The sequence below is a fragment of the Sorangiineae bacterium MSr11954 genome (assembly GCA_037157815.1).
Lineage (GTDB): Bacteria > Myxococcota_A > Polyangia > Polyangiales > Polyangiaceae > Pendulispora > Pendulispora albinea.
Map to the genome: position 1 here is coordinate 6,876,412 of CP089984.1, position 57,671 is coordinate 6,934,082.

Sequence of the window (57,671 nt, forward strand, 5' to 3'; positions counted from 1 at the left end):
CGTGTTGCCCCAGACGACGCCGGCCTTGAGGCGCTGCGCCATCCAGAAGATCTTGGCGCCCTTGTCCGTCCAGATGCCGGCCGAGAGGCCGTACATGGTGTTGTTCGCCTTCTCCAGGGCCTCCTCCGGCGTGCGGAAGGTGAGCACGGTGAGCACCGGGCCGAAGATTTCTTCGCGCGCGATGCGGCTGGATTGGCTCGCGCCGGTGAAGAAGGTGGGCGGGAACCAATAGCCGCGCGACGGCAAGGCGCACGAGGAGGAATAACGCTCTGCGCCTTCCTCGCTCCCCGCCTCGACCAGCGCCTGAATGCGATCGAGCTGCGCCTTCGAGTTGATGGCGCCCACATCGGTGTTCTTGTCGAGCGGATCCCCGAGTCGCAATGTGGCGATTCGGTCACGCAACTTTTTCACCACCCAATCGTGGACGCTCTCCTCCACCAGCAGACGCGAGCCGGCGCAGCAGACGTGCCCTTGATTGAAATAGATGCCATTCACGATGCCCTCGATGGCCTGATCGATGGGTGCATCTGCAAATACGATGTTGGCCGCCTTGCCCCCGAGCTCCAACGTGAGCCGCTTCGAGGTCCCCGCGAGCGAGCGCTGAATCCTGCGCCCCACGTCGGTGCTTCCGGTGAACGCAATCTTGTTCACGTCCGCGTGCGCAGCGAGTGCGGCGCCCGTTTCACCTGCCCCCGTTACGACATTGACGACGCCGGGCGGCAGCTCCGCCTCCTCGATGATCTTCGCCAGCATCAATGCGGTGAGCGGCGTGGTCTCCGCGGGCTTGAGCACCACGGTGTTTCCACACGCGAGCGCGGGCGCGATCTTCCAGGCGGCCATGAGAAGCGGAAAATTCCAAGGAATGATCTGCCCCGCCACGCCGAGAGGGCGCGCGCGCCGGCCATGGAAGGCATAGCCGAGCTTATCGGCCCATCCCGCATGATAAAAGAAGTGGGCTGCCGCCAACGGGATGTCGACATCACGCGACTCCTTGATCGGCTTTCCGCCGTCCATGGATTCGACGATGGCAAGCTCGCGCGCCTTTTCCTGAATGGCACGCGCGATGCGAAACACGTATTTCGCCCGCTCCGACCCGGGCATCTTCGACCAGTATTTGTCGTATGCCACGCGCGCCGCCCGCACTGCGTCATCGACATCGCGCGCGCCGGCATCCGCCACCTCCGAGAGCTTCTCCTCGGTGCTGGGGCTGATGGTCGCAAAGTACTTCCCACTGAGTGGGGCCTTCCATTTCCCACCGATGAAAAGACCGTATCGTGACGCAATCTTCACATGATCGGCGGATTCCGGCGCCGGCGCATAATCCCATGCTCGCCCAAAGGCCAACGCGTGCGTGGCGACAGAGGCCGGCGCGATCGTCGTTGCGGCGTCGAGCGCCTGCTCGCCTGCATCCGGCGCCACGGGCATCTCGTTCGCGTCGTGCGCGACCTTCACGTCGTTCGCGCGCTTTGCGTCTTTCTCGTCTTTCTCGTTTTTAAGGTCGACCGCGCGGACCTGGCGTTGCGCGGACGCGCCATTTTCTTTGGCCGCGGAGCGTGCGGCGCGCGCGGTCCGTTTCGTCAGCTCGGATTTCATGTGTCCTCAATCCTTCGAGAAGTCTTCGGACGCTTGGTAGTTGCCAGTGCGCTCTTTCTCGAGCTGCATCAGGACATCGTTGAGGAGCGCGCTGGCGCCGAAGCGAAAGAGATCCGGCGTAAGCCAGTCGTCTCCCAGCGTTTCCTTCACCAGTACCAAGTAGTGAAGCGCCTGCTTGGCGGTACGCACGCCGCCGGCGGGCTTCATGCCAACGCGATGCCCCGTTGCGTAATAGTGATCGCGAATGGTCTCCAGCATGACCAGGGTGACAGCTGGAGTTGCCGCGGGTTGAACTTTACCCGTCGATGTCTTGATGAAGTCACCGCCGGCGGCAATGCCAATCTCACTGGCCTTTCGCACCACGTCGTAGGATCCGAGCTCGCCCGTCTCCAGAATGACCTTCAGATGCGCCGTGCCACACGCCTCTTTGGTGGCCGCAATCTCGTCGAAAACTTTGGCGTATTGGCCGGAGAGCATGGCCCCGCGGTCGATCACCATATCGATTTCGTCTGCTCCGAAATCGACGGCGCGGCGCACGTCCTCGAGCTTGATCGCGAGAGGCGACTGCCCGCTAGGGAACGCCGTGGCCACGCTGGCGACCTTCACGGGCGAGCCCTCGAGTGCCTGCTTCGCCGTGGCGACCCAATTCGGATAGACACAAATGGCTGCGCAGGTGCCGACGCTCGGATCGCTCTCCAGCGGACGAAGCGCCTTGTTGCACAGAGCACGAACTTTGCCCGCGCTGTCCTTCCCCTCCAGGGTCGTCAGGTCCATCATGGCGACGGCGAGCTTGAGCCCAGCGACTTTCGCCCCTTTTTTGATGGATCTGCGCGCCAGCGATAGGGCCCGCTCCTCTACGGCCACTTGATCGACCGAGGGCGACCCCAACGCAAAACGTGTGAACTGCGGCACAAACCCGTCCGACGACGGGCGCGTCAACGACGCACCCTTCGTAGCGAGCGACGACGAAAGACGGCCCATCCCACAAACTCCGACTTCCCGTCGCACGGGAAGCTCAAGAAGCTCAAAATGAACAAGAACCGCGAGATCTACTTCGGCGGCGCTGCGTCCATCTTGGCGCGCTTGCGACGGCGGCGAGCAGCTTCCGCTTGCTTCTTGCGGCGCTTGACGCTGGGTTTCATGTAGTGGCGGCGCATCTTGAGCTCGCGCAGCACGCCCTCGGAAGCGAGCTTTCGCTTGAGCATCTTGATGGCGCGCTCGATTCCGCGGTCACTTACGACCACTTCCAGCGGCTTGCACTGAATCGCATCACTCGGCATGAGAAATTCTTTCTCCAGATGTCAAAAAAGGAAACGGGGCGGGGCTTTACCACGCCGCCCCTCCTCCGCCAAGGGTTGCTGTGAAGCAACCCGTACTTGGCAAGCTGGCAAACCTAATTTTTCGACGGAGCACGAGTCGGCTCAAGCGGCCGCGTTCGCTCCATTGGCCGGCGCTGCCGCTGCCTTGGCCGCCCGACCCCGCTTTCCACCGCGGCCACCCTTCTTGGTGCGACCCGCGCCCGGGGCGCCGGCTGCTTTGGCTGCGCGACGACCGCTGGCCGCCGCACCCCGTGCGAAGTAGGTGGTGGCGCGCTTCTGGCCCTTCTTGGCGATACGGCGGGCGGAGAGCGCGTCGTTCAAAGGACGCGGCAGCTCCTTGGCCTGAACATTGAGCGACTCCCGAATCTGCTCTGCGCGCAACCCTTCGGGGTGCTGCTCGAGCAGCTCGACAATGCGATCGGAAAGCTCTGCCAAATCGTCCACCGAACGACGGCGCAGCCGGCCACCGCGACCGCGCCCCACAGGACGGCCCGGTCCGCGGCGCACGCCACGGCCCTCGTCGCCCGCTTCGGCTTCGGTGTCACCACCGAGATCGGGAAGCCGGCCGCGGCGCCCGCGTCCGGATTCATCGAGGATCTCTTCGAGCGAAGCTCGGCGGATGGCCCCGAGAACCCCCTGCGCAAAATCATTAGCGAGGCTTGAAATCGTGTTTCGTAGATTGCTCATGCGGCTCCCCTTCGAGCGTGTTGGCGCGTGATTGGAAATTTTGGACCCGGCGATCCCGTGCTGACGTCGATAGACCCCAATGGCCAAGAACAACAACAAGGAGAAGACGAGAGCGCTGGGCTAGTACGTTTCGACCGAGGTAGTCTCGCCCGAGATGACCATAAAGGTCGATCCGCACCAGGTTAGCTCCTTGGATTACCAATTGTCATTAGCTAATTTTCAATGACGGACGGGAATCGACTGGGCCACATAGCCCTCTTCTCCCCTCCTCGTTAGCTCCCTCGGGCCCCAAGACCCCATGATCCACCTCACGGGACGGGAGCGGGAGCGGCATAAATGAGCTGCATTGCGACTAGTACGGTGGACCTGAAGTTCGCGCAGGGATCAAACGTGTCTGCGCCGTACTAGGCCATTCGTGGAAGCGAATGGCGGCGGCGACATGCGAAGCGAGGAGTGCGGCCGGGGGGTCCCGAAGACGACTAGGACCGGCGCGTGATGCGAAGCACCACCACTTCGTACGGAACCTGCACGAATTCAGGGTACCCGGTGCGAGCGCCCGCCTAGCGGGAATTGCGGGCAATTACGCTCATTTCGGGATGGTTGCCTTTCGAATTTTCGAAGCACCGCTTTCGAATTCGTTCGCGCTATCGCGGACTTGGTCCGTTTTGCGCATCACATCATTCGAAGTCGTCAGACAATTGACGGTCCCGGTTGGATAGCGGCCTACGCCACCACCCATCGCTCACCCGTCGCTCGCCCCATGGCCCTGGGTGACACCCATCACCTGGGGATCACCTGACCAGCCTGACGAACCAGACGAATGTGACAAACCCGTCGAAGCGGACAACCTGCCCAACCCGACAACCCCGTCGAAGCGGGCGAGCGGACGAGCGGACGAACCTGAAAGGAAAAAATCGGACGACCGGCCCCCCGACAAGCCTGGCAAACCTGGCAAAACCTGGGCGGTGCCGTGACGCTCGCGACGTGCTCTCCGGTCTTCGGAGTCCGTGGGCCCTAGGCTCTCTCGGTCTCCGAGGACCTGGGCTCGCGCCATTTGGGCCCCAGGGGCGCCGCCGCCTTCGAGCCCTCTCGGGGCCGGGCGGCCGCGCGCATCGGGAGCCTGCTACCGGGTGCCCAGGTGAGAGGGCGAGAAGCGCGGGCTTCAAACTACTTTCTGTACCGAAGGAGGGACTCGAACCCTCACGTCCTTGCGAACGGCGGATTTTGAATCCGCTGCGTCTACCAATTCCGCCACTTCGGCTCGAAACAGCAACTCCGCTGAAACACGAACACTTGGGTTGCTGAGCAATGACCAGCCTCAGCCAAATTCCACCCTGCACCCTAACAACGAACGCGACACCCGAACACGAGAACTACCAGATCTGCCTCGATGAACGCCAGCGCCGTCATCTGCACGTCGTCGGCGAAGCATCTGTTAGCACGGCTGGTGCGCCAATCGGAAGTTGCCTTGTAAAAATACGTACATGACCCGGGTCATCTCCGGGATTTTTCGGTCTCCGAAGAGGCCCCCTCCCCATCCCCAGGCCGCCGGGACCCGTGCGCGGGGTGCGATACCCCGCGCGACGCCATCCCCTGGCGCGCTCTCGTCGCGCCGCGCGCCCCAGGTATGTATGGATGGATGACGAGATGACGGGTTGGCAGGCCGGTATGGCGGGTTAGGGATCCCAGAGGATCGCCGCGGCTGTTGCGATAGCGACAGCAACCGCGCCCAGCCCCACCAGCACCGCAGCCAGCTCGTCGAGATCGAAATACGACAGCTTCAACGAAAACGTTGCGCACGATGCGTCGCCCCCCATTGCGCGCTGCACGGTGGATGCACCGACTTGGGAGCTCATGGAGGACTCTTCCGTGTTGTGCGCGTCATGCACGGAATCCGGAGTAGAGGTCATGGCTTTGCGCATGGCGGGCGGAGCAAACGCACCCGGAGGTGGCACCGACCTCGTCACGCGACGCGGCGCAATCGTGCGCGGAAGCGACTTGTCGTCTTTCAATCTTGAACGCGTTGAACGGGATGATCCTTTCAAATTTGAAGCGCTCATCGTCCCCCCGCGATTCGGGTGTGTCGGGTTGGAACCCGCTCCGGGCATTTTGGACGACGATGCCGTGGTGGTCCTCTGGACGTCCGCGGCGGGCTGCGGCCGATTGGCAACTCCGTGGACCGAGCTTGGCACCTTAGGCCCGTCATGGCCTGGGGCGCCATTTGCGGATCGCGTGGGCTCGGCCCGCCGCGACAAGCGCGCCTTATCGAACTGGGACCCACCCTCGTTCGGAACGCTGGCCGCGACCCACGCCGCCATACGACGCCGCTCGTTCTCGAACAGCGCCTCCATCACCTCGGCGATCGTTTCGGGGGTTACGCGCCGCCCCTCGAGGTGCGAGCATTCGTCGAGCGCCTTACCCATTTCCACTGCAGTAGGAAAACGCTTCTCCTTGTCCCTTTCGAGGGCCTGGCGGAGGACTTTCCAGAGTTCAGGAGGGTATTCGGCAACCAGCTTGGTCGGGTCGGGGACCTTGGCCTGATTGACGGCCGTCAGGGTGGAAACGTCGTCTTTTCCTTTGAAGAGCCGGCGATCGACGGTCAGCTCCCAGAGGGTGGCCCCGAGCGCGAAGACGTCGGTGCGCCGATCCAGGGGACGGCCGACTGTCTGCTCGGGAGACATGTATGCCAGTTTGCCTTTCACGATTCCGGCCGCGGTGCGCGAAATCCGGCCGGCGGCTTTGGCAAGACCGAAATCGACCACTTTCACTTGGCCGTCGTACGTTATGAAGATGTTGCTCGCATTGACGTCACGGTGGACGAGGTTGACGAATTCACCTTTTGCGTCACGAAGCTCGTGCGCATGGTGCAATCCTTCGGCCACTCGGGCGCCAATCCAGGATACGACGTCGTAGCGCAACCGAATATTCCGCTCGCGGCAGGCATCCCATACGCTCCAAAGGGATTGGCCCATCAAGAGCTCCATGGCGATGAAGAGCCGGTGGCCCTCTTTGCCGAGCTCAATGAGCTGAACGACATTCGGATGGGCGAGGCGCGAAACGATCTTCGCCTCATCGAGAAACATGTTCACGAACTCGCGATTGACGCAAAATTCGTCCTTGATGACCTTCAGCGCGACCGGCATCTCCCGGCGAAGCGCACCTCCGGATGGAGAATCGGCCCCTGCGAGCGGCGAACCTCCGGCCTCCTCATCACCCACGAGCTTTCCGAGGTAGATGGTGGCCATTCCCCCCTCGGCGATCTTGGCGATCACCTCATATCGTCCGAGACGCACCGACATGAACCTCTCCCTTGGAATCGGATGGCAGGGGGGGGTCGGACGTTGTCATCCGAGTAGCAGAAGTGCGAATCTTGTTAGCCTGAGCACCATGCAAATGCCCCGTTCCCTGCTCCGGCTCGCCATCGTTTCCTCGCTCATGCTGCCCATCGGATGCAGGGACCAAGGCAAGTTCAGCGCACAAAGGGCCGCGGAAGACGTGGCTTCGTTGGTGGAGCTCACGAACAAAGACCTCGGCGAGGTCGAGCGGGGAATGCCCGAAGGGGCCAAGCGACTGGCCCCGCTATGGGCACAGGGGAAAAATCCACACGACGACCTCGGCGCCGTCCGTGCTGCGCTGACCAAGGTGCGCCGCGAGGTGCCCGATTTGAATGTGGCCAAGTCCACCTTCTTCGCCGTCACCGACGAGCGCGGAATCGCCATTCGAAACAACCTCGAGCAGGATGCGATGGCCGAAAAGAACCTCTTTGCCATCTTTCCCGATCTGGCAAAGGCCAAAGAGGCGACCACCTCCACCACCGGCGCATTTCCGGAGACGGCCGCGCAAAATCCGCCTGATCGCGATTGGCTCTTTGCCGCCCCCATTCGAGCGGACGATCGAAAGCTGCTCGGTGTCTATCTCACCGGCTGGACGTATCGGCGATTCGCCTATCACCTCCAAGAGACACTCCGGCATGATCTGGGGGAGCGATTGCGAAAGGACAACGAGGCGGGCAAATTGCCGATCTTCTACGTAGCCATGTTTGATCGTACAGGTGTCTACGGAGCGCCAAAGACCCCGACGGTGAACGAAAAAGCGCTACACGATGCCGATCTCGTTGGCAAAACCGCGAGCGGCGCCCATACAGGGGTACTCACCATCACCGAGCGCGACTTTGGATATGCTGCGGCGCGGACTCCGAAGCTCGGGGCCGATATCGGAGTGGTGGTGCTTCGGAGTGAGCTTTAGGATTTCCCCCCCAAGCGACCAAGGCGGTGAACGGCATACGCGGCGGCGCCCCATCCGAACACCAAAAGCGCGCCACCCAATGTCCGATCGAGGGTCGCTGCGATGGCGAGCCCTAGAAAGGACGCGGCGATCCCCGCCGTCAAGGTGGTGCGCGCGCGCCGTTCCGCGGGTTCGAGGCTCCGTTCCACGGGGAGAGCATCGCAAATCGATGTGCATTAAGGCTAGGCTCAACGTGCAATGCCCTCCTTTGCCGCCATCGACGTAGGTTCCAACGCGCTCCGCCTTCGCATCGTGGAGGCGGATGGGCCATCGCCGGCGTCGGGGGAGAGGCTGCAGCTGCCGCTTCTACCGGCGGCGGCCACCGCGGAGGGCGTTTGGCGCGAGGTCGCCAGCGTTCGCGCGCCGGTCCGCCTGGGCGCGGAGGTGTTCGTCTCCGGGAAGCTTGCTCCCACATCGATCGGGCGGGCGTGCGCCGCATTAAAGGACTTCCGGCGCGAGATGGACGAGGCCAAAGTGGTCTCATACCGGGCCACCGCCACCAGCGCCGTGCGCGAAGCCGCCAATGGGGCCACGTTGGTCGAACGGGCGCGGCGCGAGGCGGGCATCGATCTCGAGGTCATTTACGGCATCGAGGAGGCGCGGCTCATTCAGCTCGCCGTGTCGCGAAGGCTCTTGCTCGAGGACCGGCGCGTGCTCCTCATCGACGTGGGCGGGGGGTCGACCGAGTTAACCGTGCTCGATCGCGGGCAGTCCAGTTTCTCGATTTCGCTGCCGCTGGGGAGCGTGCGGCTGCTCGAGACCTTCTTGAAGGACGCCACCACGATGAGCGGCGAGTTGACCCGCATCGTGGACGAGGCGGTCGAGCGCGCGCTGGGCGAGGCCAGACCGCAGTTGTCGCGGCTCGCGGGCGGTACGAGCGGCCTTACCTTGGTGGGCACGGGCGGCAACATCGAGACCCTCGCCGATCTGTGCCGGGCCAAGGTGCCGGAGCTCGCCGGTCATGCGGCGGCGGACGTGGCCGCGGTGCGTGAGCTCTTTCCCAAGCTGTGCGCCATGTCGCCTGCAGAGCGGGCGCGTGCGCACGGGCTGCGGCCCGATCGTGCGGACACCATCGTACCGGCGGCGGCCATCTTTCTGCACATCGCCGAGTCGCTCAAGGCGAGCCAGATCGTGGCGCCCAGCGTGGGACTCAAGGACGGGATCCTGGAGGAGCTGGTCGACAAGCACTTTCAGGTCTGGGACGTGCTGCGCGAAGCCGAAAATGTGCTCGGCGCGTGTACGCGGCTGGGCCAGCGCTACCAATTCGACGAGGCGCACGGCAAGCTCGTGGCCCGGCTGGCGGCGCAGCTCTTCGACGATCTGCGCGACGAGCACCGGCTGGGCGATCGCGATCGGCTGCTCCTGCGCGCCTCGGCCCTGCTGCACGACATCGGCGATTTCGTGCGCTACGACGGGCACCACAAGCACAGTTTCTACCTCATCCAGCACTCCGACATCATGGGCGTCACCCCCGACGAGCGGGCGCTCATCGCCAATGTGGCCCGCTACCACCGAAAGAGCGGCCCCGATCCGTCGCACCCCAACTTCCGCGAGCTCGACAAAGAGGCGCGCGGCAAGGTGCGGGCGCTCGCCGCCATGCTGCGCATCGCCGACGCGCTCGATCGCGAGCACCTGGGCAAGGTGCGCAACGTGCGGGCGGCCATCGATAAGACGCGGGGGCGGGTGCAGCTCACCATCGACGGCGATCACGAGCGGGAGCTCGAAGAGTGGACGGTGCGGGCCAAGGCGGGGCTCTTTCGCGACGTCTTCGGGCTCGAAATCGCGATCGGATGACGATCGAGCTCCTGCTAGTCTGCTCGGCGGATGCCTCGATTGCCCCGCGATGCGATTTTCGGTCCCCGTGCTCTGGGGGCGGCGCTCTTCATGGCCAGCTTGGTCACCTCGGTCACCTCGGTCACCTTGACCGGGTGCCTGGGCCGCAGCGTTCCGGATCCGAAAGACGCGGCCAAGGCCTATGCCGAGGCGGCGGCGCGCGGCAACGGCGACGCCATTTACGAGATGATGACCGAGGCGGCGCAAAAAACGCGCTCGCGTGATGAGGTGCGGCGCCTGGTGGCCAGCGAGCGGGCCGAGTTGACCGAGCAAGGCCGCGCGCTCTCGGCCAAAGACGCGCGCGCGGAGGCCACGGCGCGGCTGCGTTTTCGCGATGGGGAGGAGACGGCGCTGGAGCTGAAGGACGGCAAGTTCTGGATCACCAGCGCGGGCGCCATGCCGGGCGGGGCGCGCACCCCGGAGGAGGCGCTCGATCAGCTGCGGCGCGTGGTGGCGCGAAGGAGCTACGCGGGGTTGATGCGCGTGCTCACGCCGGCGACGCGGGCGGCCATCGAGCAAGATTTGCGTTCGCTCGTCGGCGGGCTCGAGCATCCGGAGACGCTCCCCGTGCAAGTCTCGGGGGATTCGGCCAACGTCAATGTGGTGGGGGGCCATCACGTGCGACTCAAACGCGAGGGCGGCGTGTGGCGCGTGGACGACTTCGATTGATTCGTGCCACAAAGGAACCGTGACTTTTTTGCGTCTGCATCGTTGGTTTCGTCTGCACGGTCGGCTCGACCTGCGCCGGTTGCACGGTCGGCTCGACCTGCGCCGGTTGCGCGGCCGGGTCGACTTGCGCCGGTTGCGCGGTCTGCCGCGCCTGCCGCCTCGGCACCTGGTGGCCGGTGCGTTTGCGCTCACCTTGGGGGTGCTGGTGCTGCTGGTGCCGCAGCCGGCGCGCGCGTTCGGCGATGCGGGTGGGTTCGATCCGCGCATTTTGCTCACGGGAACGCAGACGGGCGCGGCGAGGCCGAGCGCGCCGGGGCGATGGTCGTGGGAGCTCGTGCAGCGCACCTCGGCGCCGGCGCGCTTGCGGCCCAGCGTGGTGCACGCGGCCGATGCGACCATCACGGACGGCCCGTTCCTCTATTGGAGCGGCGATGCGGCGGTGGCGGCGCTCACGTCGGCGGAGATCGCGGGGCTGCGCCGCTTCTTTGCGCTGGGCGGCGTGATGCTGGTCGACGACGCCGGCGTGTCGAACGAGGGCGCGCCAGGAGCGTTCGGCAACTCGGCCCGCCGCGAAATTGCGCGGGTGCTGCCGGATTCGGCGCCGATCACCATCGGGGCGGACCATGTGATCTTCCGCACCTTCTATTTGCTGCGACGCGCCGAGGGCCGCATCGCGGGGGCGAAGACCTTGGAGGCCATCGTGCGCGGCGGCTCGGCGCAGGTGATCTTCTCGTCGCACGATCTCGGCGGCGCGCTGGCGCGCGGCCCCACGGGCATGTGGGAGCAGCCGGTGGTGCCGGGCGGCGACCTGCAGCGTGAGCGGGCGATCCGCTTGGCGGTCAATGTGGCCATGTACGTGCTCTGCTCGAACTACAAGGACGACCAGGTGCACGCGCCGTTCTTGATGCGACGACGTGCGTTCTCTCCACACAGCGGCGAGCAACCCTGATCGATGCCTACGACGCGCCTGGCAACGAGCAACGACTTGCCCGCCTGGGCCATCGTCGCGGCGTGCATCCTCGCCGTGGCGAGCCTGGTGCTGCTCATCGTCGAGATGCGGCGCCGCGAGCGAGGCGGCATGGGCATCCTGGTGACGGGGGTGCTCGCGCTCTTGGCGCTCGCCCTGGCGGTGCTGCGCCCGGTGCGCATCGCCGCCCGTGAGAGCGTGATCGGCGCGCGCGTGGTGGTGCTCGGCGATACGTCGCGCTCCATGGCGCTCCCTTCGGACGGCGGCGGCACGCGGCAGAAGACGCGCGACGACGTGATCGCGCAGCTGACCAAGGCGGCGCCCGACGCGCGCGTGATGCAGCTCGGCTTCTCGGACGGCGCCCCCAAGCCGTTCTCCGTGGGCGACGGCACCTCCGCGCGCGGCCAGAGGAGCGATCTCGGCTCGGCCATCCGCGCGCTCGGCACCATGCCCGACGAGCGCCCCGCCGCCGTCGTCGTGGTCTCCGACGGGCGGCTGGACGATCCGCAAGAGGACGCGCCGCGCGCGCTGCTCAAGGAGCTCGGCAACGCCATCCACGCACCCATCCATACGATCGCCACCACGAAAGAGGGGCCCGCCGACGCCAGCATCCGGCGCGTGGCCAACGCCGGCGCGGCGGTCGCGCACGTTCCTTTGCCGCTCAAGGTCGACATCGGGTGCAGCGGCGGTCTGTCGTGCGACAAATTGACGGTGACCGCGCGCGAGCTCCGCGAGGATGGCCCGCCTGCCCTTTTGGCCACCGGGCTCGCCGACGTCAAAGACGGCAAGGCCAGCGTCGATCTCACGGTGACCCTCGACCGCGCCGGGGTGCGCATCTTGGAGGTGGGCATCGAATCGCCCACCGGCGACACCATCCCCGAGAACAACCGCCGGCTCCTGACCCTCAACGTGGCCCGCGAGCGGGTGCGCGTGCTGCACGTGGCGGGGCAGCCCACCAACGACGTGCGCGCCCTTCGCCAGTGGCTGAAGAGCGACGCGTCGGTCGATGTGGTGGCGTTCTTCATCTTGCGCACGCCGGCCGACGATCCGCGGGCCGCGCAGGAGGATCTGGCGCTCATCCCCTTCCCCGTGGACGAGCTGTTCAGCGTGCACCTGCCCTCGTTCGACGCCGTGGTGCTGCAGGACTTCGACGCGCAACCCTACGGGCTCGAGCGGCACCTCCCGGCGCTGGCGCGCTACGTTCGCGCGGGCGGTGGGCTCATCATGGTGGGCGGGCCCAACTCGTTCGTCGCAGGCGGATACGCCGGCACGCCGCTGGGCGGCGTGCTCCCGGTTTCCCTCGACGGCACGTCGGGGGCGACCGCGGCGGACACCGCGCCGTTCGTGCCCGCGTGGACGGAGCCCGGTCGATCGGCCCCCGTCCTCGCCCCGCTGCGCGCGGTGGTGGGCGATGAGCTGCCGAGCATGCCGGGCGCCAATGTGCTCGGCGACGTGCGCACCGGAGGGGTCGTGCTGTGGACGCACCCGACGCGCACGACCAAGACGGGCGCGCCCATGCCGGTTCTGGCGATTGGCGATCAAGGCGATGGACGATCCATCGCGCTCGGGATCGATGGCGGATGGTTGTTCGAGTTCTCCGAGCTCGGGGCGCGAACCGCGGGGCGCGGTCACGGTGCGCTGTGGGATGGGCTCCTCGGCTGGCTCATGCGCGATCCGCGATTCGAGCCGGCGCAGGTCGATCTGCGCGAGGGGTGCATCGCCGACGTTCCGCCGATCCTTCGCATCCGCACCGCGGGGCACGCGACCAAGGGTGAGACGGTGGTGCTGGACGTGACCCGGCTCGACAAGTCGGGGGTCGCGCCCATTCACGTCGAGAAGGTGCGCGAGGGCGACGATGCGCCCATCGAGATGGCGCTCCCGCCGCTGCCCACGGGCGGCTACTCCGCGCGGTTGCGCATCGGCACCGGCCCCACCACCCGGCGCGACTTCGCGTGCGAAGCGGGAGGCGACGAGTGGGCCGACACGCGACCCGATCCGGAGAGGCTGCGCGCGCTGGCGGAAGCGACGGGCGGCAGCTTTGCGTTCGCCAGCGACGTTCGCGACATCCGTCTGCCCAAGCCGACCGTGGTGAGCGCCGAGCGGCACGTGGTTCCGGTGGCGCCGCCGTGGACGTGGACCCTGCTTGCCGCCACACTTCTCGGAGCCCATTGGTTCATGCGCCGCCGTGGAGGGCTCTCGTGAGATCGCCGCTCGTCCTTGCCGCCATCGTCGCCACCGTCACCGCCGCCGCGACGGTGGGTCACGCGCCGCCCGCCTTCGCCGTGGTCTGGCCCGACGTACCCGAGCGGGTCGCGCGGGCGCTCACGGCGCAAGATCCGGTGACGCGCCGGATGGCCGCGCAGGAGCTCTCGACCTTGGGGCGCGCGCGCGGCACACCGCTGGTGCTCGCGGCCCTGGGCGATCCCGACGTGGAGGTGAAGCTCGCCGCCGCGCAGTCGGCCATCCGCCTGCGCGCCACGGGCGCGACCTCGGCGGTGCTGCCATGGCTGGGCGATCGCGAGGCGCGCCTGCGCATCGCCGCGTGCGAGGTCGCGCGGGCGCTTCCCGACGCGCGCGCGATCCAACAATTGGCGCGCGGCCTGGGCGACGCCGACGCCGCCGTGCGCGCGGCCGCCGCCGATGCGCTGGGGACGCAGGCGTCGGCCGACGCGGTGGCGCCGCTGCTCGGAAGGCTCGATGACGCGAGCCCGCAGGTGCGCATTCAAATCGCGCGCGCGCTGGCGAGGCTCGGCGACAAGCGCGCGGTGGTGCCGCTGGTGGGAAAGGTGCAAGACTCCGTGGTCGACGTGCGCCAGGCGGTGGTGCGCGCGCTCGGGGAGCTCGGCGACGCGCGCGCGTCGCAGGCGCTCATCCTCACCTTGCGCGACAACGCCAACGAGGTGCGCGTGGAGTCGCTGCACGCGCTCGGCCGGCTGCGGACGCCGGAGGCGGTGGAGACCATTTCGCCCTTCGCCACCGATCGCAACCCGGCGCTCCGCCAGGCCGCGCTGGCCGCGCTCGGCCGCATCGGGACGCGCGAGTCGATGCGCGCGCTCATCGGTGCGCTGGGCGTGGCCGACGACGCGGGCGGAGGGCTCGAGCGCACGCCGGCGCGCCAGGCGCTGGTGGCCGTGGGGAGCGCGGCGACCGCCCCCATTTCGGAGCTCTCCGCCGTGCTCAAAGGGAGCCCCAACCCGCAAGTCGCCACCAGCGTGGCGTGGGTGCTGGGCGAGCTGCGCGCGCAGAGCGAGGCGCCCACGATCATCTCCGCCATGCGCCGCGGCGTGCTGCCCAGCGCCGCCGCGCTCCACGCGCTGGCCGGCGCCGGGACGCGCGACTCCATCCCCGTAGTGCTCGAGTACGTGGGCGACAAGAACCCCGTCGTTCGAAGTGAGGCCGCGCGCGCCGCCAAGGCGCTGCTCGATCCCACGCGCCCCGATGGACGCGCCGTCGAGCCCCTGGCCGCGGCCCTTCGCAACACCAACCTGTCGCAGGACGAGAGCGCCGCCCTCGCGATCCTCCTCGGCCGCACCGGCGCGCCGCGCGCGGCCCCCATTTTGGTGAGCTTGAGCAACACCAAAAAATTTCCGGTGCTTCGCCTGGCCGCCATCGACGCGCTCGGGACGCTCGGCCCGGCCGACGCCGACGACGCGCTCTTGGAGAAGCTCGACGACTCCGATGCGACCGTGCGCCTGCACGCGGCCATCGCGCTCGGCGACGCCGGGAAGGACCGCGCCCGCGAGGCGCTCCTCGGCAAGTTGGATGGGGGCGAAGAGCTGGATCGCGCCGCCGTGCTCACGGCGCTCGGCGGGGTGCTCGCCCGCGTCCCCTCCGAGGGCGCCATCATCCGCCTCGCGCGCGCGCTGGAGCTCGGCGCCGGGCCCGAGCGGGACGCGCTGCTCCTGGCCATCGGCCGCTCGAACCTCCCCTCGGCGGTGCGCGCCCTCGGCACCTTGCTGCGCTCCAACGATCCCGACGACCGACGCACCATCGCCACCGTGCTCTCGGCGCAACCGAGCGGCGGCCCCGCCGAAGCGCTCGCGCGCGGCTTGTTGCGCGATCCGGATCCCACCGTGCGCGCACAAGCCGCGTGGTCCATGGGCGCGCTCGGCGATGCCGCGGACCGCGGCGGCGGCAGCGGCGGCATCGACGCCCTCACGGCGGTGATTCCATCGCCCGATCTCGACACCGCCATCAACGCCACCGCGGCCGTGGGCCGCCTCGCGGCGCGCGCGCGCTCGGCGCCGCTGGCGGTGCGCGTCCTCTGCCCGCTGCTGCGCGATGCGCGAACCTATGTCCGGGTCAACGCCCTCGCCGGTCTCGCCGCGACGGGCGCACGGTGCGGTGACGGTTCGTCCGAACGCGCCGCGCTCGCCGACGATGGCAACGATCTGGTGCGCAGCGCGGCCGCCGCCGTCCTTCAGCGGCCTTCGCCCGCATCCATGCGGACCGCCGACACGGCCGCGCTGGAGCGCTGCGCGCAATCGGATCGATCCGGCGCCGTGGCCCAACGCTGCCGCGGGGGCATCCCGGCGCGCGCCGACACAGCGCCCGGAGCGACCCACGCCGTCGACGTCTACGTGGTGCCCGACACGAGCACGACGCCGCGCGCCAGGGTCGCCTATGCGCTTCACATCGAGGGCGGCTACCTGCGGGCGGGCATCGCCGATCGACGCGGAGCTTGCTTCGAGCCGGTCGCGCCCGATGGCGAGCTCTCGCTCGAGCGGCCCAGCGCACAGGCGAGGTAGGCCCCGGGGCCCGGTCGAGGTAAGGTGAAACCATGAACCGCCGCCGGAAGCGACCGATCCTGCGCGTGCCCGAGGGGATCGACACGGTGCTGGAGCGCGCGGGCGACAGCCGCTTCGCGCGGAACCCCGTGCCCATCCCGATTCAGACGTGGAAGCGCGCCGTCGGCTACCGCATCGCCGATCGCGCCAAGCCGGTGTCGCTGGAGCGCGGGGTGCTCACGGTGCGGGTCTCCACCAGCGTATGGGCCAGCGAGCTCTCGATGCTGACGGCGTCGGTCATCTCGCGCCTTCGCGACGCGGGGGTGGAGGTCTCCGAGCTTCGCTTCCGCGTGGCCCCCATCGATCCGCCGCAGCGCCCCCCCGAGCGGCGCACCTCGCGCGCCGTCCCGGCCCCGCTCCCCCTCCCCTTCGAGCTCGAGCTGCAGCTCGCCCGCGTCGAAGATCGCGAGCTCCGCGAGACGCTCCGCAACTCGGCGAGCCATAGCCTCGCCTGGCAAGCCCACACCCGGGGCGGTCGCGAGCGCGGTTAGTCGCCCCTTCGCCGGACGACTAACGCAGCGCGGCCAGCCGCTCCAGGCCCTCGAGGCGCTGAAAGAGAAAGCGCTCCGCCGGACCAAACGTCGAGAGGCGCGAGCGCAGATCCTCGATGTACTCGCGCAGGCGCTGCAGATCGATCGCCGTCACGCGACGGAGCGCGTTGTAAAGCTCATCGATCACCGGCGCAGGGCACGGGCGCTTCTGCGCCGAGTACAGCTCGATCACGTAGTCGGCCCACGCCCCCTTGCCGGTGGCGGTGGCCAGCTTCGCGGAGAACCGCGCCGCCTGGTCGACCAACGACGGAATGATCCGCTTGCCCGCGCGACTCGCTTCGATCACATCGCCCAACGGCGACGCCAAGATGCGCTCCGCTTCCACGGCGCGCCCCATGGCCAGCGCCTTCTCCGCCACCCCGGCGAGGAGCGTAAAGGCATCGGCGCGGCGCACCATCGTGGGCTCGTACTCGGTCTCGGGCGACGAACCGCCCCCCACGGGCAGCGGCGGCGGCGGCCGGTACGATGCAGGACCCGACGGCGACGGCCCCGCTCCGGATCCCGACGACGGCGGCCGCGCAGGCACCGGCGACAGATCCGCGCGCGACTCCTGGCGCGGTGAAACGGGCTGCCCGGTCGTGGCCACCGCGCGCAGCGGTGTGCCCGGGGTCGAGCCCACGCGCCCCGCCACCGGCGCCGCGCCCGGCGACGAGGGGCGGTCGACCACCGGGCTTCGGGTCCCGGGCTCGGTCGTCGACGAATGAATCTTGGCGAACAGCTGCGCGGTCGACGGCGTTGGACGGTGCGCCCCGCTCGGCTCCTCGGCCGCCGCGTCCTCACGAACGGAGGCCTGCGACGCCTGCGAAACGTGCGACGGAACGTAGAGCGCCCCTTGCGCCGGCACCTGGGACGTCGCTTGGGGCGAGGCCGGCGGCGTCGGGGGCAGCGAGACCGGTGGCGACGCGGGCGGCGAAACCGGCGGTGACGCGGGCGGCGAGACCAGCGGCGTGGCCGGCGTGATCTTGGGGAGGGTCAAGTTGAGACGCGAGCGCGCGGGGTGCTCCTCCACCGCGAGCAAGGTCATCTCCTGCGAGCCGATGAGGATGCGATCGCCGGGCGCCACGGTGACGATTCCCTCGATGCGCTGGCCATTGAGGAGGACACCGTTTCGACTTTGAAGGTCCTCGATGGACACGGCATGGGGCGAGATGCGCAGCAACGCATGGCGGCGTGACACCAGCGGATCATCGAGCGAAAGCTGGCAGCTCGCGTTGCGTCCGACGGCGAACTCTCCCTCCATGAGCTCGAGGTCGTGCTGCAAATAGCGCAAACGAAACCGCATAGCGCTTAGGCCTCACCGCCCATCACGCCCACTCTTACCCTCCACCGCGAGCGAACGCCAATGGATGTCCTCAGGATAGATTCGGATTGACAGGTTCTTGGCCATCACCATCGGACGCCGCCTGATCCTGCCCCCCCTCGGCGAGGGAGGCGAGCAACACGACCAGCTGCTCCAATTCCACCAGAGGCCAGTGTGCGGACTCCGCCCCTTCTCGCCCACGCAGTTCCGCCAAGAGCTCCTCTGTGGGTTTTGCGAGATCGGCAGGATACTTCTTCCCCACCTCCCGAAGCGCCTCGACCACCGTCCTGGATGGGTAAAAGCGCAGCTCGTCGTACAAGTGAAGCGCCCAGCAAGCCCAGGCCGGATCGGACGCTGCGAGCGCTACGCGTAAGGCCGATCGCGCCAGCCCTTCGACCTGATCGCCCTCCACATTGCCGCCGGTCGAGAGCCGCTCCTCGAGCTGCACCTTGGCGCGCTGGAGCATCCGCACCGCGTCGGAGGTACGGCCAAGCGCGAGCGCCTTCTCGGTGACTTCGACGAGCAGCTGCACGCTCCACGCGGCCTGCTTCGAGGACGCGCCGAACTGCCCGCTCAAGGTATCTTCGTCGGTCTGCTCGGTGGCGCCGCAGGCGGGGCAAGCGGCTAGCTCTTGAGGGTACGGCAAGCGGCACGCGGCGCAGTAGCGAAGGAAACCGGTGGTCTTGGCCGGCGGCGCGATCCCCGCGCCCACCTCGCAGAACACCAACTCTTGCGTCCCGATGCGCAAGCGGTCGCCGTCCTTCAGACGAACGGAGCCCTTGATCGGGGAGCCATTGACCTTCACCCCGTTGCGGCTCCCGAGATCCTCGAAGATGGCCACGTCGCCCGAGATGACGATCTTCGCGTGCTGACGGGAGACCAGCGGGTCCTCGATCGTGACATGGCACTCGGCGCTGCGACCAATGAGGGTCGCGCCCCTGGCCAGGTCGAACTCCTGAAGAAGAAATCGCAGCCGATACCGGGTCGCCACGCCTACCTCGCACACGCCGTCGAAACGGGCGGTGCCGCGGAAAGATAACGCGTCCCGCTCACCAATTGCGAGCGGGTTCGTCCAATAGCGCGATCGAGCTTCGAATGCCTCACGATCCTCTCCCGCATCCTGCCAAACGGACGAGACCGTCCCGCACTAGCCGACGTCGATCTTCTCCGCCCCCTCGGGCACGCGAAAACCGGTGGTCACATGGAGCCGCGCCTTCGGGAGCACCGTTTTCAGCGCCGGCTCCAGCATGCGCTCGCGGGTCACCGCCGCACCGGGGCAACCCGCGCACGCGCCGCCCAGGTGGATGTGCACATCTTCCGCGGTCACGTTGACGAGGAACAAGATTCCCCCGTCGGCATGAACCAGTGGCGCCAACACATCGCGGCACAACTTGGCGACCGGCTCGCGAAGAGCGGACTTGTTCGGCGCCGAGCCGGCTGAGGAGACCGACGGGGCCGAGGAGGCCGGGGCTGGGGGAGTTTTGGTGTTCACCGATACGCGCACGCTGTTGGCGAGCGAGCATACCATGTCGCCTACCGAAAAGATGCCGGCACTTCGAGTCCTTCGCGAGCCTGGCCCTTTTTCCGGATTTTTCCTGGTTTCGACCTTCGAAAGACGCCCTTTACTTCTTCTTTGGCGCGGCCTTGCCCGCCCCCTTGTTGCCCTTCGTCTCCGCGGCGGCGGCGTTCGGCGCGGGCTTGGCGTTCGGATCGCTGATTTCGCCCTTGGTCACCAAGGCGATGCTCGGGTCGAGCGCCAGCGGATCATCGAGCTTGTTCGGCCGGAGCTGAGCGATGTTCCGGTAGGTGTTCCGCTCCTCCAGCGCCACGCCCACCATGCGCTCGCCGGAGCGATCGACGATGCGAAGGTGGGTGGAGCCATCTTGCCACTCGGTGTACGGCAGGTTCAGCCAGCGCGCCGGATCCGCGTTGCGTGCGCGGCCTTGGACGGAGACTTGGCTGCTCATTCGAGATACCGCCTCCTGGTACGACTTACCAAGGGTGCCGCCGTCCACCAGCTTCACCTCGTCGTAGATCTTCCAGAGGCGCTCGCCCGGCGAGGTGCCGACGAAGAAGAAGAACCTGCGCTTCTGCGAGCCCTCGAGCACGAGCGCCGATTCGTTGTTCTTGTAGCTGTATTCGCCCTTCAAGCCCGTAGCGTCGAAGCCGCTGGGGACCTCTTTGAACTCGTGCAGGCTCCGTGCAAACTGCAGCTTTCGCGTCTCGCGCTCCGACTCGAGCGCCTGCATGCGAATGCCCGGCTGCATCTTCATGAGCAGCGGGTTGTACTCACGGTCGAAGACGCCGTTGAGTTGATTGTGAAGCTTGATGACCTCTGCGCGGGTCATGCCCCACTTGAAGCCCTCTTGCTGGGGTGCCAAGGTTGCAACCGTCGGCGCTTCGATGGCGGCATTCGCGCCTGCACCCGCGCCACCTGCTTTGGTATCGGCGGCAAAACCGCTCACGGAAAGAGCCACGCCTCCGAGAATGACCGAGGCGAACAGGATGCAATGCTTCATGGGACTCTTCTTCCTCCGCTAACGTTTGCGCTTGGCCCAGCGAGGACCCGCGCGTGCTCGGGGTCCGATCTGCGACCGGCGCCTTGAAGCGTAGCATCGGTGCATGATTGGGACCAAACATGCTGCACCTCACGTGGGATATGTGGTGAGGAGCGATTTTTTCGTATCGAGCTCTCGACGCCGTCTTGGTTTTGGATGGCCGGGGTACCAAGACTTCGACGGCCGAAGGCGAAAAATGATGTAAAAGCCCTTCTATGCGCTTCTCGCACACCGTCATCGCTTTGGGCATCGCTTCGGCCTTCGCTCTCGGTTGTGGCGGTGCGTCGGCCGGAGGAAAAAGCGCCTCGCGCCCGCTCCCGGCGTATGCGGGAAGGGCCACGCAGTTGTTCGATGACGACATCGAACCACGCGCCGTCGGGCTCGACCTCAGCCTAAGCCAGCAGCCCGCAAACCCGCGCTCCGATCCCACACTGCGAGAACGTACGCAAGTGGGGGATGCTGTCCTACGTGCGCGGGTCGACACCGTCACGGCCAAGAACGACGGTGTGGACTCCCGCTACGATCTCGGGCTTCGTACCCTGGAGCGTTTGGCGGGCGAGCACCCGCCATCGGTCGAGAACTTCACGGTTCGCATCGATCGATCCAGCCCCGCATCCAACATCCTGAAGAACTTCCAAAATCGGTTGGGCGGACGAATCTTCATCGTGTTCGTGCGCGAGTTCGTTCGCCCCGACGGGGATACCGAGCTGCACTTTCATGCTTCGCCCGACAGCAAAGACGTAGCGAGCGCGGTCCGCGAAGCGGCTGCGTTCGGTGAAACCACCGTGCGTTGAACGTCGATGGTTTGAAATCCCGGGTGGCGGCTTGACCTGGGGGCGCGGGCGATCCTTAAGGAAAAGACTGGAGTATGCCGTGGGCGTAGAAATCAAGAGCATCAAAGAGATCGAAGGCGTTCGCGTTGCCGCCCAAATGGCGGCGGAGACGCTGGTTCTCGTGGGCGAAAAGCTCCGGGCGGGGATGACGACGGAGGAGATCAACACCATCGTCCACCAGGACACCCTGCGCCGCGGCGCCATCCCGGCACCGCTCAACTACAAAGGCTTTCCGAAGAGCGTCTGCACCTCGATCAACGATGTCGTCTGCCATGGGATCCCGGGCGACGAGGTGCTCAAAAACGGCGACATCATCAATGTCGACGTGACCACGCTCTACAACGGGTTCCACGGCGACACGTCGGCCACCTTCTACATCGGCACCCCGAGCCCCGAGGCCCGCCTGGTGGTCGAAACCGCCCGCCGCGGCCTCGAGCTGGGCATCGCCGAGGTCAAAGAAGGCGCGCGCCTCGGCGACATCGGCTACGCGATCCAAAGCTTCGTGGAGGCCCAAGGCTGCAGCGTGGTGCGCGACTTCGTGGGCCACGGCATCGGCCGCCGCTTCCACGAGCCCCCCCAGGTGAAACACTTCGGCAAGCGCGGCGACGGCCAGCGCCTCAAGGCCGGCATGATCTTCACGGTGGAGCCCATGGTGAACCTCGGCCGCTTCGAAGTCGACATCGACGCCGATGACAAATGGACAGTCCGCACCGTCGACGGCAGCCTCTCCGCTCAATTCGAGCACACCATCCTCGTTACCCGCGACGGCTGCGAAGTGCTCACCCGCCGCCAAAAACCTTTGCGCTTCTCCGAAAACCTGGCCGCCGTCTTCGCGATGTAGATCTCACCGGTTCACCGGCGGGCACGATGTCGACACCACCACCGCAACGCGGTGTCGATTTCACCGCTGGGGCGCGGTGTTGATTTCACCGCTGGGGCGCGGTGTTGATTTCACCGCCGGGGCGCGCTGTCGATTTTCACCGCCAGGGCGCCAGGATCGCCAAAGAGGTCAAGCAGAGGAAGAGAAAACCCAAGCAGAGGAAGAGAAAACCCAAACAGAGGAAGAGACCCCCCAAATCCCTTTCTTTCCCTGCTAGCGCCCCTAGCGCCCTGGCGGTTTCCTCTTCTTCTCCGCCTACTACTTCCGCCCCGCAAGCATCTCTTCGGCCGCCCTCCGCGCCGCATCGCCGACCTTCACGCCGCCGATCATGCGCGCCACCTCTTCGATCCGCTCCTTCTCGCTGAGCGGGCGCACGGTGGTGAGCGTTCGCCCCCGCACCTCGCTCTTGCCGACGACATGGTGCCCGTCGGCCAGCGCCGCGATCTGCGGGAGGTGCGTGATGCACAGGACCTGGCGGTGCCGCGCCACGTCGGCGATCGAACGGCCGATGACCTCGGCGATGGCGCCGCCCACCCCCGCGTCGACCTCGTCGAAGACGTAGAGGCCCGCGGGCCCTTTTTCGGCGAGCACGCGCTTCAAGGCGAGCAGCGCGCGCGAGAGCTCGCCGCCGCTGGCGATGCGCCGCATCGGGCGGGGCTCTTCGCCTTTGTTGGGCGCGATGAGAAACTCCACGCGATCGATGCCGGTGCGCGTTAGGCGGGCGCCATCGATCTGCAAGCTGGTGTCGACGACCCCGTTGGGGGCGGTGGGCGCGACCTCGACGACCACGCGCGCGCGCCCCATGCCCAGCTGCGCGAGCTCCCGGCCCACGGCGTCGGCCAGCTTTTCAGCGGCTTGACGGCGCCTTTGCGAGAGCGTCCGCGCGCGGGCGCCCACCTTGCCGAGGCGCTGATCGCGGTCTCGCTCGAGCTCCGCCGCGCGAACGGTCGAGCCCTCGAGGCTCTCGAGCTCGTGGCGAAGGGAGTCGCGGTGCACCAAGAGCTCGGAGGTGGTGGGGCCGTACTTCCTCAAGAGCTTCTGTAAGCGAAAGAGGCGGTCCTCGATCTCGCTCAGCCGCTGCGGGTTGAGATCGACGCCCTCGGCATAGCGGGCGAGCGCGCGCGCCGCGTCGGAGAGCTCCGAGCGGGCCGATTCGATTTGACGCGCGAGCGGCGCCAAGGAGCCATCGAGGGACGCCGCGCTATCGACGTCGGCGGCGAGGCGACCCAGCTCGTCGCAGATGGCCCCCTCCCCTTCGTAGAGACGTTCGGCGGCGGCGCTCGTGGCCTGCGTCAGGCGCTCCGCGTGGCGCAGCCGAGCGCGCTCTTGCTCGAGCAACGTTTCTTCGCCCGGCTCCGGGCCCAGCTCGTCGAGCTCGCGCAGCTGAAAGGCGACGAAGTCCTCCCGCTCGGCGCGTCCGCGCTCCGACTCGCGCACCGCCTCCAGCGACTTGACCACCGACGCCAGCGCGTCGACCTCTTCGGCCAAGGTGTCGCGCAGCGCATCCAACTTGCCGAAGGCATCGAGGTACTCGACGTGGGTGGTCGGATCGGTCAGGCTCACGCTCTCGTGCTGCGACGCAATGTCGCAAAGGTCGGGCGCGAGCTCCGCCAGCTGCGCCGCCGTTCCGAGTCGACCGTTGAGGTAGGCGCGCGTCCGCAAGCTCCCACCACCCGCCGCCTTGGAGGACGCTTCGCCCCCGTCCGCCTGCAAAACGCGGCGGATCACCAAAGCGACACCGCTTCCACCCGTCGCATCGAAGGGGATCCCCGCAGCCTCCAGCTTCGCCAGCACCCGCGACCCCGCCGGGATCTCGAAGAGCGCCTCCACCTCCGCCTCCCGCGCACCGGCACGGACGAGGTCGGCGCGGGCTCGGCCCCCCAATACCAAGGACAGGGCGTCGATGATCATCGACTTCCCGGCCCCCGTCTCACCGGTCAAAACGTTGAAGCCCCCACGAAGCTCTAGCACTAGATTTTCGATAAGAACGAGGTTTCGAATCTGGAGTTGAACCAACATTGGGGCAATCCTTGACCTCTCTTGTACCGTCCGACTAGCCTGTAATGGCTTTCAAACCCGCCTCAGCCGCTGGCGCCGGCCGGCCATGCCCACGAAAAATACAGCCAAGAAAAAACTGCTCGCGCCCCCTCCCGAACCCCCCAAGGTGGTCTCGGTGGAAGAACGCACGCATCTGCTAGAGGGGCGCCTCCAGAAGGCGGACGCGGACTTCCAGCTGGCCTACCGGGAAAATCTCGACATGTCGTGGATCTATCACGACAGCGCGATCGAAGGGGTGGTCTACACCTTTCAAGAGCTGAAGACGGCCATCGACCCGAACGCGTCGGTCACGGCCGACTCGGGCATGCAGCCGGTCTGTGAAGAGATCCGGCGGCACCGCGAGGCGCTCCATTTCATCCGCGACTATGCCGTGCGGCGCAGGCTGCCCATCACGGTCGACGTCGTGAAGAAAATCTATGTCACCCTTCACCCCGAGGAAGGGGACGTGAAGACGGTGCGTTATCGGAAGGATATTCCGCAGCACCGGCTCTACTTCCACGAGTACGCGCCGCCCGACAAGATCACCTACAAAGTTCGACAGATCATCGACTGGGTGAACGATCCGGAGACGCGCCGCACCCGCACGGGTGTGCGCGTGGCGGCGCGCGCCCACTACGATCTTTTGCGCGTCTTTCCCTTTCCGATGGACAGCGGAAAAGTCGCGCGACTGTTCATGAACTTGCTCCTGCTGAGGAGCGGCTATCCCCCTTCGATCGTTCACTCGACCGAGCGCCAGCGTTATTACGAAGCGCTCAAAGGGTCGAGCACGACGATGACGGCCATCGTTCAAGAAGCCATCGAAAACAACCTTGCTTCGGTGGAAAAACTGCTCGATGGCTACGAGAGTCGAAACGTTCGTCCGACGGGTTGATCGGGCTCGCTTCGTCCCGTTATAGTGTCGAGCTTTGTACGTTCGCTCTCGTTCGTGTTGGTTCGTTTGTCCTAGGTTTTAGGTCGCTGTAAGGATGTGCACATGAGCGGTCCGCTCGAATCCTCGATCACCCTAGAGGAGGTGTTCGCGGTCGTGAGCGCGAAGCGTGTACCGCTCGCTCCCGAGCTGGCGGGTTATCTCGTGCTCGAGATTGCCGAGGGCGCTGGCCTGGTCGCGGGGGAAGTCGATCCGCGGCAGGTCTACATCGGCGACGAAGGAACCGTGGCCATCGTTCGTCAAAAGCGGGCCGAGGCCAACGGGGACACCGAGGAGTCGATTCGCCTTTTGCTGCAGCGTTTGCTCGAGGCGAGCGGCTCGCTCACCCCTGCCCTCGACACAGCCGCCAAGCGCGCACCGGGCAGCGGGGTGGCCTCACTCGCCCAGGAGCTGGAGCTGGCGCTCATCCCCGTAAACCGTGCCGCCGGACGGCGCGCGCTCGCACGCCTTGCGCGTGAGGTGAAGCGGGTGACCTTGGGCGTGGGCCGCAATGCGTCCGTTTCGCCGGAGTCGCGCGGCCTGCGCGGCTCGAATCCCTCGCACCCTTCGCTCGGTCGAGCATCGGACGCCGATCGCCCCAGCGCCCCCAGCGTGCGAGGCCGGCGCCGGGCGCGCTCGCGCGACGAGGTCGATAGCCTTCTCTCCGCCTTCGAGGTGGAGGCCCCCGCGCCGCGCTCCGATTCGATCGTGGCGCTCGATCTCAAAGAAATTGCAGGCATTGTCGGGCTGACCCCTACCCCGCCGCCCGCGCCGGGATACCGCGAGGGCGTCGCGCCCTCCACGCGCACCCCAGCGCATGCGTTCCCGTCCAGCTCCCGCGAGGCCGCGAGCAGCGGGCCTTTGAGCTACCGCGACGCCGCCTCCGAGCGCGGATCCGTGCCGCTGGCAGCGCCCAGCTCGCCCCATTCGCTCGGAGCTCCGTCTAGCTCGGTCAGCTTGGGCAATTTGGGCAGCTCGGGCAACTCAGGCAACTCCATATTGGCCAGCGCGCCCATGTCGGCCAGCGCGCCCATGTCGGCGAGCGGACCGATGTCGGCGATGTCGCCCGCGTCCACCGGATCGCCCCTGTCGCGGCCCGTTTCGAGCGGATCGTCGATTCTGCGGCGCCCTGGCTTGGAAGCCCCTGGGCTGCGCGATCCGGGCGCGGGCGGCGGCACATCGAAGCTGGGGCGCGGCAGCAACGTGTGGCTGGTGATCGGGCTACTGGTCGTTCTGATCGCGGGCGCGGCGATCCTCACGTGGATTTTGCGTCCGGGCTCGTCGCGGTCCCCGAGCTTGGTGCCGGCGGAGCGGGCTTCGGCGGCGCCGGCGCCCAGCGCTTCCGCGCCGCGCAAGACGTGCAAGGCGACCTTGGTCATCACCGACGCACCGCCCAACGCGGAAATGTTGGTGCGCGCCGGGCCGGCGCCGCTCGACGTGGGGCGCATGCCGGTGGGCGCGCGCCTGGAGTTCGTGGCCACGGCCGAAGGCTATGCGCCCAAGCGTGCGGTCGTGCCCGCGCGCGCCACATGGGACACGAGCTCCGGGAAACCGCGTTATGAATTGAGCGTCGACCTCGAACGATCGCGCGTCAAGCCGGGCGCGGTCGATCCGTGGCCGCCGGGCGAGCCGGGGAGCGAAGTCGGCGGTCACGGCGCACCCGGCACCGTGCACGTGACCGCGAACCCGCGCGGCGCGGAAATTTGGCTGCTCACGGGGCTCGGGCCGGAGGCTTCGATCGATCAGCTCGCGTGCGATACCGACGTGGATATTCTCGTTGCGGGGCCTTCGACGTTTCGAAAGCGTTTGCACATCGGCCAAGGTGAGTTCACCGAGGTGGCCGCGCCGGCCGGCGAGCTTGCACGAAAGGCGCGCATCCGTGCGAAGTAAAGGGTGCTATAGGCAGATGACGAGGGTGTAGCTCCCGGGAGGGTACGTGGCCGCCTTCAACCGAGGCTGGCGCTCGCGCGACGCAACCGTGAGCATCGAAGGAGTAAGGGGATGCACGAGGAAGATCTGGCCATCATCAAAGCATTGGTTCCCGTGGCGTGGGCCGACGATGTCTTCGCCGAGAAGGAAGAGGCCACGCTCGAAGCGCTGCTCGTCGCCTTCAATGCGACCGACGAGGAACGAAAGCTGATTCGCGAGTACGCGAAGGAAAAGAAGACGCTCGACGACATCGAGCTCCAAGATCTCTCCGCCGACGACCGCCGAATCCTCCTCCAGCACGCCGTGCTCCTCTCCTTCGTCGACGGCGAACAAGGCGAGGAAGAGCGCCAGTTCCTGGACGCGCTGGTGGTGAAGCTGAAGCTCCCACCGGAGGAGGCCAACGAGCTCATGGCCTTCGCCGCCGAACGCGCGAAGAAACAACTTGAGCAACTGTAGTAGCTGAGCCGAACGAGGCTCGCACCTCATCTCACCCTGCCTGGTTGACCTGGTTGACCTGGTTACCTGGCGAGGCGGCGCCGCGCGGCATTCAGGCGCTGCGCGTCTGGAAGCTCTCGATCTCCTTGAGCAAGGCCATCGGGCTAAACGGCTTCGTGTAATACGCGCTGGCGCCGGTTTCGAGGGCGCGTTGTTTCGATTCGCTATCGTCGAGCGCGCTAATGACGACCACGGGCACCGCGGTGGTTCGCGGATCGGCGCGGAGTCTTCGGCAGACTTCGAAGCCGTCGTAGGAGCCCGATAGGTGCAGGTCGAGCAAAATGAGCTCGGGCTCCGTCGTAAAGGCCAGCTCGAGCGCGCGAGGCCCCGATGCGGCGGTTTCCACGTGGTGACCGCGCCCTTTGACGAGCGCTTCGATCATTTTGCTGACCGAGTCCGAGTCTTCGACGATGAGGATGCGCATCGAATTTTTGGCGATTATCGCCCGAGTTGCGCGTCGCGCGCTAGCGGGTGCGTGCAAAAGTGACGACAACGCGCAGCCCGCCGGCTTCCGCGTCCGCCAACTCCATCGACAGCCCCAGCCAGTTTGCGACCTCGTTGGCCACGTAAAGCGGCACGCTCGTCCCCCGGCCATGAGTCCCCGGCTCGATGTCGAGCCCCACCAAGGCGCGCCGGGCGGAAGCGGGCAGCGGTGTTCCGGCGTCGTCCACAGTGAGCCGCGCCGCCCCCGGCTCATCGCCGTCCCCTCGCATCGAAATGGAGACGGTGGCCCCGCGCGGCGATGAAGCGATCGCCTGCCCCACGAGCTCCCGCACCAGCACCGCGAGGGCCCGCGGCGCCGTGCGCACGGGGATCTCCTCGCCGCGACCGCGCTCGGAGAGGGGCGCGCGATCGCTGTCGTCGCGTCCTCGCTCGCGCGATGCCGGGGGCAAGACCCCCTCGACGCGCGCGTTCACCTGCAGCACCACACCGTACCGATCCGCGCGCCCTGCGAGCCCTGCCACCACCGTGCGGACGGTCTCCACCAAGTCGACGTCGACCTGCGGCTCCTCCGGATCGAGCTCGCCCAAATGGGCCAGCGCGCCCACGAAATCCTGCGCGCGGGCCAGGGCGCGGCGCACCATTTCCCAGCGCTCCTCGGGGCTCTCGCCCAAGGACAGCGGCGGCGGGCTCGACTGCCCCACCGATGGCGACGATGGACGCGGCTGGCGAACGGGCAGCTGCCGCGCCGCCGGCGAAAGGATCGAGCGCAGCTCCGCCGCGACCCCGGCGGAGAACTTGCTCAACGCGGCCAGACGCTCCGCGGCCGGGTGCGACGCGTGCGGCGGAGGCACCGTGGAAGGTGCGGTCACGACCGCCTCGTGCGTGTACACCTGCGCCAGCTCGCGCGCGTACGCTTCGCCTTGTTTGCGCGCCTCGTCGAGCTCTTTTCGCAGGGCCTCGCGCTCGTTGCGCTCCGACACTCCATCGGCGGGGAGGCTCAGCACCTCGGCCCCACCCTCGAGCTCGTACCGGCCGCCGTAGCGGATGGCCATGCGGCTCATCCATGCGCGCTCGGTATCGGCGGTGACCGAGCTATCGGGTCCCAGGACCACGGCCACGCGCACGTCGTCCTCTTCGCGCCGGATGGTGATGGCCGAGCCGGCACCCGTCCCCTGCCCCACCAACACATGGAGCATGCGGCGGATTTCGCCCTCGTCGGCGAACACCTCGGTGCCGCTCCCGGGCTCGATCGAGACGCGCGCGTCGGGCGCGACCTCCCAGATGAGCGCGGCCAAATCGATGCGCCCGCGGCGCCCGCGCACCCCCATGGGCCGCGCGTGCAGCGATGAAAGCATCTTCATCGCGTCGTCGAGCGCGTTGAGGGTCGCGTCCAACGTAGCGGGTTCATGGCTGCTGCTGGATCCGGGCGCGCCCGGATCAGCCATCGGGGGTGGGACGTTGGTTTTGAGCACCTGCACGCCGACGCGCAGCCGCTCGGCCGCGCCTACGGCTTCTTGGGTGAGCAGCCAGCCGAGCTCCTGACGCGTAAGCCGTGCTTTCGACATTTCCAGCCCTCATCGTAGCATTGGCACATGGTTCGTGAAGAGCGCGCAGTTGCTACATCCTACGATGGCGGCTCGGATACGTTTCGTTTGGTGTGCGAAACGGGTGAGATCAGCCAACGCTTCCAGGCCAACGTCGATTTGCTGCTCGACGCGAGCGGCTTTCTGGTCGGCATCGATCTCGGAGGCGAAGGGTTCGAACGGCTGGTGGTGATGCTCGGCCCCCACGAAAAAGTTGCGACCCAACGGCCTTCTCCGGCCGAGATCGTGCGGGGCCAACGAGGGGAGCTCCTCTACGTGGCGTTCGCGAACGCACGGTCGGCAGCGCGCGGCCACGAGAAAAGTCCGTACGCGTAACGTTCGTGCGGCGAGCGTTCACCGAATCGTCACCGATGCGCGCCGCCGGCTCGACGTGGCCGGCATCCATCCGCAGGCACGCCTCACCGATGCACGAACACGTCATCGGTGGGCAGCGCGCGCGGCACGGTGACGCGGACCGGGCGCTTGAAGGCGCGCGGATCGCCTATTTTCCCCGTCGCGACGGCATAGGCGAGCGTCTCCGCCGACACGACCACACCGCCGCGCGGAAGGTCGCCCGTCGATAGGCTCAGGCCCGCTCCCGCCGGAGGAGGATAAAGTGCGCCGCTGGCGACACGCGGATCGGGCTCCACCAGGCGTGCGCCGGTCGCGATCAGATCGGCCAGGGCCCCGGCCTCCGCGAGCACCTCGAGCATCTGCCGCGATGGAACGGCGAGCAGAAAATCGAAGCCCTTCGGCACCCGCTTCGATTTGAGCAATGTGGCGACCACGAAGAGCTCGCGCAGGGTCACCCCGCTGCCGCCGCCCAGCAAGACCTGCGACACCGGCTTGCCCGCCAGATCGCGCACCGGGTGAATGGAGGAGACGAGGTCCGTCTCGTCCGACTCCGCGGTCATGACCAGCGGGTCGACGCCGCCCAAATCGAGCGACACCACCTCCTCGAACGGCGCGCCCCCGTCGGGGACCAAGCTGCGGTGCGCCTTCGAGCGCCGCTCGTCGCGCAAAAAGACCTCCGTGCGCTCGTCGCTGGGAAAAAGCGCGGCCCACGCGCCAACGCGCGGCGCCATGGCGCAGAGGATCGCGCGCTCGGACACCGAGAGGAACCGCGCGCCCGGCCCGCCGAATTCGAGGACGACGGGCGCATGGCACGCGGCACAGACCCGCTTCACCACGGCGGCGAGATCGCGGCGGATCCACTCGAAGGCCACATCGCGCACCCCGACGAACGGCCGAAGGCGCCCCGTCAGCTGCACGTGGATGCTGCGCGGCGACGGCATCTTGACGCGCCCTTTTGCGAGCGCCTGCCCCAGCATCGCCGTGGGCACCACCACGGTGAGCATCCCGATGCCCCCCAGGGCCGCGAGCCGCGGCTCGTCGGTCACGGCCAAGCGCGCGGGCGATGCAAATCGCTCCAGGTGCACGGGCGCGGCAAACCCGGCGCCCGGCCGCACCAAGGTGATACCGTGCGAGAGGCAATCGGCGCCAAGGGAGGGCGGCGACTGGGGATCGCGCACACAAATGGTGTCGTAGGCGACGGCAAGCTCCGGGGTCGCCTTTTTCAGCCCCGCGGCGAGGCCCTCGGCCAGGGCCGCGCGCGGATCGCGGGCCAGCACGACTTGGTCGGCTTTTACCTCGATGGACGTCACCGCCGACCTGGACCGGCTGGGGCCAGATCGAGAGGCGGACGGATCCGCGGAGCGTCCGGCCAGAATTTTCTCGGCCATGGTGCGGGGGGGATCCCCTGCTTTCGAACGCATGAGAATGTGAGCTCGGCCGAAAAGGTGGCCCGCGAAGAGCCAACGTTAGTCCGGCCGTCTTTCAATGGTCAAGGTTACGCAATTGACCGGCATGCGCCGTCCCTTTTACCTTGGGCGCATGTTCAAAGAAGCGCTGCGTGACATCGTGGAGCAGACGGACGGGGGCATCGCGGGCATCCTGATGGACTCGAGCGGCATCGCGGTCGAGAGCTACACCAAGGATGGTTCCCCGCTCGACATCAACACCGTCGGCATCGAGTTCGGCGTGGTCCTCGGGCAGATCAAGCGCGCGGCCGAGATGGTCGAGGCAGGTTCGACCCACGAGGTCTCCGTGGGGACGGACAAAATGATCACCGTCATCCGCTTGCTCGGTGACACGTACTTCCTGGCCCTGGCCATCGCCCCCAACGGCAACTTCGGCAAGGGGCGCTATTTGATGCGCGCCGCGGCCCCCAAGCTCCTGGCGGAGCTCTGAGCGCGAGCCCCCGCGTGAGCCGCGTCCCCGCCGCCCGTACCCGTCCCCTTCGCATCCTGTCGATCTCGGGCCCGAACCTCCAGCTCCTGGGCACGCGCGAACCCGAAATTTACGGGACGGAGACCCTCGCCGACATCCACGATCGCCTCGCGGTGCGCGCGCGCGAGCTCGGTTGCGAGTTCAGCGGCCGCCAGACGAACCACGAAGGCGAAATCGTCACGTGGATCGGTGAATCGCGCGGTCACATCGACGGACTTCTGCTGAACCCCGGAGCTTACACGCACACGTCCATCGCCATCTACGACGCGCTGCGCGCCACCGGGATCCCGTGCGTGGAGGTTCACTTGTCGAACCCCGACGCACGCGAAGCCTTCCGCCGGCGCTCCCGGGTTGCCCCGGCTTGCCTCGGTCGAGTCGCGGGTTTTGGTGGAGAAAGCTACCTCCTAGCGCTCGCAGGCCTGGTCACGTCGCTGAAAATATGGTCCAACGACGGCGGGAGGTCGAAGTGACTGTGGACATCGATAAACTCCGTGAGCTGCTCGACGTACTAAAAGAAAAAGACATCGCGGAGTTCGAGCACGAAGACGAAAAGGTCCGTCTACGCATCGTGCGCGGCACCGTCGTATCACCCTCGGCGTACGTGCCGGCCTTAGCCCATGCCGCCCCGCCGCCCATCGCCACGGCAGCTGCAGCATCTGGCGCGGTTTCAGCGCGCGCGGAGGCCGCGAGCGGCGAGCCACCGAGCGACACGGTGGACATCACGAGCCCCTTCGTGGGCACCTTCTACCGCTCCCCGAGCCCGGAGGCCCCTGCCTTCGTGGAGAAGGGCTCCGTCGTTCGCCCCGGGCAGACCCTCTGCATCGTGGAGGCCATGAAGCTCATGAACGAGATCGAGGCCGACTGCTCGGGCACGGTGGTCGAAATCTTCGTGCAGAGCGGTAAAGCCGTCGAGTTCGGACAAAAGCTTTTCCGCATCCAGAAGGCCTGAGCACCCCGATGTTCAAGCGCATTCTCATCGCCAACCGCGGCGAAATCGCCATTCGCGTCATGCGTGCGTGCCGCGAGCTCGGCATCGAGACGGTGGCCGTCTACTCCGAGGCCGACGCCCGCGCGCTCCACGTCCGCTTCGCCGACCGCGCGGTGTGCATCGGCCCCGCGCCGGCGACCAAGAGCTATTTGCATATCCCGGCCATCATCAGCGCGGCCGAGATCACGGCGGCCGAGGCCATCCACCCCGGCTACGGCTTCCTCTCGGAGAACGCGGAGTTCGCGCGCCTTTGCAAAAAGTGCGGCGTGACCTTCATCGGCCCCTCCCCCGAGGCCATGCGGGCCTGGGGCGACAAAGTCACCGCGCGCTCCAACGCGCTGCGCTTCGGTCTCCCGCTGCTCCAAGGCAGCGAAGTCCTGCGCGACGCCAAGCACGCCATCAGCGAAGCCCACCGCATCGGCTTCCCCGTGATCATCAAGGCCTCGGGCGGCGGCGGCGGTCGCGGCATGCGCATCGTCCGCAGCGAGTCGGAGGTCGAGAGCGCCTTCGCCAGCGCCCGCCACGAAGCCGAAACCGGCTTCAAGAACCCCGACGTCTACCTCGAAAAATTCGTCGAGCGCCCGCGCCACATCGAGTTCCAAGTCCTCGCCGACCAACACGGCGGCGTCTGGACCCTCGGCGAACGCGAGTGCTCGATGCAACGCCGCCACCAGAAGGTCATCGAAGAGGCCCCGAGCCCCGCCATGACCCCCGAAAAGCGCCACGCCGTGGGCGAGGTCATCCGCCGCGCCATCCTGGAAACCGGCTACCGCTCCCTCGGCACCCTCGAGTTCATCATGGACGAAACGGGCGAGCTCTCGTTCCTCGAGATGAACACCCGGGTCCAAGTCGAGCACCCGGTGACCGAAGCCGTCACGGGCCTCGATCTCGTGCAGCTCCAGATCCGCGCGGCTGCGGGTGAGAAGCTGGACCTGCCGGACACGCGGCCGTGGAACATGCGCGGTCACTCCATCGAGTGCCGCATCAACGCGGAAGATCCGCGCACCTTCGCGCCGTGGCCGGGCTTGATCACGGAGTACTACTCGCCGGGCGGCCATGGGGTGCGCGTGGACTCGGGCGTGTACGGCGGCTGGCGGGTGCCGGCTCATTACGACTCGCTCCTGGCGAAGCTGATCGTGCACGCGCCGACCCGCGCGGAGGCGATTGCGCGCATGCGGCGGGCGTTGGACGAGTTCATCGTCGGTGGCATCCGGACGAACATCGAGCTGCACAAGAGGCTGCTCGAGGATCGGGAGATGCTCGAAGGGACGATGACGACCCGGACGATTGAGCGATTGTTGTCCGAGGGGTGAAGCGAATCCCGGGGGGCGGCTCCGCGCAACTTCGTCGCGCGCGGGGCCGAATTGAAGTGCATGAGATACATTCACGGAAGTGGCGCTCGTGCGCTCGCCGGGCTGGCCGCACTTGCAGCATTGGGTCTTGGGGTGGCTTGTTCGTCGGGCTCGGAAGCTCCGTCGGAGCTCGATGACCATGCCGGGGAGCGCGGCTCCGTCTCGAGCGCGCTCGTCACGGGCAGTGCCCTCGATGGCGGCGATCCTGAAGGAGGACTTCCCCCACCGAAAACGTCGCGGTTCGATGTGACCCCCGCGGAGCGCGACGCAACGGGCTGGGGTTTTGCCGACGTGACCACCGTTTCGTGGGCGCGTGCCAGCCGCATGGCCCATAACTACTGCGCGAGCCACGGGTTTGCGAGCGGTCATCCGACGGGTTTCCAAGCGCCCAACGGTGCCGTGGGTGTCACCTGCTTTCCCAACGACGCGCCCGTTCTCGTCGTGAACCAGCAGGACCTTCGGAACACGAACTGCCCGATCGACCCGAGCGCCCCCACGGACATCAACGTCATCGGGTGGACCCAGGGAGGATGCTTGGCGCATCGTCTTTGCATCGCGCGAAACTACGAGACGGGGCTCTTCACCGGGCACCAAACCGCGCCAGGCGCCTCGTACTCCGTCGTTTGCTTGAAAGACGAGTACGCCCTGCAAGGCGACACGCCCGTCTCCTGGGCTTCTGGAGGCCCAGACGGCTTCCGCAACATCGATACCGTACCGTGGCACCAAGCCACGAGACAGGCCGCCTGGGTTTGCGGAACTTCCAGATATGGTGGCTTTTACAACGGCGAGCACAACGACCAATATCTTGGCCTGATCTGCTACCGCTAAGCCCTCACCCAGCACGACCACCGGCCCGTGACGGCGCCCGCGCAATCCCGCAAGTCTCCGCGCCCCCTCCCCTCCCTGCACAACCGGCTACGCACCCGCGCCGCCTCGTACTATGGTGGGCGACGTCCATGGGTCGTTTCCGCACACGCTTCCTCGCAGCTTTCTTGGGCCTCTCGGCGCTCGCCCCGCTGGCGAACGCCGGGCCTTCGGATGCCGCGAACGAAAGCGTGGTCAAGGTCGCAGCGCCCAGCCAAGCGGCCAAACAGCGCACGTACACGCTGGCCGAGTGCTTGGCGCTGGCCGACCGGAATCATCCGAATCTTTGGGCAGCGCGCGCAAAGGTCGCGGGTTACCACGCGCTGCTCGACGAGGCTCGGTGGACACCGTTCTCGCAGTGGAGCATCGACGCTTCTCTCAGCTCCATCGCAGACCTGCGGGGCGCAGCGCCGTACTCGGATGCGACCGCGGACGACGTGAATACGACCTTCAAGGACGGCTTCAACCCATGGTTTCGCATGGGTCTCCGCGGCGCCATTCCCCTCTATACGTTCGGCAAGATCGAGTCGATCGCCCGCGCCGCGCGGGGACAAATCCGTTACGGCGAGTGGGACAGCGAGAAGGCCCGCCAAGAGACGCGGATGGCGGTACGAAAAGCGTTCTACAGCGTCATGGCCGCGCGCGATACGCGGGAACATCTCATCGACGTCCTCGGCAAGGTCGACAAGTCGCTCGACAGCATCAACGCCAAGCGCGCCAAGGGTGATCCGAGCGTCGAGCCCGAGGATGGCCTGCGCATCGAGTTCTACCGCGATCAGCTGCGGCTGCGCGCAAGCGAACCGGATGTGCCCGAGGCCTCCAACATGGCCGCGCTGCGGTTCATGACGGGGGTCGCGACCAACTTCGATATTCCAAACGAGCACCTGGCCCGCCCCGACACCACCTTGGGCCCCATCGTCAGCTACCTCTCGGCCGCGCGCCTCTTTCGTCCGGAGATCAACCAAGCGAGGGCCGGCATCGTGGGGCGCGTGGGTCAGCTCGACTTCGCGCGCGCCAAGCTTTTCCCCGACGTCGGGATCGGGGTCGGCACGGGGTTCACCGTCGCCCCGAGCGCGATCACGCAAAACGGGTGGGCACCGAACCCCTACAACAGCAACGGCATCGGGCCCGGGTTCGCCATGGCCGCGCGCTGGAGCATGGATTTCCTGCCTGCGCAGGCCCGAATCGAAGCGGCCGAATCGGCGCTCGAGGAGGTTCGGTCGCTCTTGCGTTTTGCCCTCGGCGGCGTGGCCGTCGAGGTCGAGCAAACCTACGCCGCCGCCGCAGAAGCGCAGCAACGCGAGGCAAGGTGGCAGCACGCCGAAGAGGTCACCCGAAAGTGGCTGACGAAGGTGCAAGACGGGGTCGATCTCGGCGCCACGGATCGCCGTTTCATCATGGATCCCCTGAGGATGTACTTGGACGCGCGCCTCAGTCACATCATCGCGTTGAAGGAGTACAACATCGCGCTCGCGGATCTGGCGCGGGCCAGTGGGTGGGATCGCACCGCTCCGAGCAAGTGAGCCTTGCGTCATGAATCGCGCACCGGAGCGGCATGGCCGTTGCGGTTCGCCGCGCCGACGTGCCTCCGCGACCTCGTCGCACCCTGGTGCTTTTCGGTTTTTTCGCCGGAGTCGTCTACCTCGGATGGCTCTGCGAACCAAGGACCGTCGGCGACGGTAGAGAGTACTCCGCACAACTTCAAGCGCTCTACGACCACGGTGCGCCCGATATGAGGGATACCGCTCGGGCAAGTTGGATAGGCGCGGATCATGAGATACGCATCGTTCGAGATCGCAGCGCAAAAGACGACTGAAGCAGAGACAAACCATTAATTTCACGCGACTACACCCCTCGATTGGCCGATCTGGATCCCATGAAGAACCTCCGTCTTTGCCACGCGCTCGTCGCGCCGATGGGTACCGTCTTCATCGCGCTCGTCCTCTACTCGGGCTGCTCCAGCTCGGACAGCATGCCGGGGCCGCGCACCAACGATGCGGGGGATGATCCCATTCTGATTCCGCCTCCCGGCGGAAGGGACCTCGACGCTAGTATGGATGCGGATTCAGGTCCGGACACGACGAAGATGACCTCGTTCATCACGACCACCCTGGAGCGCGATGCAACCGGCCACGGATTTAGCGATGTGCGCACGGTTTCGTGGGCGCATGCCAGCCGGATGGCTCACACCTTTTGCACATCGCGCGGCTTTGCCAGCGGTCACCCGACCGGCTTCGAGGACCTCGACCGTGCGCTCGTCCCCGTCGTTTGTTTTCCGAATGACTCGTACGTGTTTGACGCGAATCAGCAGCAGCTGAAAGACACACAATGTCCCATCGATCCCAATGCCCCCACCGACATCAACACGATCCGGTGGGCCCTCGGAGGGTGCCTCGCCTTTCGGCTTTGCATCGATCGAGGTTACGTTTCCGGCGCTTTCACGGGACATCCGTCGTCGTCGAGCGGCTCCTACCAAGTCGTGTGTCTGAAGGAGACCGCCGCGAAAAGCTATCAAGCGGCTGCTAGCGAGGTCTCCCAGGATCCCGACGGCTTCACCAACGCGGACACCGTCGAATGGTGGCTAGCCACGAAGAAAGCCGCCGCGCTCTGCAAAGCTCGAGGGCATTCCCTCCAGAGCGGCTATTTCAATGGTGAGCACAACGCCACCAGCCTAAGTTTAGCCTGCTACCTCTAGATCGAGTCTCGGCCGAGACTGGCGATATCCCGCGAGAACACCATACATTTCAGTTTCTCGACATCGCGAATTTCGAGCGGGTCGGCTGCGCCAATCGGCGCAAAGTTCGACCGACAGAGTGTGGACCTCCTCCCAGGCTACATGCGTATGGGGCCACAAGGTAACCACACTTCAACTCCGTCCCTTTCGGGCTTCCAGTCCTTTACGGGAGCGGAGTGCTCCGCAATGCGAAGCGCGCGCGCCAACGGCTTACGGATCGACTCTGGGGCCATGATGCCCGGTGCGCACCGGCCCACTCCCTGAAGCCGAGAACCTCCCTCCGGCAATTGCTGCGCGGCGGACGCGTGTTCTAGGATTCCTGCGCATGGATCTCTCGATCATCGTGCCGTGCTTCGATGAACAGGAGAACATCGGCGCGCTGGCGGAGCGGGTCGGCGCCGTGCTGCGCGATCTACCGCTCGCCCGGGTCGAGCTCGTGCTCGTCGACGACGGCTCGCGCGATGGCACATGGTCCGAGATCGAGCGCGTGCGCGGCGCTCACCCCTTCGTCACCGCGGCTCGCCACGACGGCAATCGCGGACTGGCCGCCGCATGGCGCACCGGCCTGGACCGAGCGCGCGGCCGCCTCGTATGCATCCTCGATGCGGACCTCCAATATCGCCCCGAGGACCTACCGCGCCTCTACGAAGCGCTCGGCGCGAGCGGCTGCGACATCGTTCAGGGCTGGCGTTCGCGTGCCGCGCGGAAGATCGATAGCCGATTCGTGATCTCCCGCGGCTTGAATACGCTGCTGAATACGCTGTTCGGGATGCACCTCGAGGACAACAAGTCGGGGTTCATCCTGTGCCGGCGCGAGGTGCTGGAAGACCTGCTCGCGTACCGCGGCCACTACCGATACTGGCAGATTTTCCTCCTGGTGGCGGCGCACGCCAAGGGCTATCGCGTCCACGAAGTGGAGACCCGGTTCGAGGAGCGGCGCGCGGGCCGATCGTTCCTCTCGGCGTTTCCCGTCAAGGTGATCCTGCATGCGCTGGTCGATATCGGCCGGGCAATCATCGAATACCGGCCGCGCGGGTCCGCATGAGCGCCCCCTGGAAGCGAAACCGCGGCGAACGCCTGCTCTACGACGCCACCGACGAGCACGTGGCGCTGGTATGCCGCACCCTCGGGATCGCTCCCCCGCTCTGGCGGGACGTCCTCGACGCATACTGCGCGAAATGGCGCCCCGAGCGCGACCAGACCGAATCCAGATTGGCAATCTTGGCCGAGGCATTTGCAGAACGTTCGCCGCCATCGACGTCGCCGGCCGATGAATTGCGCTCAGCTGGTCCGATTTGTCCGATTTGCCACCATACGCCTTTGCGTGATTGCGTGACGCGCAGCTCGGGGACGCAGCGATCGATTTTTGGGCGCTGCGACGACTGCGGCCACCTTGCGCTCGTCGAGGGCGCGGCCTCCGGCGAGGTGTATTCACGGGCTGGTTACTATTCGCGCCGCGATGGCGGAGGCGCCGGTTACGCGTCTTACTTGGCCGAGCGCGAATACCGCGAGCACAAGGGCGGACGCCTGCTCGATCGGATCATTGCGGCCACCGGGCGAACGCCGGCCTCGCTGCTCGAAGTGGGGAGCGGGTTCGGCTTTACGCGCCAGGCTGCCGCGGACCGCAGGATCCCCAGCGTGGGTGTGGACGTGAACCCGTATGCCGCGCAGAGCGCCTTGGACCTCTATGGTTTCCGAACGTTCACCGGCACGCTCGCCCAAGCGCTGGACGAAGAAGCGATTCGACCCGGCGCCTTCGATCTCGTCCTCCACCAGTTCGTGCTGGAGCACATCCCCGACCCCATCGCGGAGCTCTCCGCGGTCGCGCGCGCCCTCGCGCCGGGAGGGTTCGCGGCCGCGTGGATCCCGAGCGCCGAAGCCGTCGAGCTCGAGGTGTTCGGCGCCGCCTATCGCTCGCTGCGCCACGATCACCTCCACCTCTTCTCGCGCCGCTCGATCGCGCGCGCGTTCCGCGCCGCGGGGCTCACCCTCACGATCTCCGAAACGGACTGCAGTCTCCACCTCCTCCGCGGCTTCCTCGACGACGCGGAGCTCCGCGCCCTTTACGCATCCGGACGTGGACCGGACCTCCTCGCGCTCGCCCACAAGGAACCCTCATGAAATTTCCGTTCACCGTCGTCCCCGACCTGACCGATGCGGAGCTCGACCGCTACCATCGACACATCGATTCGGACGCGAGCGGCTGGCACCGGCGATGGACCGAGTCGATCTGGCGCCGCCACCAGCACCCATCGAACGCCGAGAAATCGGGCTGGAAATCGGAGCGGGATCAGAAACGCCGCATCATCCACTTCTACGACGAGTACGGTTTGGAGGGACGAAGCTTCGTCCTGCGCCGCGCCTGGCTGTCGCTCCAGCTCTCGCTGCCCGAAGAGCATATCCAGGAGTACCGCGTGGCCGTGCGCGAGCGCCTCGAGCAGGGCGATTGGCGGGCGGAAGGCACGGAGACATTCGATGGTTTGCGCCACGCGATCTGGCGACGCGGCGACCTGATCGCGCGGATCGCCGAGTGCAAGGTGCACCCGGAACAGGCAAAACGCGGGCACATGCCGCCCCCCGGATATGCCCACTACGGACTCACGTTGATCACCGACGGCTATCGTCTGCCCGACGGGTGGCTCGAGCGGCCGTGGCGCGTCTTCTTCGACGTGGGCTTGCGCAAGACGCTGCCGCGGCAGGCGCCGACCCTCGTGGAGCCCGAGGCCCTCGCCGACTACCTGCCCGCGCAGCTGGAGCTCGGCTGCGGCCCGTCGATCGAAGCCGGCATTCCGCACCTCTCGACCCTGCACCGGATCTATGGAGTTTCGCACGGGGACTACGGGTTCGTGTTCCGCGCCGCCGAGGACGGAGCGCTGGACGTCCTCTCGGCACCGGAGCGGAAGTACGCCGAGATGACCGCCATTTACGGCGCGTGCATGCGGGCGGGCAGCACGGATTTTTATCGCGCGATGCGCGACTTGCACCGGAGCGGCCACCTCGTGGGACCGGTCATCACGAACAACTTCGATTGCCAGTGCGCCGACCTCGGGCTCCCCGAGATCTCGCTGCGCCGGTATGACTGGGGCCCCTATTACCCCGTGATCGAGCACGATCCGCGCGCGCGCTCGCTGCTGGTCGTGGGCGTGCACGCGGACCGACGACTGGTGCAGATGAGGGCGCGTGAACGGGGTTTGAAAATCCTGTTCATCGATCCCGAGGAGTATATCGCGCCAGACGGGCGCCGCATTTCGTATCCGGTGGAGGCGCCGCAGGAACGCGATCGGTTCGTGCGCGCAACGGCGCAGGATGCCATGACGCGCTTGCATCGGGCCGTACGGCGTGGAGCGAACGATTAGGGTTTTCCGTCGACCGGAATCAGAGAAGGTTGCGTGGCTTCGAAGAAGAAAGAAATTTTTGAGCCTGACCGCCGCGTGAGACAGCTACCCCGAGCGGTATTTGCAACCGTTCGGTCTCGCTACATGGCGCCTCGGCGGGTTCGTCGGGGCTCACGTGCATACCGTGTCATAGTCTCTCGTCCCTTAAGATGGATAAATAGCGGCGTACCTTTCGCGGCATATTTCATGCTATCGGGCTATGCAACTTAACTCCTTGGAGCATCGACCCAACGAGGTCGGTGATAGCGCACATGCTCAATCCTTTGTCTTACGCCGCCATTCGGCGGCACGCCCGTTCCTGCGTCATGGTTGCCCTTGCAGCTTCTTTCGGAATTGGTGTTGTCACCGCGTGCGGTCGCGACGCGGATCCCGCCACCGATGGGACCCGCGATGCCTCTGCCGATGTTCACCAAGGACCGCCTGCACGAGCCTTGGCCATGGCGGCCGGTTCACATGTCTGCGCCATCCTCGACGATGACACCGTTCGTTGTTGGGGCGGAAATCAGCGGGGGCAGCTCGGTAACCCCCAAGTCACGAACTTGCCCGATGGTGGCTACGCCTTCGACGACCGCACCGTTACGCGCCCCCAAATCGCCTCGGTCGGAAAGGTTACCCAAATTTCGACGGGTGGAATGTCGACCTGCGCGCTCTTGCCCGATGCGCAGGTTCACTGCTGGGGCGACGACCTCGGCGGCGAGCTCGGTCGCGGGGACGCGGGTGCGCAGGATCGTCAGCGACCGCACCCGGAGCATGGCCCCGTCACGGCGCTGGGCGCGGCCGAACAGGTCGCGCTCAAAGGAGGTTTGGTGGCCGCCATCCGCGGCGGGCACCTCTACGCTTGGGGCCCCAACGAGTACTATTACGACTTTCGGGGGACGAACCCCAATCCATGGCTTCGTTCACCCGTCGAGATCCCAATCCCCACGGGGAGGAGCGCGAAGCAGCTGGCACTTGGGAGCGATCACGGGTGCGTGGTGCTCGACGATGCCACGCTCGCATGTTGGGGAACCAACTCGGAAGGTCAGTTGGGCACGCCGCTCGTGCCCGTCCCCGAACGCAAATGGTGGAAGAGCTCCAAAGCCACGACCGTACCCTCGTTGAGCGGCGTTGCCGAGGTCGCGGCGGGGGACGGTACGACGTGCGTGCGCATGGTCTCCGGCCAAGTCCAATGCTTTGGGGGCAATCGGTACGGCTTGCGCGGGCGCGGCATGGCGCCCGATGCCTCGGCGCCCGATCCCGAGACCGATCGGATCCCTGCGCCCATCGTCGGTCTTCCCATTGGAGTCGAGGTCGCGCAGGTGGCCATGGGTTGGCAGCACGCGTGCGTCTTGCTCGCCGATGGAACCGTGTGGTGCTGGGGAAACAGCTCGTACGGAGAGCTGGGTAAACCCGGCACCAGGGGATCGGACAAGCCCGTGAAGGTCGAAGGGTTGCCCAAACCCGCCACCTACGTGATCACCGGCGATAGGGTGACATGCGCGCTCCTCTCGGATCGAAGTGTCATGTGCTGGGGCGACAATCGCTCCGGCGCGCTCGGACAAGGCACCACGGACGAGGAACGGCACGACCAGCCCGTGCAAGTCCATTTTCCTTGATGCGTCGTTCCCGTTGGGAGTAGCTCGCTCGCATGGCGTCCGACGGCGGACGCCATCAGCGCCGGCTCCTCGAAACCGGGGCCATTTCTTCCGCCGGGCGGCGTGCTTCGTCACATCCGTTTGAAACGGCCTCGACCGTCGCACCGCCCCGGCCTCATCACGGTTCTTGGCTAGTTTTGCCGTCAGAATGCTGTAGATAAGGGGACAAAATGGTCGATTCCCTCCCCCTCGACGCGCGCGATCGGCGCGGATCCCCGGACCGCTTCGGATACGAATGGGCCACCTATTCGACGATTCTCCCCGAATCGAAGCACCAACTGGAACGGTGGCTGGGCTCCACCGGGCTCGCGAGCTTCCGCGGCAAGCGCGTCATGGACGTTGGCTGCGGAATGGGCCGCAACCCCTATTGGTACCTGGACGCGGGAGCGACGAGCGTGACCGCGGTCGATGTCGACGATCAGAGCCTCGAGGCTGCCCGTAAGAACCTCGCGTCCTTCGCCCACGCGCGGGTGGAAAAATGTTCGGCTTACGATCTCGAACCGAGCCGGTTCGGGCGGTTCGAGCGGGTCACGTGCATCGGCGTCCTCCATCACCTCGACGATCCCGAGACGGCGCTTCAACGCATGTGGTCGTGCGTCGAACCGGGCGGCGATCTCGTCCTCTGGTGCTACGCCAAAGAAGGCAATCGGCTCTTTTTACCCGTCATTCAGGCCGTTCGCGCCCTCGCGTCACGCACCCCGATCCGGGTAAACCACCTTTTGGCAAAGGGGATCGCCGCCGCGGCTTGGCCCGCGCTCCGCCTCGCACCGTGGCGGACCGATTACTACCGAAAGCTTCGGACTTTGTCGTTCGGTAACGTGGAGTCGATCATCTTCGATCAGATGCTCCCCCACATTGCCCACTACTGGACCCGCGCCGACATGCAGCGCCTCGCGGCGGGCATCCCCGACGGCAGCGCCACCATCGAATTCGTCCAAGGAAACAGCTGGCACGTCCGGATCACGCGCAGCAAAGCATCGGAAGGGGCGGCGCGATGACCGAGTCGGCCACCAGCTTCAATCGAGCGCTCTACGACGATTTCTGGCGTTCCTGCCCGGATTTCAGCCGCTACAACCCGGGCGTGCTCCACCGGCGCCGAGCGATTCGCAAGCTCCTCGAGTCGATTCGATTCAAGAGCCTGCTCGACGTGGGGTGCGGGGACGCGCAGCTTCTCTACTGGCTCCGCGGGGAGGGCGTCTCGCGCGACGCCGAGCTTACCGGCTGCGATCTTTCCCCGGAGACCGTGGAAACCAATCGGGTCCGTCATCCGTTCGCGAGCTTCCACGTGCTCGACTTGGAGACGGCACCGCTCGCGCGAACCTTCGACGCGGTCATCTGCACCGAGGTCATCGAGCACATCGAAAACCAAGCCGCCGCCATGCGAAACCTGGCGCAGATGGTGGCACCGGGCGGACATCTGATCGTGACCTGCCCGACCGGCAAAGTGCACGCGACCGAGCGGCATTTTGGTCACGTCCGCCACCCGCGTCCCCAGGAGCTCGCCGGGCTGCTCGAGGGGGCCGGGCTGGAGGTGGTCTCGCTCCAGAACTGGGGATTCCCGTTTTACGTTGCGCTGAAGCACCTCACGAACCTGAACGCCGACTGGGCGCTCAAGAACTTCGGGGCCAAAGAATACAGCCCCGCGGCGCGCATGGTCTCCAAGGCGCTCTACCACGTGAACCACCTCAATCTGTCGTCGTCGCGCCCCGGCTGTCAGCTCTTCGCGCTCGCGCGTCGCGCCCCCGGCGCCTGATCCTCATTTTCGCTGCTGCCCTTCGGAGGTGCTCGTCGCGACCGGGGTGACCCGCGGGTTGTACATGGCGACGTGAATGTCGCGGCTATCGTTGGGCGCGGCGTTCTCGGGCTTGCCGCTGCCCACCACGCGAAAGAGGTGCTGTCCGCTCGGAACGTCGAGGGTCTTCACCAGGTGGAACCCGTCGCGCCCCGGGTGGAGCTCCTCGCGAAAGAGATCCCCTTCGATTCGAACCGACATCGCGGGGTCCACGGCACGCACCAAAACGTCGAAGGTGACCTTGCGCGTCGCGTTCGACGGATTCTCGATGACGAAGTGCGACGTGGCCCCGCCCCACGTCCAGGTCCCCTCGGGGCCGTTTTCGAAGGGGTAATATCCGTCGAGCCATCCCAAAAAGATGCGATCCTTCACCTCGGAGGCCCGGAGGTCGAAGGCGCCTTGCCCCAGCTGCGCCAAGAGCGACTCCCGTCGCGCCTTCAACGGGAAGAAGGACGCATCCCCGTGCGGGCTCACCACCGTCGGCGCGCCGAGCACGCCGGATAAAGCCGCTTCGATGGCGGCGCCATGATCGGCGTACGCGTCGCGGCTCACGTGAACCCCTGCGAAGCCGGCCAGCACCAACGACTCGATCATCTCGGGGACCGGCTGCGCGGCCATGTCTTTGTTCCATTGATCGCCGCGTCGCCCGCGCATGGCGCCATAGCTCCAGCGCGTCGACGTCGCGTGAAGGTAGGGCCGGAAGAGCTCGTAGTCTTCGAGCTTCTGGACCCGGCCATTCTCGGGAAATGGAATGTACGGAAGCTGGAAGACCGAGCTGCCGGGGGGCAGCGAAGCCTCGATGTCGTGCGCGAGCTTCTCGTCGTTGAGGAAGTGTTGCTTCGAGAGCTCGTAGTCGAACCCCAATACCGGTGTTTGATCGAAGAGCCCCAGCACCAGGGCGACGGTCAGCCCGATCGGCAGGAGCCGGATCGCCAGCCCGTGCCGGCTGAATCGTCGAACCGCCCTCTCGAGGAGGAACGCGATGGCGGTGAGCGAAAAGAACGCACAATAAACGCTGACCCGGTTGTAGCCCCGTATGGACGGAAAGATCAGGAACGCGATCATCGCACCCAGACCGCCGATCGTTCCGAGGACGAACATGGCGAGGTTCAAGATGCGAAGGCCTTGCATCACCTCGGGATCGTCCACGGCGCCCGCGGCGGCGGATTCGGGCTCCTCCTCCCGCGCCCCACCACCGCGGCCTCGTTCGCCCCGCAGCACCGTCCCCACCAGGTACAGAAAGCCAAGTCCCCCGATGATCCCGAGGTAGGCGGACTTGTTCTCGTTGATCAGCGGCGCCTCCAGATCGTAGCGATGCTTGAACTTTCGAAACGGTACCAACCGATGACCGCTGATGGGGAACAGGAGCTCCGTCAACTTCAACCCATAAACCTCGGACTCGCCCGGACTTCGCCCGGCCGCCGCCACGCGCCCGTGCTCATGAAAATACCGCAGGTTCGGCGCGACATTGATCGCGAACGCCACGGTCACCACGAACGCCACCAGCGCGCCTCGAACCACGGGTTCCAGCTCGCGCCGCCGCCACGTCCCAACCGCTCCCGCGACCAGAACGCCGAACGCAGAGAAGAACGGGAAATACATGGTCCCCGTGAACCCGACGAGGAGCGCGACGCCGAGCGCAAACCGAGACGGCCGCGAACCCACGACCCATCGCGGCCGCCACCAGGAGGTACCCTTCTCGAGCAAAATGGGCTTCCCTCGAAAGATCTCGAGGGCCACCAGCATGGCGAGGGGCACCGTGAAGTATCCCCCCGCCAGGGTGAGGTGACCGCTCACCCGCGCGTGATGAAACGAAAGAAACGTAAACAACAAGCTCGCGACGAGGGCGATGGAGTACCGGAGCCCGAGCCGTCGCAAGACGAACAGCGTCGGAACCGTGACGAGCGGAAAGCCGAGGACGATGGTCCAATTCGCGATACGAAAGGGGTTCTTCGTAAAGAGCGCCGCCGCCTTTATCCAGAGTAGAAACAGAAGATCCGGAATCGGAAAGTCATGAGCATCCAACCCCGTGGGCGCTCCGATGTACGGATTGAACGAGTACCAGTCGTTGTCGATCGTCCCCTTGAAGATGACCGCCAAAAAGAACCCGAAATCTTCTTGTGGCAAGTAGATCGAAACGTTCGGGTCCAGACGCCAGAGCTCGTAGAAGCCCGCGCAGATGGCGATGCTGAGCATGGCTGCGAACAGGTACCCGAGCGCCGGACGTCGAAGCATCGGAGCGAAATATCACACGGCCAGGCTCATGGCGCGACAATTGCTACATTGCCAGATTGCCAGATGACGAAGCGCCTCGCGCGAACGCGCGACCGACGGCCATCAATGGCCATGACGCGGATGGGCGCGCAAAACCGCCAACAGTGACGTGCCAGGCAGCACCGCGGGAGACCACTTTGCCTCCCAATCGAAGTATCGCCCGACGGCACGATGGATCCAGCGCGTGCGCTCGTCTGGTGCCGCGACATCGATGCTCCGCTCGAGGCCCATGAGCGACATCATCCGAGCGAATGGATACAGCCCGTGAAAGAAGTATCGGCAGTGCGTCAGCTCGAACAGCGCAGGAGGAACCAATCCACGAAACGACCGGTGGTCATAGCGGGTAAAGTGACCGTAATACTCGTCGAAGTTGGACCAGATCTGCATCCGCGCCGGAACCGTCGCGACGATGTACTCGGATTGCGAAAACCGCTCGTAACAGCGTTCGAGAAAGCTCGTTGGATCGTGGAGGTGCTCCAGCACGTCCAAAAGTAGAATGATTTTGATCCTATCGCGCGCGGCCAGCTCGAGCGAAAAGACGTCTGCGCCGAGATGGAGGAAGGACGCGACCCCGTCATGGATCGGCTTGGGGGTGCCGAGATCGCAGCCGAACGCTTCGAAACCGCGCTCGCGAAGATGCGCAACGGTGATCCCGCGCCCGCAGCCGATATCGAGGATCGCGCTGGCGGGCTGGTGTTCCAGCAGCCCCTCCAGGGTGCGGTCGAGGATCCGATGGCGGGCCTGATGCCAATAGTGATTCTCGATCGCATCCGGATAGGGATGCTCGTACTGTGTCGACGTAAAGGCTGTCCTCGTGCGGTGCGCAGAATCGACCACCGGGCTCCTTTACCGCAGAACGGTAGGACTGACAAGCCGGGGGTCGCGGCGCCATGGGATCCAACGATGCGGGCCACGGACGGGCCAAGCCTGCTGCGTCGAGTGCCGCCGCGCGTTCCGCGTTCCGCGCCGGCCCCCGCCAGGACGGCGTCGATCGGGCCGCGGACGTGCTAGAAGGTCGCCGTAGTCGCACAAGGCTCATCGAATGGACATCACGATCGTGCTCCCAGTTTACAACGAGAAGGACAACCTCGTTCCTTTGCTCGACGAGATCGAGCAAACGCTCGAGCCGCTGGGAAAGCCTTGGGAAGTCATCGCGGTCGACGACGGCAGCCGCGACGGCAGCTCACAACTGCTGCGGGATCTCGTCGTTTCGCGACGGTATTTGAAAGCGATCTTCTTTCGCCGCAACGCAGGCCAAGCGGCCGCGTTCGACGCGGGTTTCCGCGCGGCCAGCGGAGAGATCGTGGTCACCATGGATTCCGATCGACAGAACGATCCCGCCGACATCCCGAAGATGATCGCCAAGCTGAACGAAGGCTTCGACTTCGTGACCGGCTGGAGAAAAGACCGGCAGGACGGGTTCGTCCTGCGCAAGATCCCGTCGAGGATCGCGAATTGGATGATCCGCATGGTCGCGGGCACCGAAATTCACGATCTCGGTTGTTCGCTCAAGATCTATCGAAGGCAGATCAGCAGCGAAATGCGGTTGTACGGCGAGATGCATCGCTTCATCTCGGTCATCGCCGATACGATGGGGGCGCGCGTCGGTGAGGTGGTGGTGAATCACCGGCCTCGGGTGGCGGGGACCTCCAAGTATGGGCTGCGGCGCACGTTCAAGGTGGTCTTGGACCTGTTGACCATCTGGTTTCTTCGGCGCTATCAGACGAAGCCCATCTACGTATTTGGCGGCCTCGGCCTGATGATGTTGTTCGTCGGCGTCGTGCTCTCCGGGATCGTCCTCTGGGAAAAATGGGACCAAGCGGCCTGGGTGCATCGGAATCCATTGTTCTCGCTGGCGATCATGTGTTTCCTGATGGGATTTCAGTTTCTCGGGATTGGCATTTTGGCCGAGATGCTCGTGCGCACCTACTTCGAGTCGCAAGACAAGCCGGCGTACTTCATCGGCTCGAAGGCCGGTTTCGATTGATGAAGAAGGGACGGCGGACGGGCTCATGTGCGGTATCGCAGGGTTGATCGAACGAGAGAACGACATCGGGCACTCCCAGCGCGTCGTGTCGAGCATGCTGCAGGTGATGGCCTCGCGCGGCCCCGATGGCCACGAGAGCACGCGCGAACGTCGCGGCGAGTGGAACGTCGTTCTCGGGCATCGCCGCCTGGCAATCATCGATCTGCAGACGGGCGTCCAACCGATGGCGAACGTGGAGGCGACACATGCCATCACGTTCAATGGCGAGATTTACAACTTCCGAGAGCTCCGGCGGGAGCTCGAGGGCGCGGGCCGGTCGTTCGCGACCCGCAGCGACACCGAGGTCATTCTGCAGCTCCACGCCGAGCGCGGGGATGACGCCGTCGCCTCGCTGAACGGCATGTTCGCCTACGCCCTCTGGGAGCCCGGGCGGCGCCGCCTTTTGTTGGCTCGGGATCGCGCCGGCATCAAGCCGCTCTTCTACGCTCCCCTTCCCGACGGCGGTATCGCGTTCGGCTCCACCCTCTCCGTCGTGCTCCAGCATCCGCGCGTCGACCACGCGCCCGATGTCGCCGGTTATGCCTCGTACTTCTTCTCGGACTACTTGCATCCACCGCACTCGATCGTGCGCGATGTCCGGCAGCTCCCGCCGGGCCATGTGCTGGTTTGGGAGGATGGCCGTCTGGGCCATGCGCGCCGCTTCTGGAGCATTCCCTCGGTCGACGCGCGCCATTTCGCCGGACGGACCGAGCGCGATCTGGCCGCCGAAACGTGGGATCGACTCGGCGCGTGCGTCGAACGGCAGCTCGTCGCCGACGTGCCCGTCGGCATCTTCTTGAGCGGCGGCCTCGACTCGTCGTCCGTCGCCGTTCTCGCTGCGGAGCGGAGCAAAGAGCGCATGCTCGCGTTCTCCATCGGCTTCGAGGACGCTACCTACGACGAGAGCGCGCACGCTCGCACCGTCGCGCGCGCCATCGGCGTTCGGCACGTCGAGGAGATCCTGCGCGAGCGGGACGTCCTCGGCGTGGTGGACGAGGCGCTCGACATGCTCGACCAGCCGCTGGGCGATCCCTCGTATCTGCCGACCTTCATCCTCTCGCGGCTCGCCGCACGGCACGTCAAAGTGGTCGTCGGCGGCGACGGCGGCGACGAGCTATGGGGCGGATACCCGACCTACCTGGCGCACAAGCTCGCGCGCATCTACCGCGTGCTCCCCCGCCCTCTGCGCGAGCGCTGGATCATGCGGTGCATCGATCTTCTCCCGCTGAACGAGGGCTACCAGAGCCTCGAGTGGAAGCTCCGTCGCTTCGTCGGGCGCTGGGACGATCGCCCCCTCGTTCGCCATCAGCGCTGGATGTCGGCGCTCGATCTGCCTGCGCTTCGAGACGCCATCCCCGCCAGCGCATCGATGCTGCCAGCCACGTTGCACGACGCCGAGCTGCCTCCGGGCGAAGATCCCATCAACCGGCTCCTCGCGCTGGATTTCAGCACCTACATGTCCGGCTCGGTGCTGACCAAAGTGGACCGTGCATCCATGGCCCATGGCCTCGAGGTGCGGCCGCCGCTGCTGGACAACGACATGATCGACTGGGCCTTCTCCCTTCCGTCGCACTACAAGCTACGCGGCAAGGTGGGGAAGTACCTCTTCAAGAAGGCCGCGAGCGGGCACGTGCCGCGCGACATCATCGCCCGCCCCAAAAAGGGCTTCGGCATTCCGCTCCGGGCGTGGTTGCGCGGCCCGCTCGCCGAAAAATTGGACGCCGTCATGAGCGGCTCTCCCGTTTGGGATGGGGGCCTGCTCGAGCGCGAGACGTTTCGGGAATACCATCTCCAGCATCGCGCGAAGCAGGTCGATCATTCGAAGCCGCTCTGGAGCCTCCTCGTCCTCGATCATTGGCTCCGCCGCCTTCGAGATACCGCCCAGCGCGCGCCGCGATCAGCGAACCTCGACCGCCATATCGTATGAGCTCTCGCTGGAGTCGTGGAACGATTCGTCGTTCCCCTCTTGGAACAGCGTGATCCGCAATGTGTACCTCCCGGGGGGTGGCACCTGCACCGCGGCCCGCAGATCGGCCTCGGCCCCGGGGGAGACCTCCTGTCCGAGGGGGGTCCGCACTTCGTATGGGTAAAGATGCCGGCCCGACGCATCGAACCATCGGGACGAGAACACGACGGCGTGCATACCGTAGTACGGCAGGACGTGCCATGGCTCCGGCCCTTCATTTCGAACGTGCACGCGGACGTTTCGTACGCTTCGGTGGCACCAGCTGAAAATGCCCGAATAATCCTCCCAGATCTCCGACTTCGGGAGGCCCGAGAGCGTCCAGGCGAAGGGGGTCAACGCCTTCTCGTTGCTCTTCGCGCCCGACGCGACGGAGAACGCGTGGGGCCACTCCAAGTACAACTTGATGTCCTTCAATCGGTAGTTGAGGACCACGCCATGCACGGCCGCCACCACGAGCAACCCCTTCAACCACCGGCTCTTCGTGTACGCCAGGCACATGGCGCCTGCCGCGAGCGGAGTTCCAAGGGCCTTCATGTAGCCCTGGGCATCGTCCCAGACCGTCGTCCCCAATCCCCATAGGAGCAACACATAGGGCAAGAGCGCATACCCGATGGCGAATCGCTTGCGATGGTGCAGGATGACGAATGTCATGGCGACGAGGATCACCACCGCGAGCGGGACGCTCACGATCTCGTCCCGGTTCATGCTCGCGAGCGCCTTTCCAAAGCTCTTCCAAGGTCCGAGGAAAGGCCAATCGAGCAAAGGATCCCCCTTCGTCGATTGCGAAGGGCTGACCCCGAATCGGAGGGTCACGTACTTTCGCCACGCGAGAAACACGGCCCCCGGAAGGCCAACGACGGCGAGCTGCAGCAAGCGGCGATGCCGGCCCCAGTCGAGCCGCTTCGCGAGGGTGAGCACGAAGACCCCGAAGGCGAACACCACGTACGCCTCCCGAACGAGCACCAGCAGGACCGCCGCCGGGACATAGAGCCAAAGCCTTCGTTCCAGGCACGCCACCGCCGCGATGATGAACAGCGCATCGCCCACGGGGTCCGGCATGCCGTACGCGAGGCAATTGACGACCCCCGCGCTCAGCGCCCAGCCGTAGGCGTAAAATACGCTCACCCCGTGCTGGCGCAGGAATCGAACGAGGAAGAAGAACCCGAGCGCAAAGAACCCGAACTGCACCAGGTGATAGAGAATGGGCGGGGTGAGCGAGAAGCCCAACGCGCGCGACACCGCCCACGCCGCGAGCGGCACGCCGATGCGCTGGTAGCGGTAAGGAGCGTTGTCGCTATGGGCCGCCGAGTCGTGGGTCGCGAAGAGATCGTTCGACTGATAATAATAAAACTGAGCGTCCCAGCCGTAATCGCTGGTCGGAAATATCCCGAACGCCGCGGCTTCGCGGGCGGGGAGGCCGAAGTGCGATCCGGGCAAGAACGGCCCCCAATAGTGACCTTGGAACGCGCGATGAACCCAAATCTGGAACAGGAAGAACGACGCGACGAACAACACCAGCGCGTGCAGCGCGTCCCGCGCGAACGGAGCACGAGGCCAAGCGCGCGGGATCATCGAACCTCGACGGCGACGTCGTAGGAGCTTCCCCCGGCGAGATAGAACCACGAGTCCCCCTCTTGCAGCATCGAGAACCGCAAGACGTACTTCCCCGGCGGGGGCACCTGCACGGCGACCTTCACATCCGCCTCCGCCTTGGCAGGAATTTCCCGAGCGATGGGGTTGCGCAATCCATCGAGCAGCAGCGTCTTTCCCGACTCGTCGTACCAGTGGTAGGAGACATTCATCGCATGCAGCCCTGCGCGGGGCAGAGGGTGCCACGGCTCGTCGCCGTCATTTCGAACGTGCACGATCATGTCGCGCAGCCCGATGTGCCATCGCGAAAAGATGCCGTGAAAGCCGTCCCAGACCTCGGACTTCGCCGGCCCCGAGAGGGTCGCCGCCACGGACTTCAAGGCCGCCTCGTGGGCCTGCGCGCCCGCTTCCACCGGCGGCGGAGGAGCCCACTCCTGAAAGAACGCCTTGTTCTTCACCCAGTACTGAAAGGCCACGCCGTGCGCGGCCGTTACCAGCAAGAGCCCCCTCCACCATCGGCTCTTCGTGTACGCGAGGCACATGATCCCTGCAATGAGGGGGGTCCCGAACGCCTTCATGTACCCGGAGTATTCGTCCCACACCGTGGTACCCAAGCCCCAGAGCAGCAGCACATACGGAATGACGGCGTACCAAACCGACTTGGTGCGATGGCGCACGATGAGCCATGTCGAAGCCGCGAGGAGCACCACCCCGAGCGGGAGGGTCACGATCTCGCCCCATTGCTCGCTCTTCCACGCCTTCGCGAAGCTTTTCCAGGGGCCCAAGAGCGGCCAATCGAGGAGCGATCCGCCCATGGCCGCGTCCGAAGGACTGATCCCGATCTGCAAGGTCACGTACTTTCGCCACCCGAGAAATACCGCCCCCGGGAGGCCGACGACCAGGGCCTGGAGCCACCTCGGGCGATCGCCAAAGGCGACCCGTCCCATCGCGGTGAGCACGAAGACGCCGAACGCGAACACCACGTACGCTTCCCGGACGAGCACCAGGAAGATCGTGGCGGCGACATACAAAAGGAGCCGGCCCTCCAAGCACGCCACCACCGCGATGATGAACATCGCGTCGCCCACCGGATCCGGCATCCCGAACGCGAGGCAATTGACGACCCCCGCGCTCAATGCCCACGCATACGCATAGAGCACGCTCACCCCATGGGCGCGCAGATATCGAATGAGAAAGAAGAACCCGAGCGCGAAGCACGCAAACTGCACCACGTGATACAGAATGGGCGGCGTCAGTGAAAACCCCAGCGCCCTCGAGATCAGCCACGCGGCGAGGGGCACGCCGATTCGCTGATAGCGGTACGCAGGGTTGTCGCTATGGGGCACCGAATCGTGGGTCGCGAAGACGTCATTCGATTGATAATAATAAAACTGAGCGTCCCAGCCGTATTCGGTGACGGGGAACATCCCAAAGGCGGCGGCTTCACGCGCGGGGAACCCGAACCGGAACCCCGGCAGAAATGGCCCCCAATAGTGGCCCTGAAACGCGCGATGGACCCAAATCTGGAACAGCACGAACGAGACGACGAAGAACGCGGCCGCGTGCAGAACGTTCCGTGCGGTGGGGGTCCAGCGTTTCGGGAGACGAATGTCGGTCATGTAAGGGCGACTCTGTTCAGGTTGGCGCAGTCCTACCAGATCGCCCTCACCCGTGGTGGTCGCAGTGCGGCGAACGGGGCGCGAGAGCAAGCTGAGCAAAATGCTCCCCGCGTGCCCACCTCGTGGTTGCAGCAGGGAACGCCGAAGACTATAGAACCGCAACCCGCGCCGGGTCCGGCCCCTCCTTCACCATGCTTCGATTGTACCGCCATCGCATCAACACCCTCCAGGATCTCGAGGCAACGCCCGAAGAGCTCGGGATCGAGTTCGATCTGCGCTCCGATGGCGATCGGGTCATCGTGACGCACGATCCCTTCACCACGGGCCCCACCATCGAGGAGTTCTTTCCGCGCATCGGCAAGCGCCCCTGCATCTTCAACGTGAAGTGCGAAGGGGTCGAAGCGCGCGTCCTCGAGCTCGCTGCCAAGCATGGCATCGCCGACTTCTTCTTCCTCGATTGCTCGGTTCCGGCGGCGGTGAAATTGGCGCGTATGGGAGAGAAGCGCATCGCGGTGCGCTACTCCGAGATGGAGCCGGTGGAGGGGGTCCTCGCGTGGGCCGACAAGGCGACGTGGGTCTGGGTCGATTGCTTCACCGAGTACCCGGCCGATCCCGACGCATGGGCGCGCATCGCGCAGGCGTTCAAGATTTGCCTGGTGAGCCCCGAGCTCCAAGGCCATGGAGCCGACAAGATCCCCGCCTTCCGTGAGAGCCTCGGCGATCGGCGCTTCGACGCAGCTTGCAGCAAACGGCCGGAGCTCTGGGCCGGACCTGGGACATGACCGAATCGGCGACGCGCGCGCCCCTCGGAGAGGCTCCGAGCTCCGCGTCGGGAGCAAAGGCCCCGCTCGCCGCCGAGGAACCGCGAAGCGCGCGGGAGCTGTCACGCCACGAGTTCGGTACGGAGCTCTCCACCCTGCGCCAAAGCCGCCTCTTCTGGGTCGGCGTCGCGCTGAAGGTGGTGCTCGCCCTCTGTTTTGGATCGCACTTCGCGACCCGGTGGTTCGCCCCCTTCGCGTACGAGTTCGTTCATAGCCACTTCGCCAATCCTTGGGATACCTTTCTGGCGCGCGGGGAGCCCATGGCGTTCCCCTACGGGCCAGGAATGCTGCTGGTCGTTTCGGTCTCCTGGCTGCCGGCCCTCGTCGCGTCGTTCGATCCGGCGTCGTTTCTCGGCCTTTTCTTGCTGCGGATCCCGCTCTTCGCGGCCGATTTGACCATTTGCGTCCTCCTCATGCGCTGGTTGCGGATGAATGGGCGCGACGCGGTCATCGCCTATTGGCTGAGCCCCGTCGTTTTGTATGCGACGTACGTCCACGGACAGCTCGATCTGATCCCCACCGCCCTGCTTTGCGTGGCGCTCTTTCTGATTTTCACCAAGCGCGTCACCGCCGCGGCCCTGGTGTTCGGCTTTGCGCTCGCGACCAAGGCGCACTTGCTCATCGCGACGCCCTTTGCGCTCGTGTATCTCCATCGGACCTGCAGACCGCGGCGCGAGTGGCTCAAATTCGGGATCATCACCGCCGCCACGGCGCTGCTCCTTTATGCCATTCCCCTCTCGTCGCACGCGTTTCGATCCATGGTGCTCGGGAGCGCCGAGTCGCGGAAGGTGTGGCTGGTCTCGATCCCGTACGGCACCTCCGGGCTGGTGCTCTATGTGGCCCCCGCGGCCATCGTCCTGGCGGTGCTGCGTTTTCTCAGCTACCGCAAGGTGAACCGCGAGCTGTCCCTCATGTTCATCGGCGCGGTCTATGTGGGGCTCGTCGCCCTCGTACCGCCGCAACCCGGGTGGTTCATCTGGTCGATCCCGTTCATCGCCTATCTGGGGGCCCGGTTTACGCGCACCGGGCGCTTCGTGCTGTTGGCGCTCTCGGCGAGCTATTTGGCCTACTTCTTCATCGGGGATCCGCAGGTGTTCTTGGAGGCGGCGGATCCGCTCCTCGGCGCGGGCTTCGGGCAGCGCACGGCCGATGCCCTCACCCTCCGCTACCCCGGGCTGCTCGGCGCCCATGCGGCCAGCATCAGCTGGACGTGCCTGTTCTCGGCCACCTCGCTCACGGCCATCGAGATGTACCGCAAGGGCGTGCGCTCGAATGCCATTTACGATTTTCGTGACGAAAGTTTCATGATCGGGATCGGCGGAGACAGCGGCGCGGGCAAGCACACCATCGCGCGCGACCTCACCCGATTGCTCGAGACGCGCCTGTCGGTCATCAACGGGGACGACGACCACAAATGGGAGCGCGGGCACGTCATGTGGCGGCGCTTTACGCACCTCGATCCGCGCGGCAACCTGCTGAATACGCAGCTCGAGAGCATCGCGGCGCTCCGCCGGGGCGGAGACGTGCGCAAGCGGCACTACGATCACGACGCCGGGCGGTTCACGAATCCCCTCGTCATCAAGCCGAACGAGTTCGTCGCCGTCGTCGGCTTGCACCCGTTTTATCTGCCGTCCCAGCGCGAGCTCATTCACCTCAAGATCTTCGTCGACCCGAAGGAGGAGCTCCGGCGCAAATGGAAGGTCGCGCGCGACATGGCCAAGCGCGGCTATTCGGAGGCGCAGGTCATCGAGCAGATCGAGAAACGGATGGCCGACTCGGTCTCCTACGTGCGGCCGCAGATGAAATATGCGGACATCGTGCTTCGCCAAGGCGACACCGATCCCGCGAGGCCGCATCACGTCGATCTGGAGCTGGAGATGGTGAGCGAGCTCGAACCCCTCGCGCTCTACGACGCGCTCGACATGGTCTCGTCCCTGGAGGTGAGCTGGACCCCCGACGAACAGCTGACGCGCGACAAAGTCACCGTCCGCGGCGACATCGATCCGGAGCAGATCGCCGCCCTGGCCGATTCGCTCCTCCCCGACGCCGACGAGTTGGTCCACGACGTGGGATGGCTCACCGGCGGACGAGGCATCGCGCAGCTCGCGATCGTGTACGCCATCGGCGTTCGCCTCTCGCGCGCGCGCACCCGAGAGATCGCATGAGAGCGCTCCTCCTCGATCTCGACGATACGCTTTACGACTACGCGCCGGTGGAGCGACGCGCGCGCGCATGGCTGCTCGCCCAGGTCGCGGGTGATTTGAAGCTCCCGCTGGGCGAGGTGGAGTCGCTTTTCGACGCGGCGCGCGCGAAGGTCAAAGAGCGGGTTGGAAAGGTCGCCGCGTCGCACTCGCGCCTCCTCTACGTGAGTGAGCTGGTCTACGCGGCGAACCGTCCGGATGCGCTCCGGCTCGTTCGCGGGTGGGAGCGCGGATTTTGGGAGACGTACCTGCGCGCGGCGACCTTGCGCGCTGGTGCCCGCGAGCTCCTGGTCGGATGGCGCGCGCAGGGGAACAAGGTGGCGATGGTGACGGATCTGATCCTCGAGGTGCAGCTCTCGAAGCTCGAGGCCTTCGGGCTGTTCGAGCTCGTCGACGTGCTGGTCGCGAGCGAGGAGGTCGCACGCGAAAAGCCCGCGCGCGATCCCTTC

48 protein-coding genes, 1 tRNA gene and 1 pseudogene (2 of these 50 only partly in view) are annotated in these 57,671 nt (G+C 66.1%); 31 read left to right on the forward strand and 19 right to left on the reverse strand.

From position 1 onward, the window contains the following. The 6 genes from LZC94_26545 to LZC94_26570 all read right to left on the reverse strand — a co-directional run. Positions 1–1,593 carry the 5' portion of an aldehyde dehydrogenase family protein gene (locus LZC94_26545; GenBank protein ID WXB11415.1) on the reverse strand. 105 nt of this gene lie to the left of the window's left edge, so 1,593 of the gene's 1,698 nt are visible here — the first part of the coding sequence; its start codon is at positions 1,591–1,593; its stop codon lies beyond the left edge, outside the window. A 6-nt stretch (positions 1,594–1,599) separates the two neighbouring features. Next, complete coding sequence (gene deoC / locus LZC94_26550; GenBank protein WXB11416.1) at positions 1,600–2,532, reverse strand: deoxyribose-phosphate aldolase; 933 nt, start codon at positions 2,530–2,532, stop codon at positions 1,600–1,602. A gap of 110 nt (positions 2,533–2,642) precedes the next feature. Next, positions 2,643–2,873: a 30S ribosomal protein S21 gene (gene rpsU, locus LZC94_26555; GenBank protein ID WXB11417.1), complete on the reverse strand. Its 231-nt coding sequence runs from the start codon at positions 2,871–2,873 to the stop codon at positions 2,643–2,645. A gap of 141 nt (positions 2,874–3,014) precedes the next feature. Beyond that, positions 3,015–3,599, reverse strand: coding sequence for a hypothetical protein (locus LZC94_26560; GenBank protein WXB11418.1), 585 nt, complete (start codon positions 3,597–3,599; stop codon positions 3,015–3,017). A 1,177-nt stretch (positions 3,600–4,776) separates the two neighbouring features. Beyond that, positions 4,777–4,860, reverse strand: a tRNA-Leu gene (locus LZC94_26565). 415 nt (positions 4,861–5,275) lie between these two features. Next, the gene (locus tag LZC94_26570; protein ID WXB20251.1) at positions 5,276–6,742 is read right to left on the reverse strand and encodes a serine/threonine protein kinase; all 1,467 of its coding nucleotides are present in this window, start codon (positions 6,740–6,742) and stop codon (positions 5,276–5,278) included. Between the two features lie 244 nt (positions 6,743–6,986). Here LZC94_26570 and LZC94_26575 point away from each other — a divergent pair, with 244 nt between their 5' ends. After that, positions 6,987–7,844: a hypothetical protein gene (locus tag LZC94_26575; protein ID WXB11419.1), complete on the forward strand. Its 858-nt coding sequence runs from the start codon at positions 6,987–6,989 to the stop codon at positions 7,842–7,844. Here LZC94_26575 and LZC94_26580 read toward each other — a convergent pair. Continuing rightward, entirely contained in the window at positions 7,841–8,032 is a 192-nt protein-coding gene (locus LZC94_26580) for a hypothetical protein (GenBank protein WXB11420.1), read from the reverse strand. The two genes, LZC94_26575 and LZC94_26580, sit on opposite strands and share 4 nt — an antisense overlap. 49 nt (positions 8,033–8,081) lie before the next feature. Here LZC94_26580 and LZC94_26585 point away from each other — a divergent pair, with 49 nt between their 5' ends. Genes LZC94_26585 through LZC94_26610 form a run of 6 tightly spaced genes read left to right on the forward strand, consistent with a single transcriptional unit; the run spans position 8,082 to position 16,630 of the window. Further along, positions 8,082–9,677 (forward strand): Ppx/GppA family phosphatase, encoded by a 1,596-nt coding sequence (locus tag LZC94_26585; protein WXB11421.1) that lies wholly within the window; start codon positions 8,082–8,084, stop codon positions 9,675–9,677. 30 nt (positions 9,678–9,707) lie between these two features. Further along, positions 9,708–10,385: a hypothetical protein gene (locus LZC94_26590; protein WXB11422.1), complete on the forward strand. Its 678-nt coding sequence runs from the start codon at positions 9,708–9,710 to the stop codon at positions 10,383–10,385. 19 nt (positions 10,386–10,404) lie between these two features. Further along, positions 10,405–11,334: a DUF4159 domain-containing protein gene (locus tag LZC94_26595; protein ID WXB11423.1), complete on the forward strand. Its 930-nt coding sequence runs from the start codon at positions 10,405–10,407 to the stop codon at positions 11,332–11,334. Positions 11,335–11,337: 3 nt separating this feature from the next. Beyond that, positions 11,338–13,554 carry a hypothetical protein gene (locus tag LZC94_26600; protein WXB11424.1) on the forward strand — a complete coding sequence of 739 codons (2,217 nt, stop codon included), beginning with the start codon at positions 11,338–11,340 and terminating at the stop codon, positions 13,552–13,554. Beyond that, positions 13,551–16,100, forward strand: coding sequence for a HEAT repeat domain-containing protein (locus tag LZC94_26605; protein ID WXB11425.1), 2,550 nt, complete (start codon positions 13,551–13,553; stop codon positions 16,098–16,100). Before LZC94_26600 ends, LZC94_26605 begins: the two co-directional genes overlap by 4 nt. A 32-nt stretch (positions 16,101–16,132) precedes the next feature. Beyond that, entirely contained in the window at positions 16,133–16,630 is a 498-nt protein-coding gene (locus LZC94_26610; protein WXB11426.1) for a DUF721 domain-containing protein, read from the forward strand. A 1,132-nt stretch (positions 16,631–17,762) separates the two neighbouring features. Here LZC94_26610 and LZC94_26615 read toward each other — a convergent pair. From LZC94_26615 to LZC94_26630, 4 genes and pseudogenes are all read right to left on the reverse strand, one after another. Further along, positions 17,763–17,930, reverse strand: a pseudogene (locus tag LZC94_26615) (FHA domain-containing protein). A 112-nt stretch (positions 17,931–18,042) separates the two neighbouring features. Next, the gene (locus tag LZC94_26620; protein ID WXB11427.1) at positions 18,043–18,981 is read right to left on the reverse strand and encodes an FHA domain-containing protein; all 939 of its coding nucleotides are present in this window, start codon (positions 18,979–18,981) and stop codon (positions 18,043–18,045) included. A 156-nt stretch (positions 18,982–19,137) separates the two neighbouring features. Continuing rightward, positions 19,138–19,518 carry a NifU family protein gene (locus LZC94_26625; GenBank protein WXB11428.1) on the reverse strand — a complete coding sequence of 127 codons (381 nt, stop codon included), beginning with the start codon at positions 19,516–19,518 and terminating at the stop codon, positions 19,138–19,140. A 94-nt stretch (positions 19,519–19,612) separates the two neighbouring features. After that, entirely contained in the window at positions 19,613–20,509 is an 897-nt protein-coding gene (locus tag LZC94_26630; GenBank protein ID WXB11429.1) for a hypothetical protein, read from the reverse strand. A 488-nt stretch (positions 20,510–20,997) separates the two neighbouring features. Here LZC94_26630 and LZC94_26635 point away from each other — a divergent pair, with 488 nt between their 5' ends. Both LZC94_26635 and map read left to right on the forward strand, forming a co-directional pair. Continuing rightward, on the forward strand, positions 20,998–21,342 hold the full coding sequence (locus tag LZC94_26635; GenBank protein ID WXB11430.1) for a hypothetical protein: 345 nt from the start codon (positions 20,998–21,000) through the stop codon (positions 21,340–21,342). Between the two features lie 136 nt (positions 21,343–21,478). Beyond that, the gene (gene map, locus LZC94_26640) at positions 21,479–22,222 is read left to right on the forward strand and encodes a type I methionyl aminopeptidase (GenBank protein ID WXB20252.1); all 744 of its coding nucleotides are present in this window, start codon (positions 21,479–21,481) and stop codon (positions 22,220–22,222) included. Positions 22,223–22,519: 297 nt separating this feature from the next. Here map and recN read toward each other — a convergent pair whose 3' ends face one another. Further along, positions 22,520–24,232, reverse strand: coding sequence for a DNA repair protein RecN (gene recN, locus LZC94_26645; protein WXB11431.1), 1,713 nt, complete (start codon positions 24,230–24,232; stop codon positions 22,520–22,522). Between the two features lie 202 nt (positions 24,233–24,434). On the opposite strand from recN, the gene LZC94_26650 reads away from it, so the two are divergent. From LZC94_26650 to LZC94_26660, 3 genes are all read left to right on the forward strand, one after another. Continuing rightward, entirely contained in the window at positions 24,435–25,190 is a 756-nt protein-coding gene (locus LZC94_26650; GenBank protein WXB11432.1) for a Fic family protein, read from the forward strand. A gap of 102 nt (positions 25,191–25,292) precedes the next feature. Further along, on the forward strand, positions 25,293–27,116 hold the full coding sequence (locus LZC94_26655) for a hypothetical protein (protein ID WXB11433.1): 1,824 nt from the start codon (positions 25,293–25,295) through the stop codon (positions 27,114–27,116). 111 nt (positions 27,117–27,227) lie between these two features. Further along, on the forward strand, positions 27,228–27,611 hold the full coding sequence (locus LZC94_26660) for a TerB family tellurite resistance protein (protein ID WXB11434.1): 384 nt from the start codon (positions 27,228–27,230) through the stop codon (positions 27,609–27,611). A gap of 91 nt (positions 27,612–27,702) precedes the next feature. Here LZC94_26660 and LZC94_26665 read toward each other — a convergent pair whose 3' ends face one another. Further along, positions 27,703–28,074, reverse strand: coding sequence for a response regulator (locus tag LZC94_26665; GenBank protein ID WXB11435.1), 372 nt, complete (start codon positions 28,072–28,074; stop codon positions 27,703–27,705). A gap of 40 nt (positions 28,075–28,114) precedes the next feature. Then, positions 28,115–29,659 carry a hypothetical protein gene (locus LZC94_26670; protein WXB11436.1) on the reverse strand — a complete coding sequence of 515 codons (1,545 nt, stop codon included), beginning with the start codon at positions 29,657–29,659 and terminating at the stop codon, positions 28,115–28,117. Positions 29,660–29,686: 27 nt separating this feature from the next. Between LZC94_26670 and LZC94_26675 the strand changes: the two genes are divergently transcribed. Next, positions 29,687–30,013, forward strand: a complete 327-nt coding sequence (locus LZC94_26675; GenBank protein ID WXB11437.1) for a hypothetical protein — start codon at positions 29,687–29,689, stop codon at positions 30,011–30,013. Between the two features lie 83 nt (positions 30,014–30,096). Here the strand turns inward: LZC94_26675 and LZC94_26680 are convergent, their stop codons facing one another. Next, the gene (locus LZC94_26680; GenBank protein WXB11438.1) at positions 30,097–31,341 is read right to left on the reverse strand and encodes a hypothetical protein; all 1,245 of its coding nucleotides are present in this window, start codon (positions 31,339–31,341) and stop codon (positions 30,097–30,099) included. Between the two features lie 175 nt (positions 31,342–31,516). Here LZC94_26680 and LZC94_26685 point away from each other — a divergent pair, with 175 nt between their 5' ends. The 13 genes from LZC94_26685 (at position 31,517) to LZC94_26745 (ending at position 44,686) form a co-directional block, all read left to right on the forward strand. Continuing rightward, positions 31,517–31,927, forward strand: a complete 411-nt coding sequence (locus LZC94_26685) for a hypothetical protein (GenBank protein WXB11439.1) — start codon at positions 31,517–31,519, stop codon at positions 31,925–31,927. 14 nt (positions 31,928–31,941) lie between these two features. After that, on the forward strand, positions 31,942–32,436 hold the full coding sequence (locus tag LZC94_26690; protein ID WXB11440.1) for a 3-dehydroquinate dehydratase: 495 nt from the start codon (positions 31,942–31,944) through the stop codon (positions 32,434–32,436). Continuing rightward, entirely contained in the window at positions 32,433–32,915 is a 483-nt protein-coding gene (gene accB / locus LZC94_26695) for an acetyl-CoA carboxylase biotin carboxyl carrier protein (protein ID WXB11441.1), read from the forward strand. The genes LZC94_26690 and accB overlap by 4 nt, the downstream gene beginning before the upstream one ends. 8 nt (positions 32,916–32,923) lie before the next feature. Then, a complete protein-coding gene (gene accC / locus LZC94_26700; GenBank protein ID WXB11442.1) occupies positions 32,924–34,267 on the forward strand; it encodes an acetyl-CoA carboxylase biotin carboxylase subunit in 1,344 nt (447 codons plus the stop codon). 60 nt (positions 34,268–34,327) lie between these two features. Beyond that, positions 34,328–35,134 (forward strand): hypothetical protein, encoded by an 807-nt coding sequence (locus LZC94_26705; GenBank protein ID WXB11443.1) that lies wholly within the window; start codon positions 34,328–34,330, stop codon positions 35,132–35,134. Positions 35,135–35,262: 128 nt separating this feature from the next. Continuing rightward, a complete protein-coding gene (locus tag LZC94_26710; protein ID WXB11444.1) occupies positions 35,263–36,693 on the forward strand; it encodes a TolC family protein in 1,431 nt (476 codons plus the stop codon). A 335-nt stretch (positions 36,694–37,028) separates the two neighbouring features. Continuing rightward, positions 37,029–37,865, forward strand: coding sequence for a hypothetical protein (locus LZC94_26715; protein ID WXB11445.1), 837 nt, complete (start codon positions 37,029–37,031; stop codon positions 37,863–37,865). 364 nt (positions 37,866–38,229) lie between these two features. Further along, positions 38,230–38,949, forward strand: a complete 720-nt coding sequence (locus tag LZC94_26720) for a glycosyltransferase family 2 protein (GenBank protein ID WXB11446.1) — start codon at positions 38,230–38,232, stop codon at positions 38,947–38,949. A 287-nt stretch (positions 38,950–39,236) separates the two neighbouring features. Next, the gene (locus tag LZC94_26725; protein WXB11447.1) at positions 39,237–40,025 is read left to right on the forward strand and encodes a class I SAM-dependent methyltransferase; all 789 of its coding nucleotides are present in this window, start codon (positions 39,237–39,239) and stop codon (positions 40,023–40,025) included. Beyond that, complete coding sequence (locus LZC94_26730; GenBank protein ID WXB11448.1) at positions 40,022–41,260, forward strand: hypothetical protein; 1,239 nt, start codon at positions 40,022–40,024, stop codon at positions 41,258–41,260. Before LZC94_26725 ends, LZC94_26730 begins: the two co-directional genes overlap by 4 nt. A 476-nt stretch (positions 41,261–41,736) precedes the next feature. Then, positions 41,737–42,894, forward strand: coding sequence for a hypothetical protein (locus LZC94_26735; GenBank protein ID WXB11449.1), 1,158 nt, complete (start codon positions 41,737–41,739; stop codon positions 42,892–42,894). 209 nt (positions 42,895–43,103) lie between these two features. Continuing rightward, on the forward strand, positions 43,104–43,931 hold the full coding sequence (locus LZC94_26740) for a class I SAM-dependent methyltransferase (GenBank protein ID WXB11450.1): 828 nt from the start codon (positions 43,104–43,106) through the stop codon (positions 43,929–43,931). Next, positions 43,928–44,686: a class I SAM-dependent methyltransferase gene (locus LZC94_26745; protein WXB11451.1), complete on the forward strand. Its 759-nt coding sequence runs from the start codon at positions 43,928–43,930 to the stop codon at positions 44,684–44,686. The genes LZC94_26740 and LZC94_26745 overlap by 4 nt, the downstream gene beginning before the upstream one ends. Positions 44,687–44,689: 3 nt before the next feature. Here LZC94_26745 and LZC94_26750 read toward each other — a convergent pair whose 3' ends face one another. Together LZC94_26750 and LZC94_26755 are read right to left on the reverse strand one after the other, a co-directional pair. Further along, on the reverse strand, positions 44,690–46,960 hold the full coding sequence (locus tag LZC94_26750) for a hypothetical protein (GenBank protein ID WXB11452.1): 2,271 nt from the start codon (positions 46,958–46,960) through the stop codon (positions 44,690–44,692). Positions 46,961–47,062: 102 nt separating this feature from the next. Further along, positions 47,063–47,836: a class I SAM-dependent methyltransferase gene (locus LZC94_26755; protein ID WXB11453.1), complete on the reverse strand. Its 774-nt coding sequence runs from the start codon at positions 47,834–47,836 to the stop codon at positions 47,063–47,065. A gap of 205 nt (positions 47,837–48,041) precedes the next feature. On the opposite strand from LZC94_26755, the gene LZC94_26760 reads away from it, so the two are divergent. Beyond that, a complete protein-coding gene (locus tag LZC94_26760) occupies positions 48,042–48,986 on the forward strand; it encodes a glycosyltransferase family 2 protein (GenBank protein WXB11454.1) in 945 nt (314 codons plus the stop codon). Positions 48,987–49,029: 43 nt separating this feature from the next. Next, positions 49,030–50,952 carry an asparagine synthase (glutamine-hydrolyzing) gene (asnB, locus tag LZC94_26765; GenBank protein WXB11455.1) on the forward strand — a complete coding sequence of 641 codons (1,923 nt, stop codon included), beginning with the start codon at positions 49,030–49,032 and terminating at the stop codon, positions 50,950–50,952. Here the strand turns inward: asnB and LZC94_26770 are convergent. Both LZC94_26770 and LZC94_26775 read right to left on the reverse strand, forming a co-directional pair. Further along, on the reverse strand, positions 50,923–52,563 hold the full coding sequence (locus tag LZC94_26770; GenBank protein WXB11456.1) for a hypothetical protein: 1,641 nt from the start codon (positions 52,561–52,563) through the stop codon (positions 50,923–50,925). The genes asnB and LZC94_26770 overlap by 30 nt on opposite strands. Further along, on the reverse strand, positions 52,560–54,200 hold the full coding sequence (locus tag LZC94_26775; GenBank protein WXB11457.1) for a hypothetical protein: 1,641 nt from the start codon (positions 54,198–54,200) through the stop codon (positions 52,560–52,562). Before LZC94_26775 ends, LZC94_26770 begins: the two co-directional genes overlap by 4 nt. A 191-nt stretch (positions 54,201–54,391) precedes the next feature. Between LZC94_26775 and LZC94_26780 the strand changes: the two genes are divergently transcribed. The 3 genes in view from LZC94_26780 to LZC94_26790 are tightly spaced (each overlapping or abutting the next) and all read left to right on the forward strand, a layout consistent with a single transcriptional unit that may run on beyond the window. Beyond that, positions 54,392–54,982 (forward strand): hypothetical protein, encoded by a 591-nt coding sequence (locus LZC94_26780; GenBank protein WXB11458.1) that lies wholly within the window; start codon positions 54,392–54,394, stop codon positions 54,980–54,982. Continuing rightward, positions 54,979–57,186, forward strand: coding sequence for a hypothetical protein (locus LZC94_26785; GenBank protein ID WXB11459.1), 2,208 nt, complete (start codon positions 54,979–54,981; stop codon positions 57,184–57,186). The genes LZC94_26780 and LZC94_26785 overlap by 4 nt, the downstream gene beginning before the upstream one ends. Then, positions 57,183–57,671, forward strand: partial view of an HAD family hydrolase gene (locus LZC94_26790; GenBank protein WXB11460.1) — the 5' portion only. Its footprint extends 186 nt past the window's final position; 489 of the gene's 675 nt are visible here — the first part of the coding sequence; it begins with the start codon at positions 57,183–57,185; the stop codon falls past the right edge of the window. The genes LZC94_26785 and LZC94_26790 overlap by 4 nt, the downstream gene beginning before the upstream one ends.

Coding starts and splice junctions, on each gene's coding strand:
- rpsU (WXB11417.1), bottom strand. CDS start 2,873: ATGCCGAGTGATGCGATTCAGTGCAAGCCGCTGGAAGTGGTCGTAAGT.
- LZC94_26560 (WXB11418.1), bottom strand. CDS start 3,599: ATGAGCAATCTACGAAACACGATTTCAAGCCTCGCTAATGATTTTGCG.
- LZC94_26570 (WXB20251.1), bottom strand. CDS start 6,742: ATGCCGGTCGCGCTGAAGGTCATCAAGGACGAATTTTGCGTCAATCGC.
- LZC94_26575 (WXB11419.1), top strand. CDS start 6,987: ATGCAAATGCCCCGTTCCCTGCTCCGGCTCGCCATCGTTTCCTCGCTC.
- LZC94_26585 (WXB11421.1), top strand. CDS start 8,082: ATGCCCTCCTTTGCCGCCATCGACGTAGGTTCCAACGCGCTCCGCCTT.
- LZC94_26590 (WXB11422.1), top strand. CDS start 9,708: ATGCCTCGATTGCCCCGCGATGCGATTTTCGGTCCCCGTGCTCTGGGG.
- LZC94_26600 (WXB11424.1), top strand. CDS start 11,338: ATGCCTACGACGCGCCTGGCAACGAGCAACGACTTGCCCGCCTGGGCC.
- LZC94_26610 (WXB11426.1), top strand. CDS start 16,133: ATGAACCGCCGCCGGAAGCGACCGATCCTGCGCGTGCCCGAGGGGATC.
- LZC94_26625 (WXB11428.1), bottom strand. CDS start 19,518: ATGGTATGCTCGCTCGCCAACAGCGTGCGCGTATCGGTGAACACCAAA.
- LZC94_26630 (WXB11429.1), bottom strand. CDS start 20,509: ATGAAGCATTGCATCCTGTTCGCCTCGGTCATTCTCGGAGGCGTGGCT.
- map (WXB20252.1), top strand. CDS start 21,479: ATGGCGGCGGAGACGCTGGTTCTCGTGGGCGAAAAGCTCCGGGCGGGG.
- LZC94_26655 (WXB11433.1), top strand. CDS start 25,293: ATGAGCGGTCCGCTCGAATCCTCGATCACCCTAGAGGAGGTGTTCGCG.
- LZC94_26660 (WXB11434.1), top strand. CDS start 27,228: ATGCACGAGGAAGATCTGGCCATCATCAAAGCATTGGTTCCCGTGGCG.
- LZC94_26665 (WXB11435.1), bottom strand. CDS start 28,074: ATGCGCATCCTCATCGTCGAAGACTCGGACTCGGTCAGCAAAATGATC.
- LZC94_26670 (WXB11436.1), bottom strand. CDS start 29,659: ATGTCGAAAGCACGGCTTACGCGTCAGGAGCTCGGCTGGCTGCTCACC.
- LZC94_26675 (WXB11437.1), top strand. CDS start 29,687: ATGGTTCGTGAAGAGCGCGCAGTTGCTACATCCTACGATGGCGGCTCG.
- LZC94_26685 (WXB11439.1), top strand. CDS start 31,517: ATGGTCAAGGTTACGCAATTGACCGGCATGCGCCGTCCCTTTTACCTT.
- accC (WXB11442.1), top strand. CDS start 32,924: ATGTTCAAGCGCATTCTCATCGCCAACCGCGGCGAAATCGCCATTCGC.
- LZC94_26705 (WXB11443.1), top strand. CDS start 34,328: ATGAGATACATTCACGGAAGTGGCGCTCGTGCGCTCGCCGGGCTGGCC.
- LZC94_26710 (WXB11444.1), top strand. CDS start 35,263: ATGGGTCGTTTCCGCACACGCTTCCTCGCAGCTTTCTTGGGCCTCTCG.
- LZC94_26720 (WXB11446.1), top strand. CDS start 38,230: ATGGATCTCTCGATCATCGTGCCGTGCTTCGATGAACAGGAGAACATC.
- LZC94_26730 (WXB11448.1), top strand. CDS start 40,022: ATGAAATTTCCGTTCACCGTCGTCCCCGACCTGACCGATGCGGAGCTC.
- LZC94_26735 (WXB11449.1), top strand. CDS start 41,737: ATGGCGGCCGGTTCACATGTCTGCGCCATCCTCGACGATGACACCGTT.
- LZC94_26740 (WXB11450.1), top strand. CDS start 43,104: ATGGTCGATTCCCTCCCCCTCGACGCGCGCGATCGGCGCGGATCCCCG.
- LZC94_26745 (WXB11451.1), top strand. CDS start 43,928: ATGACCGAGTCGGCCACCAGCTTCAATCGAGCGCTCTACGACGATTTC.
- LZC94_26750 (WXB11452.1), bottom strand. CDS start 46,960: ATGCTTCGACGTCCGGCGCTCGGGTACCTGTTCGCAGCCATGCTCAGC.
- LZC94_26760 (WXB11454.1), top strand. CDS start 48,042: ATGGACATCACGATCGTGCTCCCAGTTTACAACGAGAAGGACAACCTC.
- LZC94_26770 (WXB11456.1), bottom strand. CDS start 52,563: ATGATCCCGCGCGCTTGGCCTCGTGCTCCGTTCGCGCGGGACGCGCTG.
- LZC94_26775 (WXB11457.1), bottom strand. CDS start 54,200: ATGACCGACATTCGTCTCCCGAAACGCTGGACCCCCACCGCACGGAAC.
- LZC94_26780 (WXB11458.1), top strand. CDS start 54,392: ATGCTTCGATTGTACCGCCATCGCATCAACACCCTCCAGGATCTCGAG.
- LZC94_26785 (WXB11459.1), top strand. CDS start 54,979: ATGACCGAATCGGCGACGCGCGCGCCCCTCGGAGAGGCTCCGAGCTCC.